The sequence below is a fragment of the Allorhizobium sp. Av2 genome (assembly GCF_021462805.2).
Taxonomy (GTDB): Bacteria; Pseudomonadota; Alphaproteobacteria; order Rhizobiales; family Rhizobiaceae; genus Allorhizobium; species Allorhizobium vitis_G.
In genome coordinates, this window is the sequence record NZ_CP192698.1 from 115,344 (window position 1) to 172,163 (window position 56,820).

Genomic DNA, 56,820 nt, shown 5'->3' on the forward strand with positions numbered 1-56,820 from the left:
GTGGGGCAGGTTGACGTTCATTCGGACATGAAACAGCATAGTGACACTCCTTATCCAGCCACGCTGATGGTTTTGTGCAATCCGTCGCGCACAAAAAACGCCACGCGCTCGTCGTCCAGTTCGATGCCAAGGCCGGGGCCGTTGGGAACGGTGAGCTCGAAATTGCTATAATCCAGCGGCGTTGTGAGAATTTCCTCGGTCAGCAGCAATGGGCCGAACAGTTCGGTGCCCCATTGCAGCTGGTTGAAGGTTGAAAACACATGCGCGGAGGCAATGGTGCCGAAAGCAGCCTCCAACATCGTGCCGCCGTAAAGGCCAATCCCTGCGGCATCGGCAATGGCGGCAACACGCTGGGCGTTGAATAGACCACCGCTTTGCTCAATCTTGACTGCAAACACATCGGCTCCACTGACTTTTGCCAGCTCGAACGCACTTTCGGGACCGTGCAGCGATTCATCCGCCATCAAGGCGGTGGGAAAACGACGCACAAGGCGCGCCAAGGCAGAAGTTGAGGCCACTGGCTGCTCGACCAATTCGCAACCGGCATCGGCAAGGGCTGCCATGCCATAGGCGGCATCGGTTTCGCTCCACGCCATGTTGACGTCTACCCGCACCGCACCGCGATCACCCAAAGCTCGCTTGATGGCTGCAACATGCGCGATGTCATCCAGCAAGGGTTTTGCGCCAATCTTGAGCTTGAAAATCTTGTGCCGACGCAGGTCCAGCATTTTTTCGGCTTCAGCAATGTCTTTGGCGGTATCGCCAGACGCTAGCGTCCACGCAACGGGCAAACGGTTGCGCAGCCGCCCACCCAACAATTCACTGACAGGCAGGCCAAGGCGCTTGCCGTGCGCATCCAGCAATGCAGTTTCAACCGCGCATTTGGCAAAGCGGTTTTCTTTGACCATTTTGCCAATGCGCGTCATCAATGCCCTGACAGTGGTGGCATCCTGCCCCAGCATCAGGGGTTTGAAATAGGTATCAATGGCCAGTTTCATGCTCTCGGGGCTTTCGCCGCCATAGGCCAGCCCACCGATTGTGGTGCCTTCGCCAATGCCAACAACACCATCGCTGCAATGAATTTTGACCAGCATCAGGGTCTGGCCGTTCATGGTCGCCACCGACAGCTTATGCGGCCGGATGGTCGGAAGATCGACAAGCATGGCTTCTACTCGCTCAACAACGGGCAAAGCGACTGTTTTCGAGACAAGGGGTGTAAAGGTCGTGTTCATGGCGAGACGGTAAGCGCAACCATAAAAGACGTCCAATATCATTGGTATCGCTTATCATACCTATTTGGTATAATAGAAGAAAAATTATCTGCATATAGGCACTTGCCGCACCGCAACATATCTTCAATGATAGGTGTTTACTGAAAACAAGAGGGCCGACACGATGGATCTCCGCCACCTTCGTTACTTCGTCGCGGTCGCACAGGAGCGGAATTTCACGCGGGCAGCGCAGATCCTGCACATCGCACAGCCACCGTTGAGCCGGCAGATCCAATTGCTGGAGGAACAACTCGGTGTGCCGCTCATCATCCGTAAAAGCCGACCAATTCGGCTGACAGAGGCTGGCCGGCTATTTTACGAACAATCCTTGCAAATTCTGGGGCGAGTGGAACAGATGCAGGCGGCAACCCGTCGGGTCGGCCTGAACCAGAACAGTGTTCTATCCATCGGCTTTGTGGCCTCGACACTTTATGGGGGGCTACCATCGCTAGTGCGAAAACTGAGAGAACACGCGCCGGACCTGGATATTCAATTGCTGGAACTGGTCTCAGTCCAACAGATTCCGGCGCTGAAGGAAGGGCGCATCGACATTGGCTTTGGTCGCGTACGTCATAGTGATCCGAATGTCGTTGGTCTGTTGCTGCGGGAAGAGCGCCTGGTAGCGGCCATTCCGAAAGGCTCGCCGCTTGCCCACGACACATCACCCCTCTCTGTCTCTGCCTTGAATGGTTGCAAAATTATTGTCTACCCCAAGGAGCCTCGCCCGGGATATGCCGATCAGGTGCTGGCTCTGTTACAGAGCCACGATGCCCGCCCAGCCGAAGTGCAGGAAGTCCGGGAGATTCAAACAGCTCTGGGTTTGGTTGCCGCAGAAGCTGGTATTTGCATCATTCCGGCTTCCGCACGACAAATGCGCTCGGATGTGCATTACCGATTGCTTGACGGAAAGGGCGTAACGTCACCAGTCATTCTCAACCACCGAATTGGCGATAGTTCGCATTACATTGATCTCGTGAAACAGTTGATTCAGGACATGTATGCAGAACAACCAACTTGGCTGGACCTCGAGCACAATCTCTTGCATCCGACCTTTAATACCCGCCGTCAATAATCAGAACCCATTTGCCCGTTGCCGCCGGCCGATGAACATGATCTTCCATGGTCGGTTCTGCAGTGTCCGCCAAGCGTAACAGCAGTGGTCGACGATGTCTTCGTAGGATTTGAAGACGCGGTTAGAGAGCCAGATTGTCACGCATGAACTGCCAGATATTTTCGACGGGATTAAGTTCGGACGATTTCGGCGGCAGTTGCAGGATGGTGATGTTTTGAGGGACAGCCAGGTTGTTGGACATGTGCCATCGGTTTTGTCGCAAACTTTTGGCATGGTCGCAGAGAGGGCTATTCCAGGACACAGTTATGCGGCGAGTGCGGAGAACGGTTTCAAGGCCCATTGGCCACTGGTAAAAAACTGCTGTTTGCGGATCATATGGGCGACTTCGATGCTGTCCAGTGTAGCTGATGCGGACCGAAAGGATTTGAAGCCCTTCATGGGCCGGGTCAGCTTCTTGATGAAACGATGATCTTGCTCAATCATGGTGTTGAGATGTTTGACTTGGCAAATCTCGATCAGCCAGAACCAACCGCGCAACAGCAGCAGGAGGTTCATGTTCTGCAGTGCTGCCAAATTCGCTCCACTCTTGTCGATCACGACTTTGTCCGGCCAGCCATTGTTCTCTATGGTGTGGGCGAAAAAATCGGTAGCGGCGGCCTCGTTGCGATGCTCAGACAGCATGAAATCAAGGGTTTGCCGTGCTTATCAATGGTGCGATAAAAATACATCCACTTGCCTTTGACCTTGATGTAGGTCTCATCCATTCGCCAAGAGCTACTGGGTTTGGATTTGTGGCGCTTCGCTTGAAGGGCAATTAGCGGAGAGTATTTCACGACCCATCTATTCAGTGTCGCATGGTCGAGATTGACACCGCCTTCAGCCATGATTTTTTCAAGGTCGCGGCAGGAAACCGCATAGCGGAAATATAAAAACACGCCTTATAAAATCACTTCTTTCGGATAGTGACTGCCTTTGAAATCGACCACGACCGCTCAACTCTGCCTACCTGCTTTCTTCAGGCTGCATCTACCGCATGATTATCGAGGCTGCAAATCAGCCGGAAATTTTGCGACAAAACCGTCAGTTGCGCCTTGACTAAGCCCTTACGCGGAACCTTTCGGGCGCGATCGAAGCGGGTGACACCATCAAGCGCGCCGGCGGGCCCGACGGCAACTATGTGGCGTTGAACTGAAAGCCTCCTGGTAAACCGCTGCTGCAGAACGAACGCACCGTTCACCGTTTGACCTTCGTTACTTGGCCCCCACATTCCTATATCGAGGGAAGCACAATCACTTTTCTGCAGATGCAAGGTTTTTACCCATGAAAAACATTGGTTTCCTCTCCTTCGGCCATTGGTCGCCGTCCCCTCAGTCCGGAACGCGCTCCGCTGGCGATGCACTGCTGCAGTCGATCGATCTGGCGGTTGCCGCTGAAGAACTAGGGGCTGATGGCGCCTATTTCCGTGTCCACCATTTTGCCCGGCAGCTGGCATCGCCCTTTCCGCTTCTCGCCGCCGTCGGCGCCCGTACCAGATCGATCGAAATCGGCACGGCCGTCATCGATATGCGCTACGAAAATCCGCTCTATATGGCCGAAGATGCCGGTGCTGCCGATCTGATCGCGCAGGGTCGTTTGCAGCTTGGCCTGAGCCGCGGATCGCCCGAGCAGGTCATCAATGGCTGGCGCTATTTCGGCTTTCATCCGGAAGAGGGTGCCAGCGATGCCGATATGGGCCGGCGCCATGCTGAAGTGTTTCTGGAAGTGCTGAAGGGTCAGGGTTTTGCCGAGCCCAATCCGCACCCAATGTTTCCCAACCCGCCCGGGATGCTGCGCCTTGAGCCGCATTCGGAAGGCTTGCGGGAGCGTATCTGGTGGGGCGCTGGCTCCAATGCCACCGCCATCTGGGCCGCCGAGCGCGGCATGAACCTGCAAAGCTCGACATTGAAGGACGACGAGACCGGCGAGCCCTTCCATGTGCAGCAGGCGGCGCAGATCCGAGCCTATCGCGAGGCCTGGAAGGCGGCGGGTCACACCCGCCAGCCACGGGTATCCGTCAGCCGCAGCATCTTCGCTTTGGTCGATGACCGGGACCGCGCCTATTTCGGCCGCGGCGGCAAGGAGCAGGATTCAATCGGCTATATCGATGACAGCACACGGGCCATCTTTGGCCGCTCCTACGCGGCGGAACCGGATGTGCTTGTTGAGGGGCTGGCGAAGGATGAAGCCGTCACCGAGGCCGATACGCTGCTGCTGACCGTACCGAATCAGCTCGGTGTCGAATACAACGCCCATGTCATCGAGGCCATTCTGAAGCACGTAGCCCCGGCGCTCGGCTGGCGATAACCTGCAGTCTTGAACAGCGCGACCGGTAGCAAAACAGGCCGTGAGGAGGTTGCCGCCCGTCGGCGCCTCCCAGTCGGTCATCTCGCCGGCCACGAAGACGCCGGGTAGGGATGGTGCTTGAGGAACGCCGACTGCTCGGCAGCGCCATTGAGGCGGGTATGCCCATAAGCCTGTTGGCTTCGCCGATCTTGTCCTTGATGGTATCTGGACATGATGTTTGTCCATCCTGAGTATCATGGCTTGGGTGTGGCAAGCGTTTTAATGGGCCAAGTGGCGCAAAAGGCACGAGAACTCGGCCTTGATTGCGTTCGTATGGAAGCAAGCATTACTGCGGCCATTCTTTGAGCGGTGAGGATTTCGCGTTCTGAGGAGCCAGACGGTCGAAAAGCGATGAAAAAGTCTCTCTAACTTTTTGTTGGAAAAACCGTTCCCGACTAAGTGTTTGGCGCCGCCAATAGCAGTCATTGCGTTGCCGCCGAACTAAATGCCTTGAGTGGCTTCAGGGTTATCATGCGATCCTATCAACAATCATCGCTGGTTGGGCTGCATTGCTGACTGATAGTCGCCCTGTACGGCTCTGAGTTTATCGCGAGTGCTTACGAAACATTGACGTGAAAAGTAGAAGAGCGGCGAAAGCAGCGACAACCGAGGCCACCCGGATAACTGCTCGGAAATCGTAGGCTTGCGCTATAAGGCCGGTCGCGGGGCCCGCAAGAATGCCGCTGACACTCAGAACATTCCAGTAAAGCGCGGTGGCCTGTGCCGGGCGATCACCGGAGAAAGATTGCACGAAACTGATGCCGATGCTGGCATAGAGGCCGTAATACAGGCCCTCCAAGGCCGCGCCTGCCAACATCTGTGGACAGGTTTGAACATAGGAGAGCAGCAGGATCGTTACGGTTGCCAGCAGCGCCACTGCGACAAGTGGCCCTTTCAGGCCAAAGCGGGAGATGATCATTGGCGTAGTGAAGATCGCGAGGACCTCCACGAAGGTCTTCATGCTGAAGGCCGTGCCTGGCGCATAACCCGGTAGCCCAACTTCCCGCACGTAGAACAATGGCAGTGCGCTAAATGTCAGAGAGTGCGCTGAGGACAGGCAGAACACAAATGCGGCCGCCAACCACAGGCCGAAGTCCTTGTTGGAAGAATGTGCGTGTACTGATCCTGACTTGGGACGAAGTGTCATATCGCGCGGGATAATTATCCACCACATCAACGCCAGCAGCATGCCAGGGCAAAAGCGAGCTTGAAGACGGCAGCTTCGCCGAAGCGCTCTGCGAACAGGAAGGCGACCGCCGGGCCTATCATCCAGGCGGTTGATGTCGTGGCGCGCAGGAATGCATTGGACCGGCCACGCGTAATCTTGCCGCGTTCTGCTACGACCGCCCCGAGGCTGAACATGGTGGATACCGCACTACTGCTCAAACCGAATCCAAGCACGCCGAATGTCAAAACGATCCACAAGGACGGTGAAATCGACAAGGCACTCGTGGCAAGAAGATAACCCGCCAGTGCTACACCGATCAGCGGAAAAGGAGCAATACCTGCATCCAGCCAGCGACCAAAGGTGCGGGTGCAGATTATGCCGAGCACGGTAACGCCCGCCGCGTAGAGGCTGATTGTCCACGGCGCACGCCCCAAACCCTCCACAATGTAGTAAGCCATGAACGGCCCGATCATGGAACTGCAGGTTGTGCCTATAAACAATACAAGCAAGAAGGGATAGAGTGAGAGCGAACGGCTGCTCATCGTCGCACTCATAGAAATGCCTTTCGAAATGCTGTCGCGGATGTTTCCGCAAACTTGCAAATTCAGGTCAATAGGCACCAACTATGACAGCCGTGTAACAGGCTAGTTGTGACATGAACAGGTGGACGTTTGGCTCGTCCGCTTCGAGCCGACAGCGGACTTCAACCGTGTGTCCACTCCGGGCACTTTCACGGCAATAGCTCGTCGACCTGGCACTATGTCCGTCGACGAGACGGGTGAGCGTGGCGGATATTGGCAACGACGCGTAACGCGAGCTGTTCCGTCGCAGATTTTCAGCGACGTCGGGTGCGTTCCTCTGCCTCGTCCTCGAAGCTCGGTGGCTTGGTTTTCACCCACGTGACGAATTTCTGGATCGCGGGGTCCTCGAGAATAGCGGCGATCGTGGAAAACTTCTTCGCCAGCTGCGCGTCGGTGAAAACCCTGTGGATGTGGCTATGGCATATGCGATGCAGGGGCAACTTGAGCTTGCCGCCTTTGCTCTTGGGAACCAGATGGTGGTTCTCCATTTGGTCGTCCGGTATCACGCGCTCGCACAGCGGGCAGATGATCGGCTCCGCCTGCATATCGTCCGAAGCGAAATTTTCTCTGATTTTGCGTGCCATCAGTCTCTCCGTCGGCGGTCGGACCTCGTCCGTTCGGCTTCGGTAGATCATCCTCTACCTGCCGACAACAAAAAAAGGCCAGGACGAAATCGCATCGACCTTCCTCATCTTCCCCCATTCGTCAGGTCAGGACATCCGTGGAGCGGTTGTCCTGACGTCGCTCGCACGACAGCGAGTAGCCGCTTCATCTCGAATGCGGGCTGCTGCGTGGGAGTACCCCTGAAACTTGTTAGGCCACCTTCCGCCTTGGTTCTGCCCTAGGTCACTTTCCTTTGCCAAACGCGAACGCGCTTCTGTGAGCCGCGCCGGGTTTGCCGGAGACCTCACCTGGTGAGAAGTAGGGTCTATGACAAGCAAGACGGCGAACAAATTCTGTCCTGAAGTCCGCGTCCGCGCCCTTCGGATGGTGACGGAGCATGAAGCCGAACATCCCTCCTGTTGGGCGGCAGTATCATCGACAGCAGCGAAGATCGGTTGTTCGGCACATACCCTCCATGAATGGGTGAAGAAGGCCGAGGTCGACAGCGGCAAGCGCGCTGGTCTGTCAAGCGACATGGCCGAGAAGATGAAGGCTCTGGAGCGGGAGAACCGCGAGCTTCGTCAGGCCAACGAGCTTCTGCGTAAGGCATCAGCGTATTTTGCCCAGGCCCCTATCGGCGAATGCAAGCATTCGCCTGTCGGGTAAGAGGAAGCTCGACCGCCCACTGAAGCGATGATTTCCTTCATCGACGAACACCGCTCGGTGCTCGGGGTCGAGCCTATCTGCAGACTGCTACCGATTGCCCCGTCCACCTATTAGGCCCAGTCGGCTCGAACGTGGGATTTTGGCCAACTTGACGAACAAAAGAAGAATATGGATTTTGATGGTCGTGGGTGCCTGTGTTTTGCGTCGCAAATATCAGGTGCAAAATCGAAATTTTAATCGGGATTAAAGCGACAAGCTGGCCTTCATTCAACCTTTCGAATCTCTGCATCCAGCCAACTGCAGAACCGGCGTACGACCTTCGATTCAGAGCGGCGCAGGTAGCGATATGTGCCGATTTCAACAGGCTCATATCCAGGTAATGCTGTGAGTGCTCCGGAACGCGTTTCCCGGTCTGCGCCGACGTAATCGTCCACCACTTCTGGAAGAAGCAGCATTTGCGAGCGGTCTGTTCCTGATAGATGTGCCATGGCAGAATATACCATGAGATTTTGCGATCAGGAATCCTCCAGTCGGGTTCCCAGCGCCCATGAGCACACGGAAGGTCAGTATTCATGCTTATTATTTTTGGCGGCTTGCCGGGCACCGGAAAAACGACGATTGCGCGTGCTTTGGCGAAGGAGCTCGGGGCGAGCTATGTCCGCGTCGATACGGTCGAGCAAAATATACGAGCTTCTGCCGTCTTGAAAGCGGACGTCGGCCCAGCGGGATATTTGGTCGCCTATGGAATCGCGGAAGACAATCTGGCGCTTGGCAATACGGTCATTGCGGATTCTGTGAATTGCTTGGAGGTCACGCGAGATGCCTGGCTATCGGTTGCCACGCGCTCGGCAGTGCCATCAGTTGAAATAGAGGTTATCTGTTCCGACAAAAATGAACATCGCCGAAGGGCGGAAACGCGGGCAACAGATGTTCAGGGGTTGATAAAGCCAACCTGGGAAGAAATTATGGCCCGACACTATGATGATTGGGGGCAAAGCCCACTCGTTGTCGATACTGCGGCGCAGGATGTCCGGCAATCAGTCGCCGAATTGGTGTCAAAGCTTGCGCTTGGCAGAGGTCAGCCAGGCCGGGACTTTTGACACGGTCTGCCTAAGTTTCGCGACAAATCGGCGGCCACTGAATTTTCAGGTGGATTTCTGTCGCAAAAGTCGCTCGCAAAAGTGAGTGAATTGCAGGGGATTTTTGCGACAGGATTCCAACCTGTGGCGCATTTGGGTGTACCTAACAGTGACAGTCGAATGTGACGTTCCCCTTCCGTCACAATAGGGTTGATTTTGCCATTCTGCGACAAGCGGACGCGGAAGCCACCCTAAAGTTACAGCTTCCTCGTTTGTTCTTCGAGTTGGCCAAAACCGCACGTTCGGGCCGACTAGGCCTATTATGAGGTTATCGCCAAGCGCACGGACGTGGCCGGCTATCGGCGCGCGAACGGAATGACATTGCCATGAAAGTCGAGATACGCCGGGTATTCAACGAGAACTTCCAGGTCTATGGCGTGCGGAAAGTGTGGCGACAATTGCAGCGAGAAGGCTTCGACGTCGCACGCTGCACCGTCACTCGGCTCATGAGAATGATGGGTCTTCAAGGCATCATTCGTGGCAAGCCAATCAAAACCACTACATCGGACAAGTCTTCCCCGTGTCCGCTCGACCGGGTGAACCGACAGTTCTTCGCTCCCGCGCCGAACATGCTGTGGTTATCCGATTTCACCTATGTCGCGACCTGGCAGGGCTTCGTTTACGTGGCCTTCGTGATCGATGCCTTCGCCCGCCGTATCGTTGGCTGGCGGGCCAGTCGAACGGCGCATGCGGGCTTTGTGCTCGATGCCCTCGACCAGGCGCTTCATGATCGGCGGCCCGTCAAACGTGGCGGGCTGGTTCATCATTGCGACGGCGGCTCGCAATACGTGTCCATTCGCTATTCCGAACGGCTGGCGGAGGCAGGCATCGAACCGTCTGTCGGAAGCCTTGGCGACAGTTACGACAATGCTCTCACTGAGCCGATCAACGGTCTTTACAAGGCCGAGGTCATCCATCGACGAGGACCATAGCGCAACTTGGAAGCCGTGGAGTTCGACACGCTCGAATGGGTCGACTGGTTCAACAACCACCGCCTTCTGGAGCCCATCGGAAACATTCCGCGCGCCGAGGTAAAAGACCGACACTACGCCATGCTGGACGCACCGGCCATGGCAGCATAACTTAAACCAAACGGTCTCCGGTAAAGCCGGGGCGGTTCAATAACATCGTGGCTTGGTTGGTCGATGATATATCTACAGCGTTTTACGAAAGCAAACATATTGGTAACGGATTCCGCTACACTATGCCGAACTATTATAGCAGCCTTTTGATCGCTCTTTCGAGCTGTTTTGTTTATGGCTCAATCCGCTTGGGTGGCTCATGCCGATTTGTTTTGCCACTATGGAAGATGACGGCGGTCATAGCATTACTTTTTACCAGTTATCTCTTGATTGGTGCATTTCAAGGCTTTTCAATCCTTATGAGCATTGGCGTCGTACTGGCGGTCTACGGCCTTATTGATCCAGCCTTTTGCCGTCGGCAAGCGAGCGAGATTGGGAAAAACCAAAATGTATCATAACTTGCTTGATCGTTGGGATGAGCAACGTTCACAACGCGGTGGCAAATGGAAGAAAACAACCGATTTTATTTTAGACGCTGATCGCGCATTTCCGGGCGCGAAAAACACAGGATCTATCGACGATTTCTGTGTCCTTGCGGACCAAATCATAGGTGACTCGGCGTATTTTTATGCGCCGGGCGGGGACAAAGAGTGTTTTCAATGGCAAGGTGGATGGCTCAAATTTCCATCGGACATTTCGACTGACGTCGAAGAGAACAACGTAGTCTGGGCGAAAATAACAGACAGCGGATCATTCGATCATGCCTTGGTGATCTTCCATCATTGGAATGCAAGCACTCGGAACCACCAGATTGCACATTTTTTCTCGAAACGTGGGATCTCGGTTGTCGAGATTGCTATGCCTTATCACTTTGAGCGACGACGCCTTGGTTCTAGGTACGCCGATTTCATGCTTAGTCCTAATCTGGGTCGAACCATCCAGTCAGTGAGGCAAGCAGTTTGCGACGGGCAAAAACTCATCCGATGGCTGAACAGCAAAGGCTATAAGAAGATTTCCGTTCTCGGTATGAGCTTAGGGTCCTGGGTAGCAGGGTTGGTCGCCGCACACGAGCCGGCTGTGTCAAAAGCTTCGCTGTTTCTCACAGCGGGAAGTCTAGCCGATATGATCTGGACGGGGCGCGCGACACGATCAATACGGGAGAGCCTTGAACCTGCTATTGAGTTGAGTGACCTCAGAAGGGCGTGGGGTCCGCTTAACCTAGAGAATTACGCTCACAATTTGACGCGTCCAGATCTGGATCTCCAGATTGTGTTGGCGAAGAGAGACAAGGTTGTCCTGCCTGAGCTGTCGCATCGGTTCCTGCACAGTCTGAAGGCTACCGGAGCCAGGCCGAATATTTTAGAGTTAAATTGTGGTCATTACTCCCTGGCGCTTCCGCCCTACATTGTATTGGCCGGTTTGAAATTAAAGCGGTTTTTGGTGGAAGTTGACAAAGTAGCCTAGACTGCGCCGGAACTGTCGTGTGTCGGCCACTATCTGTCTTGACGAAGGACCTCCTGCCACCCGGATTTCCATCAATTGGCGTTGGTGCAGGGATCAAGTTTCAATATTTTGCATTTAAGCGGCCGGGCTATAAAATAGGTTGATTGGTGCAGCATGCCGCACAAACACAACGCCTCCCGCCGACATCATATCGGTAAGATGAAGTTCAAAGTGACGAATTGGGCGGAGTATGAGGCGGGGCTTCGCTGTCGTGGCAGCTTGACCCTTTGGATAATGCCGGAAGCGCAGGCGGGCTGGGCAGACCCACGTCGCAAGACACGTGGTGGCTAGCCACTTTATTGGTATCTGGCGATCAAAACGACGCTGATGCTGTGTATGGTGTTCGGATTGCGCTTACGCCAGAGCCAAGGGCTTCTGAGTTCGGTGCTTGATATAATGCGATTGGATTTGCCTGTGCCCGATCAGATCGAAGATGAGATCGACCAGTTCACTGCCGATGGAGCTTATGATGGGTATCCAACCTAAGACGCAGTTTTCCGTCACAGCCCAGGCGCAAGGGTCATTATTCCACCGTGCTCGAAGGCAGTTAAACAGCCCAACGCGCAGGCGTCCTACCAGAGAGACGATCATATCGCATCCATCCAGATCGATGGCCGGTTAAAATGACAGGACGGTAACGGCTATGGCAAACGGGCTTTGGTTGAAACCGCGATGGGTCGATACAACGGCATTATTGGGCTGCGTTTGCGCGCTCGGTCATTCCTTGCTCAACAGACAGAGGCTGCGATCGGCGTCGCCATCGTGAACCGAATGCTTGCCTGCGGACGCCCGAGATCCGCTCAACATGACGACATGTTGCTGAACGCTGCACCAATGCCCGAAGTACTTTCTCTCCGCCTTCGGCATGGAAACCTTGCGCGATCTCCCGGATATCGAAGCGCTTGAGGATGCCGGGTTGTTCAGCCGGAAGGGTGAGCTACAGATGATAGATGGAGTGCATCGGGGAGAGGGTGAGATCGAAGACGAATACTCGGGCGATCTGGAAATCATATATTGTCGGAGTCTGTCCGAGCGGCACTTCATTTGGAATCATGTTGGTTTGAAAACCGCCGCATCGAAATCAAAGGCAGACAACTTTGCAATGCCCCGCGGTCTTCTGAAGTGTGGCTATAATCCGGTCTGTGTAACGGCTGGCTTCTACTGGTTGAGCAATGCTCGTGAAGCATCCGATGTGATACTAACTTTTACTCCAATCTCGGGCTCTGTTCAAAGTATTTTTTCCGCAATAAGTCGAAGTCCGAATGCAGCCAGCAATGCGCCAAGCACGCGCTCAATCCAGCGCCCAAATTGCTGGTACAACATCTGCGCGCGGCGACTGGAGAAAAGAAGCACCACCAATCCGTACCATACGATCTCCAGCGTAAAGCCGCCAAACAAGATCAGCAACTTGGCCCACAAGGCAGTCTCGGGTGGAATGGCGACGGCGTATAACCCGATGAAGAAGGCGATACCCTTCGGATTGGACAGGTTGACCAACATACCTACTCCAAAACCGCGTCCGAACCCTTTCGTCTCCTTTGGCTGAGCCTGAGAGGCGACTGTCGAGCGATCTGGAAGCCAGGCCATCAGGCCAAGATAGACGAGATAGCATCCGCCTGCGATCTGCACGAGGCTGGTCAGCCAGCTTATTTTCGTCAACACCAGCGCAAGTCCTGACATGGACAAGATGGCGTAGATGGTCGCCGCGAATGCCAGACCAAAGGTGGCTCCCACAGCGGTAGACCGGTTACCCGATACCGCCAGCCGGCTGATCAAGGCGAAATTCGGCCCCGGACTTATCACGACCGCCGCATATAGGCCCAGTGTCGTCAGAACGGTCAGTAGCATCGTACTCATTCCCCAAGAGAGGTCAGCAGTTATGTCGGTTGCGATTCGTTATCTATGGTCTGGGGTGCTCCGGGCGGCAAAAAATTGATTTTTGCGATCGCCACACCATAGGCATCGAAGGCTTCAGGAAAAGTGAAGGCGAATGGCGTTGGCCCATGGGTAAACAGATACTCCAAACGGCTGGCAGCCTCTGACCATTTCGGTATGTGAGCGTCTTCCACCCACCACATTGCATAGCCGGGCCAATTGGGTGTTCGAAACCATTTATGCCGCTGGGCCAGTGCCCGTTGATGGAGGCCGTTATAGACGAAGGCTTTGACGTCTTCGATGGATCTCCAAAGGCTGAGGGTCGATGCGCGGGTATCTGTCGCGGTTGTAAACCCGCCATCGTAAAAGCTCGGAACAGTGAAGGGGCCCCATTCACCCCAATCCCGCTCAAAATTCGTCAGCTCTGATCGATCATCGATTTCCCGGGCGCGGTTGACGAATCCTTCGGCATTTTCTGCATGGCGGAACACGGCTGGCGTCAGCGCCTCGAACCCGTGCACTTCGGGATCGCCATAGGGCTTCTTCATAATAGCAAATGTCGTGAACGCTAGCCGTGCCATTCGTTTTCTCTCAATGCAAGTTGACCTCGAAGCACGGTGCAGGACCCGCCTCCGATCCATAGACGATCATGCTCCGGCAACACACTGATGCGTCCCGGACGCCCGAGTTGCCGGCCCTGCTCGACAAAAAATGCGGTCCGCGCCGAGAGAGCCGGATCATCTCGGAGTAGCAACGCTCCCAGGCTGCCCGCACAGGAGCCGCAAACCGGATCTTCGTAGATGCCCTCTGCGGGTGCGAAACTGCGCATGCTGGCGACTATATCGCCATCGGTTCTGGAGAAGACTGTCACACCAACTGCGCCGCTTTTTCTGGTCATGCTCGCAATAGCGCGATGATCCGGGTCAAGACCGTCCAGATCGACGCTTGCAGCAAGCTCGACCATGACCCAGGGAACGCCGGTTGCCGCGATCTCGAATCGATCGGCCTTGATACGATCCTTGGCGAGGCCAAACAGGGCAGCAGCCTGATCCATAGAAAGATCAACAGGCTGAAAGCGCGCTGGAGGCACTTTGCAATGCCATTGTGAGAGCGGGCCGAGCCGATGGATCGCGACCCTTCCGAGACGACATTCCAGCGCAAGTGCAGGTTCCCGATTTGCAGTCGCTTCGGCCAATGCATGGGCCGCCGCAATGGCCGGATGCACTGCAAAGTCGATTTCCCGCCTTGTCGTGAATATGCGCAGCCTCACATCGCCGCCCGCGTCAGGAGGAAGCAGAAAAACCGTCTCCGACAGATTGGTTTCGCGCGCGATTGCCTGCATCGTAAGATCGTCAATCTGCTCGCCGCCAAAGATCACCGCAGCCGGATTTCCGGCCAGAGGACTGGTGGAGAAAACATCGACCTGCCAGAGTGTCAGGCTATCAAATTTAGGAAACACCTGCTGTATCCTGTCTCGGGTGGGATGGTTCCAGAGCTAAGGTACTCACCCTAGGCTGCCGACCGCTGGAACTTTGTTTCACTCAAGACTGCCTGCTCGATCGCGCCCAATGCCTGAGCAAGCTCGCCGTGATCGATGGTCAGCGGTGGAAGAAGTTTGAGAACCTGACCGGCGTGTCCGCAAGTTTCGATGATGTAACCTTCATCGAACAGTCTTCGCGACAGACGTGACGGCAGCTCCGTATCCTGGAACTCGAGCCCGACCATGAGCTCGCGCCCTTTCAAGCGCACTGTACCCGGTGGCTGTGACGCAATGATCCGAACAAAGCTGCGCTCCACCATTGCTGCCTTGGACGCGATCTCCGCTGTGAGCTGACCATCTCTCCAGTAGCTATCCAGCGCTGCGGTTGCCCCGACAAAGGCGAGATTGTTGCCGCGAAATGTGCCATTATGCTCTCCCGGCAGCCATTGATCCAAATGCGGTTTCATCAGAACCAGCGAAAGGGGGGCACCGAAACCGGACAACGATTTTGACAGGACGACGATATCCGGTTGAAGTCCGCATGGTTCAAAGGAAAAAAAGGTACCGGTGCGGCCATTTCCTGCTTGTATGTCATCAATGATGAGCAGGGCACCAAGGCGCTGGGCCAACTTTGCCAGGCCTTTCAGCCATTCGCCGCTTGCCACGTTGAGACCACCTTCACCTTGAACGGTCTCGACGATGAAGGCTGCAGGTGCATCGTTCCCCGCACCGCTGCCCAGCATGGCGGTGATGACCTCAAGGCTGTCGATATCCTCTCCAGTGAACTTATCGAAGGGCATGAAGGTGACGCCATCAAGCCGAGTGCCCGCGCCAGCCCGTTTAGTAGCATTGGATGTAGCGGCAAGTGCGCCCATCGTCATGCCGTGGAAGCCGTTGGAAAAGGCCACGATCTGGCTGCGGCCGGTGACCTTGCGGGCCAGCTTGAGTGCGGCTTCAACCGCATTTGTACCGGTCGGTCCGGGGAACTGGAGCTTATAGTTCAGGCCCCTGGGAGTCAGGATGATATCCTTGAAGGAGCGGATGAACGCTGCCTTGGCGGTGGTGTACATATCCAGCGAGTGAACGATGCCGCCATCGCTGAGGTAGGCAAGAACGCGCTCCAGTATGCGGGGATTGTTGTGACCATAGTTGAGTGTTCCCGCGCCTGACAGGAGGTCGATATAGTCTTTTCCGGCTACATCTGTCAGCTTGGCACCCCGCGCAGTTGAAAACACAGTGGGGAAGGACCGGCAGTAGGTGCGGACGTTTGACTCGTGATCTTCAAACACGGATCTGAGAGCCTGCATTTCACACTTCGTCATTGCCATTCTCCTGTGTAACGGGCGGCATTTTTCCGATTATGCTGCGGGGAGTTCTTGAAGTGCCTCGCCGGTCCCATCTTTCAGATGGGGGTGAATTGACAGGTTGGCCCCGAGACTGTCCACAATGGCGGCTGAGCGGATCGACAAAAGGCTGAACGAACCTGCATCGCCGAGCCCGTGGCTGCTCTCACAAAGTCCGTTGAGATAGAGAGGTGCGCCAATATCCGTAGGCACTGAATAGTCTCTCGTGACATCCAGTGCTCCATCCTTGCGTCTGCCCAGATGCTGAGCCACCTCGCTCAGGATCGGCGGCAGCAGTTCGCAGCCTTCCCCCGCTCCGATGTCCTTGAAGCCCGTTGCCAAAACTACGGCATCTACATCGAGCGCCGTATGACGGTCGAGGAATTTTTCCCACAGCCCCAGTGTGATGCTTTGTCCATTTGCCGCAACCGAGGTAATCTCGGTATTGTTGTGGATGGTAAAGCGCTCCTTGCCTTCCAGTTTTTCTTCATAGAGACTTACATACAATTTATGAAGAACATCGATGTCGGCAGCGCTGTAGTTGGTTGCTCGTAACTGCCCTTGCAAAGACTTGCGTGCTTCGTCATTAACGCTAAAGAAGTAATCCACGAATTCCGGAAAATAAACATAATCCGAGAAGGGGCTCGTGTCTTTCTGACGCATCGCGAAGCTGCGATGAACCGAATGGATTTCCAAGCTCGGGAACCGTGCCATGAGATCGAGGTTGATCTCGACTGCGGACTGGCTTGCGCCGATCACGGCGATACTCTTGATCTGGTCGCCAATTGCCGAAAGATTCCTCAAATAATCACACAAGTGGAAGACGCGAGGACCGAGCGCCGGCTTGAAATACTCGGGAATGTTGCGGCTTCGCCCGGTGCCCAACACTAGAGCGCGGGCACTATAGTGGCCCTGGTTCGTCGTCACGCTCCAAAGCCTGGTGGCTCTATCGAACCGGATCGATTCAGCGCGTGTCGAATAGCTGACACAATGATCAAAAAACCGTGCGACCCACGCCACGTAGCGCGCATAATCTTTCCGGAATGGATAGGCGAGCCCGAGATTGAGATAGTCGAACAGCCGATTTTCGCATTTCAGATAATTGGTGAAACTATACTGGCTGCGCGGGTTGCGCGGCGTGACAAGATCGCGCAAGGGGTTGTTCTGGATATCGGAACCGTCAAGCATCATGTGCGGATGCCAGGCCGGGCCTGAGCCCGCTTCTAGGAAATGCACGCTGAAAGATGAGCCCAGTTCTTCACTGGCTACCGCCAGTGAAATGTTTGACGGACCAAAGCCGATGCCAAGAACGTCAACGTGATGCGGCTTGTTTGTCTTCATGTAACGACAGCTCCGAGCAATTGCAGTTTGCTTCCAGGTTCCGACGCTTCTTCTTGGAATCCGGATCCATTGAAAGCCGGCTCAGAGGGGAGAAGGTCTTTACCCTCGGGCCAGAAAATTGGGCCGTCCAGCCCAATGGAGCGCCAGAGCTTCAAGGCTGCATCGCTTGCGAGTGGCGCAAGGCCGCAGGCGGTTGCCTTTACGATGCTACGCAATACGTCCGTGTTTGTGCCGTGCTTTGCCAAGGATTCGATGAGCTCAAGTCCGTTCGCAACAGTAAGGGCTGCCATGCGCAGACTCTGGTGGCGATAATCATACGCTGTCTCGAACCGGGCAAGCAGTGATGCTGCGTAAGCGCTGCCGGAAACCGGGCCTGACTTTCCGCCAAACAATTCACAGACTCGCTTGATTGGCTGCCGGAATTTTTTGTCGAGGACACGCTCCATGTCCTCCCGCGTGAAGTTCGCCTGGTTGTATTCTGGATTTGACCAGGCCAGATAGAAGCGCACATCATCAGCGGGAGTTTCGGCCAGAAGATCGCGACCCCAGATCAAATGGCCCTGGCTGGTGGAGAATTTGAAATTGTCCAGCAGGTAAAATTCGTTGGTGATGAAAGCAGTGGGCAAAATATGCTTGAGTCCGCCGGCCCGGGCTGCCAAGGCCAGTCCAAGATGGGCGATGACATAGAAGAACGAATTATCAAAGCCCAGATACTGCACATACCGAACCGATGATGCACGCGCTGTCGCGCCTTCGAAACCTCGCAACATGCAAGCCTGATCGATCCAGTGGAAATGACCGGGAAGCATTTCCGCCCAAACATTGAGCACCAGACCGTCGGCATTCGGGAAGGGTGCCGGTATGCCCCAGCGGGATGGGAATGTGATCGGAAACTTCGCTAGTCGTTTGGCGAAGAGTTCGTCGATCAGACGCGACAAATTCGGCCGTTTCTCGGGAATATGGTGGCGTAGATGATCGAGAAGAGGTTCACGCCACTTTTCCAGATCAATGAAATACTCATCGATCTCCCGCATTTCGACCGGATCACCCGCCTCTCCCCCTGTCGGATAAAGGCCGAGAAGGTCACTTGCCTCGTTGGGATGGCCACAAGCCTCACAGATATTGGCTTTCGTGCCGGACAGACAGGTGGGGCAGTAACCCGTCGCATAGGATTCGAACATGAAGCGGTTTCGCTTGATGTCGAATGGGGACAGTCGACGATGCTTCTCGATCACACCAGTGTCGAACAGATGCTTGAACCAGTCGGATACGGACTGCGTGTATGCCGTGTCGGGAATGGCCACTACGTCGAAGTGAATCTGAGACTTGGAGAGCGTAGTCTGAATATCAGCATGGCTTTTTCTCGCCAACGCCAAGGGTTCAGTTCCCAGACGTTCAGCCGTGGTCACCACGTAGCTTTGGTTCAGATCCACACTCAGTGCGGCTACGGCGTCTCGCCCTTGTAAAGTCAAGTAACGACGCAGGACGTCAGCTCCGAGGTAGGGACCGGACAGATGGCCGACATGGAGATCTCCGTTCGGCGTAGGGGGAGGCGCGATGATAACTGTTAGTTCCGCTGTCATGTCCAAGCGTCTCGTTATTGTTGGGGGCTGGGGCGTTGCAACCTTATGCTTCGGCTTGTGCTAAGCCGTAACGCCGTTTAAGCGCGGCATGGGCTTCCGGGCTTCCCCAGAAGATTGTCAGGAAAACCAGAGGGTCGGCGTCAGAGTGATTAAGCACCGTGTGATGGCTGTGACGGGGCAGATAGATGACATCGCCTTGCGCAATATCCGAACTTTCATCATCGACCGTGATGCTGCCGGCCCCGGAAAGGATAATAAATGTCTCTTCCTCATCATGCGAATGCGGAGTGGTTGCTTCACCCGGGCGTACGGATGCGATAGCAGATCCCCAGAACTCCGGATCCGTAACCTCATTCCACGGATATAACCGACGAAGATCGCAGCCATATTCATACTTCGTCTGCGCTTCACGCGCCGGTGAGATAATAACAGGCATTAAGGATCTCCATCAAAGTGATACAGTCTGCAGCCGCCGAAAAAACATCGGAGGAACACGTTTAAATTGTTTGGTGGCTTCGGCGAAATGGGGTCACTGTGACTAAAGACCTCTCGAAAATTGCTCAAAAAATTTTCTGATTTATGGTATTAATATTAATTTCCTCGGTTATAAATCAAAAATTTCAATATATCGAATGTAACATATCTTAAATAACAAATTATATGTATTATACATAACTATATTTTATTAATAATATTAAACACAACAAATAATTTACATAAATCAACAGACAATTTTATTTTTTAATAAAAAAGTTTATTTTTTTATAATAACGATTGCCTAGTTGGCGTCAATGTCGCGTGCTTCACAAAAATTTTGAACCATTTGAACTTTTTTTTGAGGTTGCATCAATCTCGCGGTTGAAAGCGCACTGGAAAATTTTCAAAGAACTTCCATCGCAAACGGGTGCCAAAAGCATTCTGTGAGATGCCGCGTCGTATCAGGCTTCAAATGATGTTTGATGGAGCTAAAAAATTATGTGAAATCCGGCGGATTGACGTGCCTTCCACGAATGTTACGTTGAAATCAACACAACTCCTCATTGATTTCTTCAAAACAAAATGTCTCTTACGAACGTAAATCGACATGAGTATGTGAGAAAATTGTTCTAATCTCCGCCCGTTCAAACGGGTTTTAACGAGATGTACATAGAAATATTAGAGGCCATTATGATCAATATTGACCAACTGACACATTATCAGCGCAAGCTTGCTTATGAAATGGATTCTTGGGATCTCTCCGTTGCTCTCAATGAGGGAGAATCCTCAATCGTTGTGGTCGATGGGCGCTCCGCAGAAGCATATGCCAGCGAACATATTCCGGGTGCGATCAATTTACCTCACAAGGGCATTTGTTTTTTCTCCACGGAAAGCATCGACAAGAGCAAGATTTATGTCTGTTACTGCGATGGCATCGGTTGCAATGCATCGACCAAGACGGCGGTTAAACTGCTTACGCTTGGCTTCCAGGTTCGGGAATTGATCGGCGGGCTCGATTGGTGGAAGCGCGACGGTCATCCGACCGAGGGTGATAACGCCCAGAGCGGCGGCGCTGCCTGCGGCTGCTAACCGCACTCCGCTCACGAGCTTTTCATGCGCCAATATTCGTCTGGGTTGGCTGAGTTTCCAGCAACGCCCGCAGCAGGAGCTCCAATTTGTCTTATGGAGATGGCAATGAGAAGTGCCAGTGACAGCATTCGAGAGCTTACAATATCACTCGATCCGGCCTTATTTAATTTTATTGCTGCCGAAATTGCCACAACACCAAGCGTTTCGGAAAGCGACTATTTGCTTTCGCTCCTGATTAGGGAGCGTCAGTCGCGGATGAAAGAGCTGATGCTGCGCAAGCAGTTTGCCCATGAACTCGGTGATCCGTATTCGCGGGACATGCTCTAGAAGATCCCGGATGGTTGCCTCTAAACAGACCCGAGATCGCTTTCGATGAGAGCGTGGACCAGTTTGCGGGCGGTGTCGCACAGCCGAAAAAACAAATGAGCCAAGCGCTCCATTCAAGAAATCGGAACTTCGCAAATGTTGGTGAAAGTAGCCCTGCCGTATCTATCTGTTATCGTCTATTGCATTTGTACAGCGGTTTCCGCTGTATGGATTTCATTCGCTTTTTCCAACATAAGCGGATCTGCCGTTACGCTCTTTGCTTTTATCGTTTCCTTTGCCGTTTTTACTGGGATCCAGAAATATCTGCACGGCGACGTATTCCGACTTGTGCGACAATATCCATTCAAAGTCTTACTTCTGAATATTTTCACGCTCTTCAGCTGGCTCTTCGCATTCCAGTCACTTTATCACATCGAGCCCTCCATCGAGTGCGCCGTGTTTCAAGGGTTTCTGCCGATCGCCGTTCTGTTTGCCGATTTCGCTAGCGGGCGTGCGAAAGTACGCAGCATGCGGGCGGCAGGCATTTCGATGATCGCGATTTCGCTCTCCGGTCTCATTCTAATGCGCTTCGTCGAGGGGCGTGGAATGATGGATTTCAGCTTCGCTCAGTTGCTTCAAGGCGTGGCTCTGGCTTCTATTGCGGGAATTTCAGCCGGACTGCATGCATTTTTCTCGGCGGATCTCTATAAAGTGGCAAAGTGCACCACGCTTGAGATTCTCTGTAATCGCTTCTTTCTTCTGCTGGTCGTGACGAGCTTCTTCGGCGGGCCTGACCTGATGCAGGCCTTTACGGTGGAACCAATGACGATCGTGCGGCTGCTTGCATTGTCGGCAATTTCGGTTCTCATACCTATGTTCACATTGCAATACTCGGTGCAAACCATGGGTGCGGCACGCGTTTCGATCATTACACCGGCAGTTCCCGTTATTGCGCTTATACTCGAACAAGTCTTGGGCGGCTGGCCTTCAGTATTCATACCGATGCTGGTGGGTATGGTTTGTGTCAGCATTGGCTTGACAAATTACTGGGTTTATAGAAAAAATTTCAATTTTAATCTATTAAACAGGCTTTTCAAGCGTGGTAAATGGCGTGCGGTCAATACGCAGCCTTTAGATAATGAATTTTTGCATGAGGCCAAGCCGACACTTTCGCAAGCCGCAAAGGTGAAGCCAAATGCGCCATAGTAGGAATTATTGTAATGAATGCACCACCTCTGAAACAAAGCCGACAGGTTCTCGGTAAGAGCTGTTCAAACCCTCTCGTACATCAACCACGCGCGTGCCACGCACTCGGCGTACTTGTCGACGGGGAACGCACCTATAAGCTCTATGTCATCCTGTCAGATCTCTATACACTTGAAGACTGCCCAGGCGAGGCCGCTTTGAGGCGCATGGTACTGCAGGCGTTTGAGGGATGGGATGCGGCAGAAGATTATCCTACCGGCTTCGCCATCCTCCACCTGGCAAAGGATGGCGTCTATATTCTCGCATCCCGCTGGAGCAATGCAAACAATCTTCGCCACCGTGCCTACGCTGTTGATCTCTCCCGGTTAGGCGAGAAGCCGACACCGCTTTCGGACCCGTGGACGATTGCTTGTGTTTGGGAGCTGCAGCTTATCAAGAAAGAGGCCGATGCTTGGATCTCGGCAGTCTTGAGCCGCGGCGAGCAGAGCCTCACTGCCGAAATGATTCAGGAATACGCAAACCTCCAGTTCAGAGGTGCTCTGTGATCATTCGGCGTGTTGAGCAGAGCGACATGGCGCAAATGCTTGCGCTATGTGCTGAGCATGCGGAGTATGAAGGATTGCCGTTTGCCGAAACCGGTCAGATCGAGCGGTGGAAGGTAGCGCTTTTTGCCGAGCCTGCCCGCCTGTTTGCTTGGGTGTGTGACGGTGTCGATGGTACCCCGCTGGCTGGATACATGACTGCCACGATTGATTATTCGACTTGGTTGGCGCACCATTTCATCTACCTCGATTGTCTTTTTCTTCGCCCCTCTCATCGCGGTCATGGGCTCGGTCGCGCTCTGATGAGCGTTTTGCAGACCTTTGCTCAGGACAAGGGATGTGCCGCCATAGAGTGGCAGACGCCTCCGACCAATGCACTGGGCCTGGGCTTCTACCGTGCGATCGGGGCGCGAGAACTGGAAAAGGTGCGGCTCTCACTGCCGGTGATCCAATCGGAGATCAAAGAATGACCGTTGACCGGATCTACGATGTGGATCGCTGGGTAGAACTTCCGCTGGGCGATCTATTTCGGGCGGGCCTTGCTCTGGATGCTGGCAAACGTGCGATCGCGGACCGAAAGGTATCCTATAGCTTTGAAGATTTGGAAAATCTCGCTAATGGTTATGCCAGCTATCTGGCGCGTCAATGCAATGTTCGACCTCAGGACCGGGTGCTGGTCATCTGCCGTAAAGTTTGTCAGGTCCCTGCTCTGGCGGTGGCACTCTGGAAGCTTGGTGCGGTCTACATGCCGGTGGATGCCGAACTTCCAGCGGCGCGGCTCAGCGCTATTATCAAGACGGCGGCTCCAAAGGTCATCGTTACTTTCGATCAGGTCGACAATCTGGGTGCCTTTGTTGTCAATCTCAGTGAACTTCCCGAGTCAGGGGATTGGGATCACATCGCGCCCTATCGGCATCGCGGAGACGAGATCGCCTATGTGATCCACACCTCGGGCTCGACGGGTATACCGAAGGGGGTGCAGATCACGGTTGGCAATCTGCGCACCTATTTTTGTGCCCATAATGAGATGCTCCGATTCACCTCGGACTCGCGAGTGATAAGTTTCACACCCTTTCACTTCGACGTGTCGATCGAAGATACGCTAATGCCATTGTCGCTTGGCGCATTTGTCTACCAGTATAACGGCCCGCCGATCGGGGAACTCATGCGCCGCACGCTCGGGCAGGAACGTATAACGCATCTGATTGCGGTCTCGACGGTACTGACTGTTATCTCAGATCGTCCGGAACTGATTACCTCCGAAAGCTTCCCGGAGCTCGAGATGGTCATGACCGGTGCGGAAGTTTGCGCGCCCTCGGTCATCAATCTCTGGGCATCACGCCTGCCAAGGGCGAGGGTCTACAATGTTTACGGACCGACCGAAGTCACCATCGTCTGCCTGGGCTACCTCATTGCGTCACCCGAGGAGGGACGAACGACACCCTATCCAATCGGTGAGCCGCTGCGTGGGGTGGAGGTTATTCTTCTTGATGAAAACGGTGGCGAGATCACAACCCCCGACGAAACGGGCGAATTGTGTCTTGGCGGCGAACAGGTCATGGCGGGCTATCTAGCCTCTCCCGAGGAAACGGCACAGAAGCTCTTCGAGCGCGGCGGTGTTCGCTATTACCGGTCGGGAGACAGATGCAAATGCGACGCAGACGGGAACTACCATTTTGTCGGTCGCGTCGATGCTGAAATCAAACTTAATGGCCGACGGATCAACCTGGCTGAAATCGAGGCGGAGTGCCTGGCTGTTACAACGGTTGCCCGTGCTGCGGTTGGCCTGATCAAGACGCCTGGTGGAAGACAGGTGATCGGTGCGGTGCTCGTGGCGGACGAGCCAACAGCAGTTGAAGAGGTGCGGCAAAGGCTGGCGACACAACTGCCGACCTACATGATACCGTACCTATGGGGAGTTGCGTCAGAGATACGCCTCGGTCGGAGTGGCAAGACCGATAGCCGTCTTTTGCTTTCGGCCCTTGAAAAGCAGGCCGGATACAGTGGCTCCACCACAGTTATTGATATTACCTTAGGAGATAATGACGATGTGCGATGAACAGGCTCAGGCTCAGGCTCAGGCTCAGGCTCAGGCTCTTGTTCGGCACTTGATTGCCGAAAGCACGGAGGGCCGCGTTGACGGTGCAACGATTGAGGACGCCCAAGGTCTGCACGAATTCGGCATAGACTCGCTGGCTACGGTTTCTCTGCTGGTGTCACTTGCGGAGAAAACTCACGTCGATCTCGAAGATTTCCTTGATGATCTTGAGACCCCACGATCGGTCGGCGAATTGGTGTCGCTGGCTAAGACGTTCATGCTGTCGAAGCCGATTGATGCCTGAGGCCACCATGAGGATAGTGGACAATGATCTCCCGGCATCTGACGTTGTGCAGACTGCTGATATTGCGGCCGATTCTTTGGCGGAGATCGTGCGCTTTGCCTCAATCATGCAGTGGAAGATCGTTGCAATCCATCGTTACGACGATGTGGCAGGACATTGGCGGGAGGAAAAATTGCCCGGCGAGGTCCAATTTGGCAAGAAGGATCGTCGCTTGCCGGTTCATGTCCTTCTTATTTCGAGGGAAACACTGGAGCGAGCGAAGGGGGAAAATCCGAGAATTGATGCTGAGGAGCGCGTGCTGATCCTGCATGCGAGAGGAACGTCAACTGCGCTCGATATAGCCCTATCGATGGGGCTGGAAAGCCATACTCATCTGTTCGTTGGGGAACTCACGCAGAGCGATCTCACGGTGTCGCGAGTCGATATCGACGGGATGAGCCCCGTCGATATCGTTCCCGATGTGGTGCGGCATCCGTTGGCGCGGGATTTTTCCCAACTTTTGGCTGCGCGCCGCCTACTGCGCCGTTCATTGAAAGGCTCAGCGGATCATGGACGTGAGGGGGCGGCGAACTGGATCAAATCGCTTGGTTTACAACCGAGCGCTGCGGTCGCCGTGGGTGAACATGGTGCGGGCATTCGCAAATTTACCCCACGCGAATGCAGGCATGAATCCATCCTTTACATTCATGGTGGTGGTCTTGTTCACTATGATCTCGATATCTTTTCACCGTTTCTTTCACATCTGGCGGAGATGCTCGGTGCCAGCATCTATGCCATAGGCTATCGCAGATGTCCGGAGGTTGCGGCTGAGGCGGTGATCGATGAAATTCTTGAGCGCGTCCGCTCCGTCGCGCTGACCGATCGCGTTCACCGAATTATGGGTGACAGCATAGGCGGCTTGCTAGCCCTTTATGCCGCTACCTGCGCTCTGCCCAGCCATTTTCAGGAGGCGGTGCTGCTTTACCCTGTTCTCTCGCTGTGCAGGACATTCCCGTCCTACGAAGTCTATGGTGACGGTTACCTGTTGGATGAAAGCCACATGCGCTGGTTTCGATCGCTGGTCTCAGCCCGTTTCTTGCGCGAAGGTTTCGATCCTGTCGCTGGCCTAAAGGGTAAACTGAACGCTACTCGCGTGATCGTCGTTTCGGCAGGCTGCGATGTTCTTGCTGACGAGGCCGTTGCCTTCAGCCGTGCGTCGGGTGCCGAGCTTATCCGGTACGACGACCTGCCGCACGATTTTTGTCTCTACCTACATCGAATGCAATCGGCCACGACCGCAGTCGCTGGTATCGTCGACGTTTTGACTTAAAAGGAAGCCCCATGTCGGATAGTTCTGACCGAGTTTTTGACGTAGCGATCGTAGGTGCAGGTGTGGCAGGAACCGCCGCCGCCATACTTCTCGCGCAAGCCGGAAAGTCCGTTATCCTGCTGGAGCGGAAGCGGGAGGTGGAGGACTACAAGCTGCTATGTACACATTTTGTGCAGCCCTTCGCTAATGCCGTCTTCCATTCTATCGGTCTCGGCCACCTTCTGGCTCCTCCGCATAGTATCGAAACGAAGGCGACCTTCTACGTTCCGGGCGGTGTTATAGACCTTGAGGAAGGCTATGGTGAAGACCCCGTCACAGCCTATGCCCACAACCTGGAGCGCCGCGTATTGGACCCCGCTTTGCGCCAGAGAGCAATCGAAGCCGGTGTGACGCTTGAGCTTTGTTTCGATGTGGCGCATCTGGAGACGCTAGCCGGCGAGCAAAGGATTGTCGGCTGGCGAGACGGGCAACAGGCCCGCGTTTCTGCCCGCATGGTCGCGGCGGCTGACGGTAGACAGTCCTTGGTTGCATCGCTGATGGGAGCCACCGGCAAGAGTCTGGACAATGATCGCGCCGCCTATTTCTGTTACTGCAAGGGAATTCCCTCGCCAGCGAACAATCGATCGCTGTTTGTCCTCCACGATAATGAGATGAGCTTTCTCTATCCTATCATTGAGGGGCGCAGCCTTTTGTCCGTCTACGTGACAATGGAGCGCTCGGCTCAATGGAGGTCTGTGGGTGCCATCTGGCCTCAGCTTCTGGAACGCTTCAAGACGGAGCTTCCGATGGTCGATTTCTCCTCGGCAGAACCCGACACTGAAGTCTATTCCTATCGTAAATACGACAACCAGATCAGGCCTGCTGTGACAGGCGGTGTTGCCTTTTTAGGTGATGCGGCAGTGTCCATCGATCCCATGAGCGGCGTAGGCTGCTCCTTTGCCCTCAAATCCGCCGACCTCTTTGCAAAGGCAGTGCTCGACCATACGTGCGATTCACACAGCGTGCTCGCCAAATATGCGGCAAGCCATGCGAGCTTTTTCGAGCCCCATATCACGGGAATTGTTGCCGATAGCCGCGTGAGCAAATCGACAGCGACAGTAGAAAAAACCTATGCAACGATCCTGCGAAGCAAAGCTCTCCAGAAGCAGTATTTGGATCTGACGGCCCGCCTGATTTCCCCCGAGGTATTCCAGCGCGCTTATCTTCGAGAAGCAATAAAAGGGAATGCGGCGCCGATGAAACCCGCAGTCGTGGCGAAAAGTGAAATCAGACTCCCGACGGTTGGCACCGGTTGACCGCAGATTACGCGATTTTTTCACCTGCAGCATTTTCTGAACGAGCACCGGTCAGATGTTTCCTGAAAATGCTCTCTCCGCCCAGTTGGAGCAATCATGAGCAATAACTTATTTTCGTATGATACTGAAATTTATAACAGAAATTTCCTAAATTGCGCGCAGCGGCAAAGTATCGTGATGTTAAAGCGGGATGGCGTTCCCGTTGACTGGCTGTTCTATACAACTCAGGTGAGCACAGACCGTATTCGCGACTTTTCGCTAATCGAGCAGAAGCCGAAATTCGATTTCGAATATGACGGCTTGACCGATGACGATTTCAAAGTGATCGGCGTTGATCGAAAAAATCACTATCTTGACAGTTTTGTTGAGGCGAAACCCCAGTTACTTGACGTTATTGCGCGCGACGGGTTCGTTCTGATGAGTTGCAACCTGATCCATGTTCCTCATCGACCTGAATATTACAACAAGAGGGATGTTCTGCACTTCCAAACGCTGACGGGCTATAATCCGCTCGAGGCCATCTGGGACGCAGTCGACGATAATTCCGCGGCAATCCTAGCTTACTTCACCTTCGATGAAGCATTTCTGGAAAAGATCTACAATGCGAGCCTGCTGAAAGGATACCGATCCTTCGCTATCACGCGCCGTAGTCCAGCTGACATAGGTGACGATGTTGAAGTGCTTTTCCAGGGCCATCGAAAGAACCGATGCGACTCGCTTCATCTGCTCCAGGATATCGAGGGTTACATCGTTGCAGAACCTGATCGGCTCAAAATGCTGGCAGAGGCTTTTTCCCTGCTGAGTGGATCCCGCATCTGTTTCGCGCAGTTCTTGCGTTTAGCAGATGTGGCATCTGTTTGGATTGACCTGGCGGTCGAGATCGGGCGCGAGGCAGCGCGAATCCGCGATGCGTTCACCATGTGGCAGGTGGGTGGCAAGGTTAGCGTTGAAAAGATCAGGCAGAGGGCTAGAGCTATCGCCGACTTGGAGGCGAGGTTGAGCGAATTGCGGTCACTCAGTTAGGATACGGACCACGCAAACAATGCGTTGCTTTTGTGAAAACGGGATAGGTGAAACAAAGATGGCAAAACAAACTGCGCAGGCACTCACCTAAGTGAGTCCAGCGGCACAGGTCAGTTTCGCTCTAAACAAGGTGATGCGACGTGTTTTTTTTGCCGCCCAACACTTTGAATTGCGGATTTGCCGTCGATATTCGCGCAAACAGCTAGCGGCTTCACGTTCAGCGAGCGAAGTCTTTGACCTATGGCACCTTCCAACTTGGTTGCATCCACAGCTAGTCGAACCGGTAACCTGACTTCGAAATCCGGAAGAATGGCGAGATTGCCCTTACGGGCGACGTCTCTCGACAAGATGCCGATGCCATCGATCTGTCGGACCAATGTTACAGTGAGATGTTCACTGGCAGAAAGGATGGTGCGACTTTCTATAAACTCGGGGGACATGCCCGGCAGCTTCTGATCGACGAACTGAGTGAAGCCGACGGAATAGGGGCAGCTATCGTTCGGCCGTACCAAAAAGCGATCCTTACGTTCGGATGCACGCTTGAGGACGTCCGTGCTCGTCGATGCACTGACGACCTCGATCTCAAATCCATCCAATTCGACGTAAGGCAGATCCTCCGGTGGTGATCCCAAGAAGACCGCGAGATCAACCTTTTTTTCACTAACGCCGCGAAGATTCTCATGGGTTTCCCCGGCGCTGAACTGAATATCGTATCCCGTAAATAAAGCCATGAAATGGTCCAGCAATCGCGACATTGCTTCCTGTCCGAGCGTAGTGTTCATGGCGATCCGCAGCTGTCTGCGGTTTTGCCCACGTATCTCGGCAATGCTCTCATCCAGGTTGCCGGAAGCCGCGATGAGTTCGCGGATACGGGGCATGATGGCACGGCCTGCATCAGTCAAGGTAAGGCCCTTCGAGTTTCGATCGAACAAGGCAAACCCGTAGTGATCTTCAATTTTATTGAGCTGAGCTGATATAGCTTGTACCGTCAAATGTGCGTTCGTGGCAGCCGCTGTCAAAGAACCAGTTTCAGTGATGCGGAGGATATTCCTAAGTGAGCGAATATTCATGTTCATCTGCCTCATGCATGTACATTTTTATACCTAGCGTACAATCGGACGGACATCCTGTCCACGCGAATGTTTATGATGTTCTCGCGGACGCTGTGGTGCCAGGATCAGCTGATGTGCGGGTACGGGCTTGTCGCAAACCTCCACAGAGGCCGCGGCTATCCCTTGAACGATTCCATTTTCATGTTTTGCAAACCCTTGTAAGTCCGAAGGTGCGCGCAACCGAATCATTCTGATTGTTGACTGTCCAGCAGCCAGAAAAGCCGAAGCCATCGGCATTGGTGCAGCGTTCAGCGACATGTCGTCATTCGGTCTTTTATAGGCCGGTTATTTGGTTGCTCCCGCCGAGGCTTGGCGTTGAGCGGATCTCGGGCGTCCGCAGGCAAGCATTCGGTTCACGATGGCGACGCCGATCGCAGCCTCTGTCTGTTGAGCAAGGAATGACCGAGCGCGCAAACGCAGTCCAATGATGCCATTGTATCGACCCACCGCGGTTTCAACCAAAGCCCGTTTGCCATAGCCGTTACCGTCCTGTCATTTTAACCGGCCATCGATCTGGATGGATGCGATGTGATCGCCTTTCTGGTAGGACGCCTGCGCGTTGGGCTGCCCAGCCCGCCAGCGCTTCAGGCATTATCCAAAGGGTCAAGCTGCTACGACAGTGAAAACCCGCTTCATACTACGCCCAATTCGTCACTTTGAACTTCATCTTACCGATATGATGTCGGCGGGGGGCGTGGTGTTTGTACAGCATGCTGCACCAATCAACCTATTTTCGATCTCGGCCGCTTAAATGCAAAATATTGAATTTGATCCCTCCACCAACGCAGCTCCCTGATGTTGGGAAATGGCCGGGTGGGTAACGCCGATGCCCACGGCAAGAGCTATGCCTTGCTTTACGGCTCAGATATACGGGATCTGGTATCAATCTAAGATGTCGTTTGCACGGCCGTTTATCCCCGTTGGTCAAAAAGGCTCGCCATGAAGATTGGCGGTCGCGATGTGCCCGACACGCTCCAGAGAAGGCATTGGTGCCCGAAACAAAATCTTCTCAGCGCATCCTTGTTCGCGATCTTGCCCAAATGAGCGCCTGACTATACCAGTAAAATTTCTGCTTGTGCAGGATCCTCATTTGTGTCGGTCGTGACTCCATTCGATCTCCATTTTATCGCGGTAAAGTAGGGCCTTGAGGGATCGGTCATTGGGGGAACCTCCGACGCAACTTCATAGCCATGACCGCCTCCAGGCTGCAATCCGAATCTATCGACTGTTGCTGGTGCAGACTTTAACAGAGAACAGTTTGCATCACCGTACATTAGGATTACCTGAAATTTGATCAAAATTCCCTTTTGAATTATGTTCCATAAGATATATTATCAATATTTACGATGTAGCTGGGGTAGATTCCACTTTCAAATGCAACGAAGACAATAATGGCCATAATTTTAGTGGGCTGGTCCTCCGGTGAATCAGCAAAATACTTGCTCCAAACAGCAGCAAATGTGAGTCAGAGACGTTCTTTGGCACTGAAAGTGCCTCAAACTTCAAGGCTGAATCACATCTGGTTTGGTGAAATCGAACGTGAAAAATGTCCCAAGCCGCCGATTTATCCGCCTCTTGAGACCGATAATCATCATTCAATAGATCGCTAAGGCAGCGGCAGCTCCTAAAGTGAAGGCTTCACTGTCTTCAGTAGTCAAAGGCCAGTCAAGTCTGGAACCGGGAATCCAGCCACAGAGCAAATCCGCCCTTGAATGCATTGGCGTTATCGCCGAGCCGGGCATTGGTCGGCAGTGTTTTCAATCTGGTGACATTGCCGCCGCCGATGACAACATAGTCCGGCTCGAGTGCTGTGCTGAGTTGCTCTACAGCCCTCAACACATGTTTCTCCCATTTACTGTGTCCGCGCTCTTTCAGGCTCGCTTGGCCGAGATAGTCCTCATAGCTGCGGCCTTTTCGATAGGGAAGATGCGCAAGTTCCATGGGTTGGGCGACATAGTTGACAATCATGGCCGCTCCCAGCCCGGTGCCAAGGCCGAGAAACAGCATACGACCACCTTCATAGCTTCCCATAGCCTGCATCAGAGCATCGTTGACAATGCGCACGGGCTTGCCGAACCGCTTTGCGAAATCGAAGCCTGTCCATCCAGCGGCTAAGTTATGCGGCTCCGTCAAAATACGATTATGAATAACCGGACCCGGATAACCAATGGCGATAACATCATAAGCCATGCCTGACGCAAGTGTCTCGACCGCATCGGCCATGACAGCAGCATCCATTTCCGGACCGGAGGCAGCCTTGCTTTCCTCACCATCCGCGCTGTTCATGATTTTGACATGCGACCCGCCGACATCAACGGCAAGCACGATCTGGGGCTTCTCATCCATAGATGTCTTCCTTTATGGTTGCGGATCGACCCAGCCACCGGGAGGAGCGAAATCCTTCATGGCATCGGCAGGCCCCCAGCTGCCGGGCAGATAGACGGCCGGCTGTTCCCTAAGATCAAGCACGGGATCCACCACGCGCCAGGCCAGTTCCGCCGCGTCCTGTCGGGTGAAGAGCTGGCGCCTGCCGTTCATAGCATCGCCGATCAACCGCTCGTAGGGCATCATGTCGTCGGTCGTGTCATCAAGCGCACCGAGTTCGACACTTTCACCGACCATCCCCTCGCCCGGCGCCTTGCGTCGGGCACCAATGCCGATTGCCACCTGCGGTCCGACACGGAACCGTAAATAATTGGCTTCGGCTGCGGTAACTTCATCGAAAAGAGCGACGGGCGGACGTCGAAACCGCACGACAACTTCTGTCGCACGGACCGGCAGGTGCTTGCCGGCCCGGATAAAAAAGGGCACGTCCTTCCACCGCCACGTATCCACAAACAGGCGCACGGCGGCGAATGTCTCGACAGGAGAGCCGGACGCAACACCCGGCTCATCGTGATAGCCTTGGAACTGTCCCCTGATCAGGTCATGCGTCGAGAGCGGGCGAATAGCCCGGAGAACCTGGACCTTCTCGTCACTGAGTTCATCGGACCCGCTGTTGACGGGTGGTTCCATCGTCAGCAGTAGGAGGATATTGATCAGGTGGTTTTGGATGACGTCACGAATGCATCCAACCTCGTCATAGAACTTGCCACGGCCAGCAATTCCGAAATCCTCAGCCATGGTGATCTGCACGCTTTCGACGTGGGTCCGGTTCCAGACTGGTTCCAGAAAAGCGTTGGCAAAGCGGAAATAGATCAGGTTTTGCACCGCTTCCTTGCCCAGGAAATGGTCGATACGGAATACCGCTTCCTCCTCGAACACGGAGTGCAAGACACCATCGAGTGCCTGGGCGGAGGCAAGGTCCCGCCCGAAGGGCTTTTCCACCATCAGCCGGGCGTTCTCAGCAAGGCCAGCCGCCTTCGATGCCTTGATGACTGTCTCGAAAAGCGAAGGCGGGATGGCCAGATAGTAAAGCGGGTGCGTTGCGGGGCCAAGCGCCTCGCGCAGCCGATCAAAGGTGGCCGGACTTTTGTAGTCGCCACTGACATAGCGCAGCAATCCCTTCAGCCTGGCAAAAACGGCCTCGTCAACCGTACCGAACTGCTTGCTGATACCTTCGCGGGCGCGGGCCGCCAGACGGTCGATGTCCCAGTCGTCGAGCGCCACACCGATGACCGGCTCGTTCAACTGGCCTCGCCTCACCATCTGGTAAAGCGACGGGAGGATCATCTTATGGGCGAGATCACCGGTCACGCCGAACACCACGAGGGCATCGGATCTGCCTTGCATCATGACGTGCTCTCCGGCTTCTCCACATGGCCGCCAAAGGCGTGCCGCATTGCAGAGAGAAGCTTGTTGGCAAATTCATCGTTGTCACGTGACGTGAAGCGTCCGAACAAGGCAGAAGACAGGACAGGAGCCGGCACGCCGGTCTCGACCGCCGCCTGCAATGTCCAACGGCCTTCGCCGGAATCCGACACGCGACCGCCATACTGTGACAGTTGCGGATCCTGCTTCAACGCGGATGCCGTGAGATCGAGAAGCCAGGAGCCGATGACGCTGCCATGGCGCCAGACTTCAGTCACGGCAACCAGATCAAGGTCAAAACGGTAATATTGCGGATCCCGCAATGGTGCGGTTTCGGCATCGGCGTCACGCACCTCGCTGCCTGCATCAGCAGCCTTCAGGATGTTCAGCCCTTCGGCATAGGCGGCCATGATGCCATATTCGATCCCATTATGGACCATCTTGACAAAGTGACCGGCACCCGGCGGCCCACAATGCAGATAACCTTCCGTTCCGGTGTCGGCTGTGCCGCCCGTCGCCCCTGTACCGTCTTTTCCGGGAGCAAGGGACGCAAAGATAGGATCGAGATGCTGCGCCGCTTTCTTCTCAGCACCGATCATCAGGCTATAGCCACGATCCAGACCCCAGACCCCGCCGCTGGTGCCGACGTCAACGAAGGAGATACCCTTTGAACCAAGCTCGGTTCCCAGATCGACCGCGTCGCGGTAGTAAGAGTTTCCGCCATCGATCAGAATATCGCCGCTTGTCATCTCGCCAGCCAGTTCGCGGGCTATCTGGCCGGTAATGGCGGCTGGCAGCATCAGCCAGACAACACGCGGCGTGGCCAATTTGGCGACAAATTCGGCGTAGCTCGCCGCGCCGACAGCGCCTTCGGACTCAAGAGAAGCAACGTTTTGCGGATTGACGTCATAGACGACGCATTGATGCCCCGCCTTTATCAACCGCCGCACCATGTTGGCACCCATACGACCCAGGCCGACCATTCCCAATTGCATGTCTATCTCCGTCAAACGTTACGCTATGATCTGAACTTTGAAATTGGCATTTTCCCAGAGATCAGCCTCCAGCCAGAGGAAAGTGAACACCAGTTGTTGGCCGATTACGCCGTCCGCGAGGTCGATATCGACAACATGGGTCCCGAGACCGGTTTCGCGTGTCCTGGTGTCCGCCACCTCATGCCAGCCCGTAGCGCTCCAATGCACCATGGCCGATGCGTCCAGTTCCAGCCGCAATGTCTTGCCGTGGGGTATGGTGGAAATCTGATTGTTGAAACGCCAGATGCGCAGGGTTGATGGCGTCTGATGTTTTACATAGCGCTCAACTGTCTGCGGCGGCATGTCAAAAACCGCGCCATCGTTCAGCGAACGCAACAGCTTGATGTATTCCGCATGCGCCCAGACGAGTGGCATGGCACTGCCCGACGGGCGGCCCAGAAATAACTCGCGTTCGGGGAGATCGGGTCCGTCCCAGCTCTGCTCGGGCAGAAGACCCTCTGTCCCAGCCGAAGCCTCAAGCGTCTCCAGAAGCCGTTCGGCCATGTCGCGATGTCCAGCCGCCAACTCGTAATGTGCGCGCTCGCCCGCCAGCAATGGCCACGGACGCCCCTGGCCGATGCCATCGAACGGGCTGCCATCAGGATGTTCGCCATAACCGTCACCCGTGTAGCGATACCAGAGCGGACCTTGCGGCAGATCGATCTTCAATTGATGGTCGATAACCTTTATCGTGTCGAGGATCCTCGGATCGTCAGCGGCCCGCAACCCGAAGCGAACAAGCGCCAGGGCGTCGGGGCTGATAACGTCACGGGTCGGCAATATCGACGTGTCGGCTGCCCGGTTGCGGATAATGGTCTGCCCTTGACTGCCCGTCGCCACGTCGGTGACATCAAGACCCCCGATGCGGACATAATAGCCTTTCACGCCGACGACATCGCAAAGGGTGGAATCGCTGGTATAAGTCCAGTTTTCAATCTGCTCATTCCAGCAGTCGGCGGTTTCGCGCAAATGGTGGGCCACATCAGGCTCGCCGACACGGTCCAGAATGTCTGCGCCGGCCAGCAATGCTGCAATCTCGACGGCCAGGGTGAACGGGCTATAACCGCCATCTTCTTCCCAGCGGTCCTGGCTGGTGGCCGGCCCATTTGCGATGGTGTAGCCAGCCGCCTTGCGGATCATTGGAAGGAATCGGTTCAGCAGCGTGTCCGGCAGATGGCCATTTCGATACAGGAGATCGGCCAGCAGAATAGGAAAAGCGCATTCATCCATCTGCACCCCGAGCCAATAGGGCTTGCCATCCAGCCAGAGATTCTGCGGCCAACGACCGGACGCCAACTGAACCTCGCGCAGATATTCCAGGATTTCGATTGCTTCCTTCCAGTCGCCAGCCGCAAGAAAGCCACCCGCGCTTTCCACGAGATCGCGAGGCCAGACAAGGTGATAGCCACCCAGATCATCATCCCCCTTGCTCGCCCCCCAAGGAATGGACAGGCTGGCAACAACCGCTCCTCGCCGATCAGCGGCGCGATGGGCTGCAAGCACGGCAGTCGAGACGCGGTACATATTGATGGGCTTTGCGGTCTCGCGGTCCAGATCGTAGAGGCCTTTCTGCCAGCCGCGCCAGTTCGCGCAATACATGCCGAAAGCGACATCGAATCCATCGCGCAGACTGGCGAGTGCCTGGGCGCCCGCTTCCGTTTCCGACTGGCCAAAGCTGAGGGCCAGAATTGCGGTGTTGGCACTTTCCGTGAACGGGATTTGCCCTGTCAGAGCGGTATTGCCATCATCGGCACGCTGATATTGGGGATCGAGACTGCCGTTTTGCAGCAATTGGCTATAGCCATCGGACTGCCCGGCAAAACCCGCAGAGCGTTCGCCCCAAGGGAGCGATGATCCAAGCGCAAGATACCGTGATCGGCCGCTTGCAAAGAGAAGCGTGGTATCATCCTGCTCACCGATCCATGCGGAATTATCCATCCCGGCGTTGACAAGATGAGGCGCAAGCAGCGCATAGACCTTGTAATCGGATATGTTACCGACCAAAGGCATGAACGTGATGCTCTGGAGAACGGTTGCGCGAGCAGGATCGGAAATGATCTGCTTTTCGATCCGGTAGCGGCCATCTCGTGACATGTTGACGACATGAAACGCCAGTACGCCGCTTTCGACCTGATGGGTCGTTGTGGTGCAATCGCGCTTTTCCTCGGAAAAATATCCTTCAGGACCAATAACGAGCAACCCAAGATCTCGAATACAGGCGCTGTCCACTCTGGGATAATAGACCTCATTCAGCACCCCATGGCTCAACGTGAACCAGACGGGAGACCGGGCGGAAAGCGCAGTACCCAAACCACTCTTTGCGCTCGACGTCCAACGCGCTTGAATTCCTGGATTGCCGGGAGCAAAATCAAAGAGGGTTGTCAACTGCGTTCCCCTTGCTATGCAAGCCCGATAACGACTTATCGGCTCTCAAATATGTCGGATGTTGATCCAGAATACATAAGGCCGTTTTGTGATTTGGCCGTGCAAATAGTCGTGATTGTTATGAAATCGCTCTGAACGGCATTCCGGTTGCCGTGGCTTACGCGAGTGCGACTTTCTTGGGCGCGATTTTCAGAAGAAGGTGCCGGCCATTTGGGGAGACCCCTCCAGGGCGTGGCCCATAAATTCCAGCGCAGCCTTGAGGGTCTCCCGGCGTATGGGGCCGCCGAGGCAAACCCGAACGGCTTCCTCGGCCACGCCATCGACAGTGAAGGCATCACTTGCGACGACACCAATGCCGGATGCGCGCATGTGCGTGCCGAAGGTTGAGCGCGTCCACCCATTCGTCAAGGGTAGCCAGATGTTGAAGCTGATGGGATCGCTTTGATAGCTGCCCGCCGGTAGCACTTCGGCAACGAGCGCCTGGCGGGCGGCGGCCTCGGTGCGGATAAAGCGCAGGATACTGTCGGCTGTCCCATCCTCGATCCAGCGGGTGGCAAGAGCGGCTGAAAGCGGCGAGGCCATCACGCTTGCCGTCCGCATGGCGCTGGCAAAGGGCCAGGCTGCCTTGGTGTCGGGAACGACGACATAGGCAAGCCGCAGGCCTGCACCGATGCATTTCGCCAATCCGCCAATATGCCAGGTGAGATCCGGCGCCATCGCGGCAAGCGGCGCTGGGCTATGAAGCGGGATGAACCCATAGGCATCATCCTCGACGATCGGAACATGATATTTGCGGGCGACCGCGCAAATTTCCTCCCGTCGCTTTTCGGGTATGGTGAGGGTCATCGGGTTCTGAAGCGTCGGATTGAGATACAGCGCCTTAGGCCTGCCAGTCTCGCAGATTTCGGCAAATGCGCCGGGGATAATGCCCTCCGCATCCATCGGCAGGCCTGTCAGATTAAGGCGGAGCTGGGCTGCAATCGAGCGCATGCCGGGATAGGTAATGTTCTCGGAGAGCACCATTTCCCCTGGTTTTGCCAGAAGTCCGAAAATCGCCAGAAGGGCCGGATGGGCGCCGGGTGTGACGAAGATACGTTCCTGGGAGGGAACCAGGCCACGGCGGCTGAGCCATGATGCGGCGGCCTCCTTGTCCATGCCAGCTCCACCGAACCCCTGATAGCGCAGAAGCGGGATCATATTGGTCGCGACGGCGGACAGCCCCTCCTGCATGCGCGCCAGAAGATCCGGATCATCAGGCTCCGGCGGCATGTTCATCGAGAAATCGACCACCGACATGCGCCGGGTATCCAGTGCGGCCTGCGATACGAAGCCGCGCCGTTGCTTTTCAGGACCGCCAGTCACGAAGGTTCCGCGTCCGACATGGGTCGCCACAAGTCCGCGCTTTTGCGCCTCGACATAACCGCGCGCAACAGTCGTAAAATCGATGCCCAGCCGTTTGGCAAGGTCTCTTTGCGGCGGCAACCTGTCGCCCACCAGAAGCCTGCCGCTTTTCAAATCCATCTCGATAACGTCGGCGATCGCCAGGTAACGCGGGCCGTCGCTGCGGGAGAGGTCGGGAGTCCAGGTTTTCATGAAAACTCATCGATATTGAACATTGACTGTATATTGTTGCTTTCTCTGCCTGTCACTCAAGAAAATAGGTTTTCAACGGAAATGGAAGCCGTCATGTATCAGATAGCGCCAATTGATCGCATATTGACTGCACTCAAAGCCGACCGTCGCGCTTATGGGTTTGGCAGAGATTTGCCCTTATATTGGCACTACACTTAGTTCACTCTCCATATTGACTGGAAAAATGACTGCAAATTCTCAAGTTTTGATTTGATAATAGGCAAAACCTCATCTGGCATAGGCTTTGCAATTGAATGGTAGTGGCCCGTCACGTGGGCCGACCTCGAAACAGGAGCCATTCATGCCCGCAATCACTGCACCGGCCCACGCTGATGGGGACTTCTTCGTTGATTACGAAGAAAAAGTTTTCGAAGACATCCAGGCCAATGAAGGCGAAAAAGCCCTCATCACCTTCCACACCGTTGCTTTTGAAGGCTCTATCGGCCTCGTCAATCTGCTTCAGGCCAAACGCCTCAAGCGCAAGGGCTATGACACGTCCATATTGCTCTATGGTCCCGGCGTCACCCTGGGTATCCAGCGGGGCTTCCCCAAGCTCGGCTCGGAGGCTTTCCCGGGGCATTTGAACTTCAACAACCAGATCAAGGGTTTTCTGGAAGAAGGCGGCAAGGTCTATGCCTGCCGTTTTGCCCTCCAGGCGCTCTACGGCCATGGCGAGCCTGCGTTGATCCCCGGCATCACGCCCATCAGCCCGCTGGATGTGCTGGACCTGATGCTCATCCACCGTCGTGCCGGGGCTGTCATTCTGGACACCTGGACACTCTGACTTACCCCCGCGCTCTGATCAGCGCGCCCGGAAGGCGGGGCCAGCCCCGCCTCCTTCACCCCAATCCAAGGAATTCGTCATGGAGAAAAGCAGGACCGTTCGGGCTGCCGCCGCACAGATCGCGCCGGATCTCACCTCACGCGACAAAACGCTTGCCCGCGTGCTGGAAACAATCCGCGAGGCGGCTGGCAAAGGCGCGGAGCTCATCGTTTTTCCAGAAACCTTCGTTCCCTGGTATCCCTATTTTTCCTTCGTCCTGCCACCGGTTCTGTCTGGCCGCGAACATCTCCGGCTCTACGACGAGGCTGTCACCATTCCGAGTGTCACGACCGAGGCCGTGGCGTCAGCGGCACGCGAGCACGGCATCGTCGTCGCACTCGGCGTCAACGAACGGGATCATGGCACGCTTTACAATACGCAACTCGTTTTCGATGCGGATGGAGAGCTTGTGCTGAACCGGCGCAAGATCACGCCGACATTCCATGAGCGGATGATCTGGGGCCAGGGCGATGCCTCCGGCCTCAAGGTGGTTGATAGCAAAATCGGCCGCATCGGCGCGCTGGCCTGCTGGGAGCACTACAATCCCCTCGCCCGTTATGCGCTGATGGCCCAGCATGAGGAAATCCACGTCGCGCAATTCCCCGGCTCCATGGTCGGACCGATCTTTGCCGACCAGATGGAAGTGACGATCCGCCATCACGCGCTGGAAAGCGGCTGTTTCGTCGTCAACGCCACCGGCTGGCTGACCGACGAGCAGATCCGCACGATCATCCCTGAGGAAGGCCTGCAAAAGGCACTGCGCGGCGGCTGCATGACGGCGATCATTTCGCCGGAAGGCAAGCACCTGGCGCCACCGATCACCGAGGGCGAAGGCATCCTCATTGCCGACCTGGACATGAGCCTCATTCTGAAACGCAAGCGGATGATGGATTCCGTTGGCCACTATGCCCGACCGGAACTTCTGCATCTCGTCATCGACGATCGCCCGGCACATCCGATGGTGGCCGCCCATCCTTTCCTCGAAACCGCACCGACAAGGAGCAATACCGATGGATACCAGACCCCAGCTTTCGACGGAAACTCTGATCAACGAATTGCAGTCGTTCGGCGCGAGGCTCGTTGATCCGAAGGCCGGGCACGAAAGCCGCCGCGGTGGTGCAGGCCCTTCCGATCAAAAGGCCCTGACCATCGATGGCATGACGGTGATGGTGCCGGTACATACGGCACCCGCGTTCGAGAGTCCTTACCTCGTCGAAAAGCCTGACGACGCCGGCAATAGCCGCATCAGTCGCGACGGCCGTGTCATCGGGGAAGTCTCCTTCCCCTTGCGCCCACGCTTTTACGAGCGCTCGACGGCGGATGGCATTCCTTATTCGCAGATTGCCGTGCTTCACGGTCGCGACGTGCTGGCAACAACCGTTCTACAGACCTGTATCCGCTACCAGAGCCGGACGAAAACCTGTCAGTTCTGCGCCATCGGCCAGTCGCTGGCGGCTGGCCGCACTGTTGCCCACAAGACGCCGGCGCAGCTCGCTGAAGTCGCCAAGGCCGCCGTGGAACTGGACGGCGTCAAGCATATGGTCATGACCACAGGCACACCGAAAGGCGACGACCGGGGAGCCGCGGTGCTTGCCGAAAGCGCCCGCGCCATCAAGGCTGCCGTCAACATCCCCATTCAAGCTCAGTGCGAGCCACCGGAAGATGACATCTGGTTTTCCCGGATGAAAGACGCCGGGGTGGATGCGCTCGGCATGCATCTCGAAGTCGTGACGCCGGAAATCCGCGCCCGCATCATGCCGGGCAAGGCGCAGGTCGGCATCGCAAAATACATGGCCTCCTTCAAGGCTGCGGTCGAGGTGTTCGGGCGCGGACAGGTCTCCACCTATATCCTCGCCGGGCTTGGAGACACACGCGAGGCCATCCTCGATATCTGCGAAAGGCTGGTGGCGATAGGCGTCTATCCCTTCGTCGTGCCCTTCGTGCCGATCTCGGGAACGCCGCTGGAAAGCCACCCCGCACCGAAGCCGGACTTCATGCATTCAATCCTCGGCCCGCTCTCAAAAATGCTCGTAGAGAGTGGCCTGAAGGCCGTCGACATCAAGGCGGGTTGCGGAAAATGCGGCGCCTGCTCTGCCCTTTCCACCTATGAGAGGATGCTGACCCGATGATGATCGAACCTTTCTCACCCTTCCACACCAGCGAATTTCAGGTGAAGTTCGCGACATCGACCTGGGAGCGTCGCGAGGCTCATGCCCTTCGCCGTGATGTCTTCTGCCGCGAACAGCAGATTTTTGAGAACGACGACCGGGACGCGATCGACGACCACGCCACCCCCATCGTTGCGCTTTCCATGCTGGGTGTGGCCGCCGACAGGTTGGTTGGCACGGTGCGTATTCACGAGGAGCAGTCGGGCCTCTGGTGGGGGTCGCGCCTTGCCGTACACGAGGATTTCCGCAGGATCGGCGCGCTGGGCGCAACGCTGATCCGGCTTGCCGTCTCCTCCGCCAACGCCATGGGTTGCCATAGGTTTCTGGCCAATGTGCAGGTCCAGAACGGTCTGCTCTTTCGCCGCCTGCACTGGGATGTTGTCGAGGAATTCGAGATTTACGGCAAGCCGCATCTGCGCATGCAGGCGGATCTAAGCTGGTATCCGCCCTGCGCCACGCCGGAGGCGGGTTTCGTGGCGCTGGCCAAACGGGCGGCATGACGATGGCCGGTTTCGGGAGGGACATCGATCTCGACGCACTGGCTGAAAAGCTGCGCTCAAGCGGCGGGATCGCTGCGAAGCACGATATCGGCAGCGTCACCGCGCGGCTCGGCGTGAAAGGCAAGTCTGTTCCGGTGGGGGACGACTGCGCCGCCTTGCCGCAGGGGGATGGCTACCTGCTTTTCGCCATCGAGGGTTTCATGAATGCCTTTGTCGCCGCAGACCCCTGGTTTGCCGGGTGGTGCGGCGTCATGGTCAACATCTCCGACGTCGTCGCCATGGGCGGTAGGCCGACCGCCGTGGTCGATGCTGTCTGGGCCGATGGCGAAGCGGGTGCCGCCCCGGTGCTGGATGGCATGCGAGCGGCGGCAGAGGCCTATGGCGTGCCCATCGTCGGCGGCCATACCAACATTCGCACCGACCGGGGCCAATTGTCCGTCGCCATCCTCGGACGCGCAAAGCGTCTGCTCACAAGCTTCGATGCCCGTCCCGGCGATGTCCTGGTCGCCGCCGTGGATCATCGCGGTCGCTACCGTGCTCCCTTCGACAACTGGGAAGCGGCCACCGACGCGCCCGCCGAGCGGCTGCGCGGCGATCTCGAAATCCTGCCGCAGATTGCCGAAGCCGGGCTCGCCCTGGCCGCCAAGGACATCAGCCAGGGCGGCATTGTCGGCACCGCAATCATGCTGGCGGAATGCTCCGGCATCGGTATCGACATCGATGTGGCAGCCATTCCCCTGCCCGACGGCGTCAGCCTTGACCGCTGGTTGGCGACCTTCCCAAGCTTCGGCTATCTGCTGTCCGTGCCGCCCGAAAACGTCGATGCCGTGCTGGGCCGTTTCGAAGCGCGCGACATCACCGCTGCGGCAATCGGCACCGTCTCTATCGGAAGCACTGTTGCGATCACCAATGGCAGCAAACGGATCGTCATTCGTGACCATGCCACAACGCCCCTGATGCAACTCGGGCCAGCGGAGCATTGCGCATGATCAGCCCGCTGCGTATCGCCATGCTCACGCATTCCACAAATCCACGCGGTGGTGTCGTGCATGCCATGCAGCTTTCCGAAGCGCTAACGGCCATTGGTCATGAGGTGACCTTGCACGCGCCCGATGCGAAAGGTGCCGGCTTCTTCCGCCCGCCCGCCTGTGACACGGCCTGCTTTCCCGTACCGCCTGCCGCGGCGGATATGACAGCCATGGTCGAGCAGCGGATTGCTGATTACATCGGCCACTTCGAACAAGCAGAAAATCGTGACTTCGATGTCTTCCATGCCCATGACGGCATTTCGGGAAATGCGCTGGCGACGCTCAAAGACCGTGGTCTGATCCCGGGTTTCGTGCGTACCGTCCATCATATCGATCAATTTGAAGATCCGCGTCTGATGGCCCTTCAGGACCGTTCGATCAAACGGGCCGATGCCTTCCTTGCCGTCAGCGCCGCGTGGCAGGCCATCCTGCGCGACAGCTACGGCGTGGACGCAAAAGTGGTTGGCAACGGCGTCGATAACAGGCGCTTTGCCCCTGCCTGGAGCGGCGAGCAGACGGCGCTGCGAGACCGGATCGGTCTTCATGCCGGTCCCGTCTTCCTCAGCATCGGCGGCATCGAGGCGCGCAAAAATACGCTCGGCATTCTCGATGCCTTCCGGCAGTTGCGAGCGGTCAAGCCGGACGCACAACTGGTCATCGCTGGCGGTGTCTCGCTGCTCGATCATCGGGATTATCAGGAGGAGTTCCAATCCCACTTGCGGGCGCTGCGCGATGATGCCGCCGCCGTACACATTATCGGCGCCGTATCTGACGATGATATGCCGAACCTCTACCGGCTTGCCGATGCGCTGGTGTTCCCGTCGCTGAAGGAAGGGTTCGGTCTTGTCGTGTTGGAGGCGATGGCCAGCGGCGTTCCAGCCATCGTACCATCCATTGCGCCCTTCATCGACTATCTCGGCAGCGACGATGCCCTTTGGTGCGATCCCCGCCACTCTGCCTCGATTGCCGAAGCCATGGCTTTGGCGCTGGTGCCTGAGATCCGCGAGCGGATCATCCCGCGCGGCCTGGAGGTTGCCGGCCGTTTTCCCTGGCGGCGCGTCGCCGAGGCACATCTTTCCACCTATGCAACTTTGAAGGAGGCAGCCCATGCCTGAGATGCGTTTTGTCATCACCTGGCCCGATGGCCAGGAAGAGACCTGTTATTCACCCTCGCTGATCATTCGCGAGTTCTTCACGGAGGGTGAAAGTTATCCGGTGGCGGATTTTGTCGAGCGCAGCCGAAAAGCACTCACCATCGCCAGTGATCGCGTCGAGGCAAAATACGGATTTGCCTGCTCATCCGCAAACGACCAGCTCGCCCGCATCGAAACCGCCGCCCTCCCCTTCCTTGAGCGCGCCGATGCCCGGGTGCGCTGCGAGACCTTTATCCTGTGAAAGGACATAAGATGACCCGATCCCTGAAGCCGCATTACAGCGCCGTCGTGGTGGGGGGTGGTCAGGCTGGCCTCTCCGCCAGCCATTACCTCACGAAACACGGTATCGACCATGTCGTTTTCGAAAAGAAGACTGTCGCCCACAAATGGAAAGACGAGCGCTGGGATGCCTTCTGTCTGGTCACTCCAAACTGGCAATGCCAGCTGCCCGACCATCCCTATGACGGTGCCGATCCGCACGGTTTCATGGTGAAGGAGGAGATTGTCGCCTATGTTGATCGCTTCGTCAAAAAGGTCGATGCGCCCGTTTTCGAAGGCACCAGCGTGACTGCGCTGGAGAAAACGGGAGACCTGTTCCGGATCGAATCGACGGCTGGCACCATCACCGCCGACAGCGTCATTCTCGCCACCAGCCTCTATAGCCAGCCCTTCGTGCCGCGTGCCGCAGAACGCATTCCCGATGGCATAGCCCAGATCCATACAGCCGATTATCGCAATCCCGCGCAACTGCCGCCAGGCGGCGTCATCGTTGTCGGGTCCGGCCAGTCGGGCTGCCAGATTGCCGAGGACCTGCATCTTGCCGGTCGTAAAGTGCATATGGTCACCGGCAATGCACCGCGCTGTGCTCGCTTCTACCGGGGCCGCGATGTTGTCGACTGGCTGGCCGATATCGGGCAATATGACATCACCATCGCCCATGACGGCATGGCGAAAAAGAAGCATGATACCAACCATTATCTGACCGGACGGGACGGCGGGCGCGATATCGATCTTCGAAAATTCGCGCTGGAAGGCATGGCCCTTTATGGTCGTATGGCTGGCGTTTCCGCCGGAAAAATGCTGTTCGAGACCAATCTGAAGAGCAATCTCGACAGCGCCGACCGGGTGTATAACGGCATCAATGCCCTCATCGATCGCCATATCGCGGAAAAAGCCATCCATGCACCGGCAGGTGGACCTTATGTTGCGCTCTGGGAACCGCAGAGTGAAACGGCCGAGTTGGACTTTGAGGCCGAAGGTGTCACGTCGGTCATCTGGGCGACGGGCTTTACCCCTGATTGGTCCTATGTCGGATTGCCGATCTTCGATGGCACAGGCTATCCGATCCAGCGTCGCGGCGTCACCGGCATCGAGGGCGTTTACGTCCTCGGCCTGCCCTGGCTATGGACCTGGGGGTCGGGCCGGTTCCTCGCAGTCGGCAAGGATGCCGAATATGTGGTGGACCATCTGGCGATGCAGCTGGAGCAGGCCCGGCGCCCGCAAAAGCAAGTTAACCGATGACAATACCCCAGGCATTGTCGGAGGCATCTGGACGCATTGACTGAAACGTCCAGGTCCAGGATTGCTGGAACCATCCCCCATCCGTGGCGTTCTTTGGTTTTTAAAGGAGCGACATATGACAGCAGTCACGCCTGTCCGTTATTCCCCGGACCTCGAAACAGTCAAACCGGGAGAACAGGAGACTGTCTCCGCCCTCATCAACCAATTCGACATCATCCTCGAAAAGACCGCCGAAGACTACGGCCATGCCGTGCGCTCCGTGCATGCCAAGGCACATGGAATCCTTGAAGGCACGATGATCGTCAAAGATGGCTTGCCGCCCGAACTCGCCCAGGGCCTGTTCGCCAAAGCCGGTGAATATCCGGTCTATATGCGTCTCTCAACAAACGCTGGCGACATCCTGCCCGATGCAATCGCTCTTCCGCGTGGTTTGGCCATCAAGGTCGTCGGTGTCGCAGGACCGCGTTTGCCGGACGCAAGCGGCGATACGCAGGATTTTGTGATGGTGAATGGCCCGGTCTTCCAGGCGCCCAATCCCGAGAAGTTTCTCTCCAGCCTCAAGCTTCTTGCCCGGACGACGGACAGAATGGAAGGTACCAAGACTGTGTTGTCGAGCGTGCTTCAAACCGTCAACAAAGGCCTCGAGGCCGTCGGCATTTCCAGCTCGACCATTCAGTCACTCGGCGGCGCACCGAATGTCGATCCGCTTGGAGAGACGTATTTCAGCGTTACCCCGTTCCGCTACGGTGACTACGTCGCCAAGTTCCGGCTGAAACCAGTCTCACCGGATTTGACGAAGCGGACCGGAACGGAAATCGACGTCAGCGTTCGCGACGATGCGATCCGCGAGACTGTCCAGGCGGAGATGCAGGATACTCATGGGGAATGGGAATTCCAGGTGCAACTCTGTCGTGACATCGAAATGCAGCCGATCGAAGACCCGACTGTCGAGTGGGTGGAAGACGAAGCGCCGTTCGTGACCGTCGCCACTGTGACCTCCATGCCCCAGGACAGCTGGAGCGATACGAAGGTTCAGAAGGTCGATGAACAGATGCGGTTTAGCGTCTGGACTGGCCTTGTGGATCATCAGCCCCTCGGCGGCATCAACCGCGTCCGCAAGCACACCTATCAGCACTCGGCAGAGTTCAGGGCAAAGTTCAATGGTTGTCCGGTCCATGAGCCGCGCCAGTAGCCAGCTGTCGATGCCGATCCATTCGGACGCATGGCTGTTTTAAAGCCGCCTTTTTCCTATTTAATCTCCCATCAAAAGAAAGGCCCGCCATGGCCGACCCTATCGAGAACCCGGAAGCCGAAGGTCCCGCTGGTGGCTGGGGATCGGTGAAGTCGATCGCCCGTATGCTGGGCGACAACAAACCCTCACCGGCAATCCTTGAAACGCTTTACCGCCTCAATAAGCCTGCCGGGCTTATGTGCGTTTCCTGCGCCTGGCCCAAACCGGCAAACTACCATCCCTTCGAGTTCTGCGAAAACGGGGCCAAGGCAACGATCTCGGACCTGACCAGCGCGCGCTGCACGCCTGATTTCTGGAGCCGTCACACTGTTGCCGAGCTCAGGAACTGGAAAGACTATGACCTCGAACAGACCGGGCGGCTGACCAATCCTCTTCGCTATGACGCTGGAACGGACCGCTATGTTGAGGTGACGTGGGACAAGGCCTTCTCTGAAATCGGCGCGACGTTGAAATCATTGCCGTGCGACAGCGTCGTCTTCTACTCTTCCGGCCATGCCGGTCTTGAAGCATCCTATCTCTACGCCCTGCTCGCGCGGGTCTACGGCAACAACAACCTGCCCCAGAGTTCCAACATGTGCCATGAGACGACTTCGGTCGGGCTTCAGAAGGTTATCGGCTCGCCTGTTGGCACCATTGTCTGGGAAGATCTGGAGAAGGCCGACGCATTTTTCTTTTTCGGCCAGAACCCGGGATCGAACAGTCCGCGCTTCCTTCACCCATTGCAGGAGGCCAAGCAGCGCGGTGCGCGCATCGTCACATTCAACCCGGTTGTCGAGCAGGGGCTGGTATCATTCGTCAATCCACAAAGCCCGGTTGACATGCTGACGGGACGCGAAACGCAGATTTCAGACGAGTATCTCCAAGTCCGGGCCGGCGGGGACATTTCTGCAATACTGGGTCTCTGCAAGGTTGTCATCGAAGCTGACGACGCAGCGGTGACCAATGGACAAAAGCGTGTGCTCGATGTGGCGTTCATCAATGAGCACACGACAGGCTTCGATAGTTTTATAACCCTGGTCAGAACGACGAGCTGGGCCGATATCGAGCGTGAAAGCGGCCTGACCGAGGCGGCGATCCGGCGTGCCGGCGAAATCTATATCAGCGCGGAAAGGGTCATCGGTGTCTACGGCATGGGCCTGACGCAGCATTCACAAGGCGCGATTAATGTGGCCATGCTGGTCAATCTGTTGCTTCTGCGCGGCAATATCGGGCGCGAAGGGGCTGGTTGCTGTCCTGTTCGGGGCCATTCGAATGTACAAGGTCAACGAACCGTCGGGATCGCTGAGAAGACCAAGCTTATTCCCATGGACACGTTGAAGGAGCTCTTCGATTTCGATCCCCCGACCGAGGACGGCACGACCATCGTCGATGCCATGAAAGGGCTGATGGCTGGCAAGATCAAAGCCTTCATTTCTCTGGGAGGCAATCTTGTCCGCGCCGTACCAGATCAAAAGGAGATGGAACGCGCCTGGGCTCGCCAGGAGCTGACTGTGATGGTCTCCACCAAACTAAACCGGAGCCATCTTTTTCCTGGCAAGCAGGCCTATATCCTTCCCTGTCTGTCGCGTGCAGAGATCGATGAGCAGACCACGGGAAATCAAGCCGTATCCATCGAGGATAGCTTCTCCCATATTTCTGGATCACTCGGCAAACGACCTCCCGCCTCCAAACATTTGAAGAGCGAACTGGCGATCGTCACCGGCATTGCAAAGGCGACGCTTGCCGCAAGGCCGACACTGAAATGGGATGAATGGCAAGGTGACTATAGCCTCGTGCGAGACCTGATCGAAGCGACCTATCCCGAGGACTTTAAGGACTATAATGCGCGCATGTTCCAGCCGGGCGGGTTTTATCGCGGCAATGCAGCTCATGAACGCGTCTGGAAAACCGAGGAAAAGAAGGCTGTCTTCACAACGCCCAGCCAAATGAATGCGCTGTCCTTCGAGGATGCCGACGGCCGGTTCAGACTTGTCACAATGCGATCGAACGATCAGTTCAACACGACAATCTATGGTTACTCCGACCGCTTTCGCGGCATAGAGGGTACCCGCGACGTCCTGTTGATGTGCGAAAGCGACATCGCGACATCGGGACTTAAACCGGGGCAGGTTGTCACACTCGTCAGTGATTTCGGCGACCGCGTTCGCCGAGAGCTCGGTGGCTTGACTGTCACCGCTCATAATCTGCCAAAAGGGACGATCGGCACTTATTATCCTGAAGCAAACGTGCTGATCGCCATTGACCATCATGACGAGATGTCGAAGACACCGGCATCGAAAGCAATTCCAGTCCGGATCGAAACCTAGAGTTTGTCAGGTAAAAACCGGGTTCCGCTTTTCCCTTGGAAACTCTAACGAACCAGCACCGAAGCTACGCCGAGCCAGTCGTCGCGCAGAAGCGCCATCAAAAGCAAATCTGCGCGACGGCCATCCGGGTAGCGCAATGCACTGCGCATCAGTCCCTCTTCGACAAAGCCCAGCTTGGTATAGACGCGCCGTGCAATCGCATTTGAGGGAAGGACATCGAGAACCAGACGACCAATTGTCGGGTCTGCGAAAACATTCGTGCAGAGACGCAGCACAAACGCGCTGCCGATGCCGCTCCCGGACTGCTCCACAGCAAGACGGCGGATCACAACATTTCCCATGCCGTCATCGGGCCTCAACACCGCGAAGCCCACGGGCTTTGCTTCACACATACCGATCAGGTATCGGCAGTTTGGGTCAGCCATTCGGCTTTCGTGTTCCTGAACCGAATAGGTACCCACGCGCTCTGGATAGCCGGGGAGCCGTTCGACACGCATGACGAAATCGATGTCATCCGGGGTTGCGGGCCGGATGGTAAGCGCATGAAGTGCTGGCATAACAACGCTCTCAGATTTTTCCGGGAGCGACATCGTCTATGTCAGCCTGGAGCCATCCATTTGCACGTGTCAGGTATGCAATGCTCTCAAAGCCAGCAGCTCGGATTGCAGCAACGGACTGCTCAAGGCCGACGCCCACGGTGTCAACGCCGTGGCTGTCATCACCCAAGGTCACGCGGATGCCCATATGGCGGACACGTTTGAGTATGTGCGGTAGCGGGTAAACCGGGCCGTAGTCATTGCGAAAGGCGGCACAATTGACATCCAATATGCCGCCATAGGCCTCGATTGCTTCCAGAAGAATGTCCACCTCGCGCAGAACAGGGGTAGAAAATTCAAAGCCTGCAGGCTCATATTTTCGGACAAGATCGAGATGGGCAACGACATCTGGACGAAGACGCTGCACCATGTCGGTTGCCGATTGGAAATAGGCGATCTGGAAGGCATCGGTGCCCCCCAATTCCCGCTTGAGGGCTTCAGTGGATTGTGCCGAGTAATCGAGCCAACACCCGTCGATATCGTGGACGCTGCCGACGATGTAATCGAATGGATGAGCGCGCCGTATGGCCTCCATCTTGGCAAGCCAGGTATCCGGCGGTAATTTCTCGGTCTCGAAGCCGATCAGCAACTCGATCCGGTCCGCATAGGCGTCACGAAGCTTGAATGCGTGATCCACATAGTCATCGAACTGACGCGTCAGGCCAGCAACCCCCAACCTTTCTTCACCGGGATAGAGATCTTCATCCCGATACCGCGGGCAGTGTTCGCTCAACCCGTAATGGGTAAAGCCGCGGTCGATTGCTGTCTCGACCACGTCAGCAAGAGTGGATTTCGCATGGTCGCAGAACTGCCCGCTATGGCCACCGTGATAACTAAACCAGGTCATAGCTTGTCCTCAGGCCGTTTTCGCAGGCGAGCGATAAATCGAGCCGTTGTAATCTTCGATATAGCTCTTCATCAGCCCATCTATAGCCATGAATTCAACCGAGATGTCATCCTTGCCGAAATCCAGCAATGTCACGCCCAGCAGTTCTTTTCCCGGCTGGCTTGGCATGGACTCGTCGCGGGCCAGAAAGCTGGATGCAGGCGTCCAGATCAACACCGGCTCATCCTTCTGCCGCCGATGCAGCGTGCGATGCATATGGCCTGAGACCACCGCGAACAAGGCGTGCTCGGTGATCAGCCGCTGCAACCGTTGGCGACCTTCCGTCTTCAGCGCCCATGCCGGCCTGTCGGCTTCGTTCCAGTCTTTCAGAAAGAGAGGCATGTGGAGAAACAACACCGGTTTGCGGTCGCCCCTCCCCTTCAACATGCGCTCCAAGGCCGACCATTGCTGTTCCTCGGCTGGTAGGCCTGAGCCGATAATCTGGCTGTTCAGGCCGATCAACCTCCAGCCCTCAGCGGCGTCACTGTGCCAATACCAAGAGCCAAAATGTTTTCCCCAGGCCGCAAGACGAGCCTCATCTGCGGGCTGCACGCTGTCGCGGGCAATATCGCCAACATCGTGATTGCCCGGCAGGACGAGAACCGGGGCCATGATCTCCTTGAGTTTAGCCGCACCAAAGGCCAGATCTGCCTCGATATTTGCACCATCCAGCGTCAGATCACCGAGAACAATTGCCAGTCCCACATCGTCACAGCCGTTGACGGTTTTGACAGCCGCCTTCCAGTTTTCGACGAATACGTGGTTTTGAGAGCCGATGTGAGGATCGGCCAAGATCGCTATTTTCATCATCTTTCCTTGGAAGCTTTAATCTGTACCTGCCGCTCAAGGCGCGGAGCACCGCAGGGCGGGGTCGGGCGCACCAAGGGGTGCGCCCGACTTGCATTACTTTGCCGCCATCACACCCGCGACATGCTCGCGAATCTTCGGCATGGCAGCCTCAGGCGTGATCTTGCCCCGCTGCAATTGGTCCAGGATTGGTGCCACGCCCTTCCAGACACCATCCGCCGTGTTGTTGGGATAGGCAAACCATGGCATGGCGGCATTCATCGACTTGAAGACCGTCTGGAAGTTCGGATGTTCCGCATAGAAGCTCTCGAGCGCCTTGGCAGCCTGAACGTTGACCGGCATGTAGCCGCTTGCCTTGGAGACGTCGGCCTGAACGGAGGCGCTGGTCATGTATTTGACGAACTCCCAGGCGGCTGCGCGCTTGGCGGCATCTTTCGAAAACACCATCAGGGCATTACCGCCAGCTGGCAGGCCGCCCTTCTTGGCGTCGATCAGCGGGAAGCGGACGGTGCGCATGGTGAAGCGGTCGCCGATGGCGGTCTCATAGGCCACGAGATCGGACGGCGACTCCACGACCATGCCAATCTTCCCGGCAAAGAACTGCTGCTGCGCAGGCTTGGGGTCGGCATAAACGGACATGCCTGTCTTCACCGCCAGATCCTGGGTGATGCGCAGAGCTTCCAGCCCTGCCTTGTTATCATAACCGATGCCGGTGGCCTTGGCGTCAAGCATCTGGTCGCCAGCGCTCATCACCATCATCTGCCAGTACCAGTCATCGCTCAGTCCACCGACAGAGAAGCCGATGCCCGAGACGCCGTTGCCAAGCTTGCTGATCTTGGCTGCCAGATCAATGACGCCATCCCATGTGGTCGGGAACTGATCGATACTGCCACCGGCCTTTTCGACCAAATCCTTGTTGACGTAGAGAAGCGGCAGGGAGGCCGTAAACGGCATGGCATACTGCTGGCCATCAACCTTTGCGAGGTCGAGAATGGCGGGGGCATAATTGGCCGCCTGCCAGTCCTTGCCTTCCTTGGTCAGCATCGGATCAAGTGAGCTTGTCTCGCCCCGATCCTTCATCACACCAACGAGGGTGGGAATGGAGGAGTAGGAGGCCAGATAGACATCCGGCGTCGAGCCCGTCATCATTCCACGAATGACGCTTTGGTCACCAGCGCTGTAGTTTTGGGCTGGTGCCTGCTCGTTGATGATGATCTCTGGATGTGCCTTCTTGAAACCCTCCAGAATAGGCTGCATAAAGGCAAGTCGTGTGTGATAAAAGGTCAGCGTGACTGGATCAGCGGCGAAAGCCGGTGCAGTCCCCAACACGGTCAGGGCTGCAGCCGCGAAGATGTTTTTCATTTTCATGGTGTTTCCTACAAGGTGGAGTGGTCTTGACTTTCGGACCTGCCCGGTGGCCGCCGGGCAGGTCCGTATCATTTGACGCCGGTCATCGTAACGCCCTGTACGAACCCGCGCTGTGCGGCGAGAAACAACAGGATCAGCGGTGCGGTGATCAGGGTCGCGCAGGCCATTAAAGGCCCGAAGCTGTCTCCGCCTTCCTGGCTCCGAAAGAACAGGAGGCCGAGCGTTGGCGGTGACAGATCGATGGATCTGATCACGATCATTGGCCAATAGAGATCGTTCCAATGAAAGGTGATCGAGAAGATCGCGAAGGCGGCAATGGCAGGTTTCATCGCTGGCAGAATGATGCGGACGACAATTTCTATCTCGCTCATCCCATCCAGCCGTGCGGCCAGGAGAATCTCGTCTGGGAACGAGCGAATGAACTGATAGAACATGAAGATCGCAAAGCCCGAGGTCAGATAGGGCAGCATCACGCCCGCATAGGTATCCAGAAGCCCGAACTTGGCGAGCACCATGAAGATCGGCAGAGCGGTTGCCTGGGCGGGAACGGAGAGGCTGATCAGAACAATTGCGAAAAGCACGTGCTGGCCGCGAAACTTGAACTTCGCCAGCGCATAGGCACAGGTCACCGTGGTCAGGATCTGAAACAGGAGAATGCCGCCGGTCATGATGACACCGTTCAGCATGAACCGTGGCAAGGGAGAGTCGAACAGCGCCCGCGTGTAGTTCTCTGATATTGATGTCAGGATCGGCGGCGTATCATTGAGGCTGCCGAATATCTCCCCGGGAGCCTGTGTTGACGCCCGCCACATCCAGAAGAACGGATAGACCATGAGAAAGGCACCGCCCAGCAGAACGGCATGGGACAGGAAGGCGCGAAGCGTGGAGCGAGCCATCAAAAATGCGCCTTTCTGTTGCTCAAGCCGACATGGACAATCGAAAATGTCCCGATCAACAGCAGATAGACGACCGTCAGTGCGCTGCCATAACCGGCTTTCATGCCCGTGAACGTATCCGTGTTGATCTTGTGCAGCAGCATCTCGGTGGCGCCATAGGGACCACCATTGGTCAGAACCGCCACGGTGTCGAAGACCTGAAAAGCCTGGATGCAGCTCAAAACGACAACCACGATGGTCGTGGGTGCCAGAAGCGGCCATGTCATGTAACGCAGACGGTCCCAAAAGCTGTCCATTCCATCAAGGGCGGACGCCTCCTTCAGTTCGCTTGAAATGACCGTGAGCCCCGCCAGAAACAGGATCAGGTTGAAGCCGAAGAGATGCCAGATACCGATGATGGCAAGGCCGATCAGCGCAAGCGTGCCATCGGCGAAAAAATCGAGAGCCGGTAAGCCCAGTGCTTCCAACAGGCTGGCCAGAGGCCCGATATGGCCATTGAGCAGATAGCTCCAGACGATCGACATGGCCGTCAGCGTGGAAGTGACCGGCAGAAAGTAGACGATTTCGTAGAAACGTCGCGAACGGCGGCGACCATCGAGGAGCACGGCAACACACAGCGCGCCGAACACCGATACGGGTACGACAATTGCCGTATAAAGTGCGCTGTTTTGCAAGGCCGCCCAGAAGAACGGGTCATTGATCATTCTGACATAGTTGCCGAGGCCGACAAAATTCAAGGTGAGCCGACCGAGACGGTAATCGGTCAAGCTGATCAGGACCACGACAAAGATCGGCGCAACTACCGTTGCGACCAGCAGCAGGAAGGCAGGAGCCGCGAAGGCGCCCGCAACGACGGCATAACTGAAGCGCTTCGACGCGACCGTAGACGAATGAGAGTGCAGATCAGACAGAGACATCATAACATGCCTCCTCCACCGGAGCTGGCAAAGGAAGCGGCACTGGAACACGACGACCGCTTTGATCAAAGATGAGTGCGGCATCGGAGGCGATCCGCAGCGCAATCCTTTCGCTGATCTTGCGACCCGTCGCCAGTCGCGCAAAACTCTCAGGTCGCAGTTGCACACGCACGGTCCCCGCACCGATCTCAGTGCCGTCGCAGCGGATGCCGACATCGTTGCCCGCGAACTCTACCTGGTCGACCCGCAGTGAAAAATCGGCGGGGCCATTTTCGATCGGATACAGTCGCTCCGGCCTGATCGCCAGTTGGTAATACCCATCTGCTATGCCCGGCAATGTCAGATGCAATGGCCGACCGTTGATTGATACCGCTCCCTTGCTGATCGTCACCGGCATCTCATTGATCGCCGTTGTGCCGACAAACCGTGCGACGGAAAGATAGTCTGGCCGGTCATAAATCTCTGCCGGTGCTCCACACTGCTTGATCTCTCCGCCTTCCATAATTGCAATCCGATCTGACATCGTCATCGCCTCGGTCTGGTCGTGGGTGACGTAAATGAAGGTGATGCCAGTCCGGCGGTGCAGGTCGACGATCTCATCGCGCAACTGTTGGCGCAATTTCGCATCCAGGTTCGAGAGCGGCTCGTCCATCAGAAAGACATCGGGATGCCGGACCATTGCGCGACCGACCGCCACACGTTGTCTCTGGCCGCCGGACAGCTGTGAAGGCTTGCGATCCATCAGCGTTTCGAGACCAAGCTGCCTTGCAGTCTTGCCGACATCTGTCTCGATATCCTTGCGGATACCGCGAACCCTTGATGACAGAAGCGAGGCACCCGGCAGACGCTGGCTGAACGACAAACGCGCCATTTCGAGCGGCATGGCCAGATTCGCACGGACCGTCATATGCGGATAGAGCGCATAGTTCTGGAAAACCATGGCAATGCCGCGTCGCTTCGGTGGCAGCGAGGACACGTCACGTCCTGCGATCATGATATGCCCGTCTGTGGAAGGTTCGAAACCAGCCAGCAGCCGCAACAACGTCGATTTTCCGCACCCGGACGGGCCAAGCAGCGTCAGGAATTCACCCTCACGGACGTGAAGGTTGATTCGCTTTAGAACCTGCACGTGCTCAAAGCGCTTTTCCAGGTCTACGATATCAATGGAATGACCGACCATATTCTTCACTGTTTTTCCAGGATCACATCGTCAAAATTACGCGGGTCGAAACACAACGGTGTTTCAGCCAGTGCCCTCAGTCAATTCGCCCCTTGCTTTAAGAGGGTTTTTTAACGCCCCGATGACAAATTCTTTCAAATAAATTATTTTTATCCATATTTTTTATAGAGATAGGTTGCATAAATAACGAATTGGTTACTTTGCCAATCACTCTAAGCTGTTGACGCAGGCCGTAAAAACGCCTTATCGAACATCAGCAATGGCCGGGCCGAAATCGCCGTTTGAATCTAGGCTAAGGCAAGGACGCAGTTCTTCAAGTGAGGGTCATCGTGACGGAAGAAAAGCAGAAGCAGCCTCGGCGCCGCCATCCGCGCAGGCCAGATTTGTCTCAAAACCGAATTCTGGAGGCTGCCGCTGTCGAGTTTGCGGCAAATGGTCTGACTGGCACCCGGGTTGAAGCCATTGCTGAACGGGCAGAGATCAACAAGCGAATGATCTACCAGTATTTCGGTAATAAGGAGTTGCTCTATCAGGCGGTGATCGAGAAGGTCTATCGCGATGTCTGGGACGCCGAGGCAGCGTTGAATCTCGAGCAGCTACCCCCGCGCGACGCGCTGATCGCCCTGGTCACGTTCGTCTGGACATATTATCTTGAACACCCGGAATTCATTACCATCCTGAACTCCGAGAACCAGTTGAAAGCCATCCACTTCAAAAAGTCCCGCGCCATCCGGGAAGGTGCTGCCAGCTCCCGGCCACTCGTTGATGACATCCTGCGGCGTGGTGAGGCGGATGGCACCTTTCGTCTTGGAATTGATCCGATCCAACTGAGCCTGACGATCACCTCGATCTGCTACTACTATTTCACCAACCAAGCCACCAGTTCA

At 55.9% G+C, this 56,820-nt stretch carries 53 protein-coding genes, 9 pseudogenes and 1 other annotated feature (2 of these 63 running past the window's edge); of the genes and pseudogenes, 31 read left to right on the forward strand and 31 right to left on the reverse strand.

The genetic code is table 11. The annotated features are described in order from the left end of the window. Positions 1–39 carry the 5' portion of a muconolactone Delta-isomerase gene (gene catC, locus FS819_RS24180; protein ID WP_156550023.1) on the reverse strand. Its footprint begins 252 nt before the window's first position, so 39 of the gene's 291 nt are visible here — the first part of the coding sequence; the start codon lies at positions 37–39; its stop codon lies beyond the left edge, outside the window. An 11-nt stretch (positions 40–50) separates the two neighbouring features. Then, a complete protein-coding gene (locus FS819_RS24185) occupies positions 51–1,232 on the reverse strand; it encodes a muconate/chloromuconate family cycloisomerase (protein ID WP_156550225.1) in 1,182 nt (393 codons plus the stop codon). Positions 1,233–1,395: 163 nt separating this feature from the next. Here FS819_RS24185 and FS819_RS24190 point away from each other — a divergent pair, with 163 nt between their 5' ends. Further along, positions 1,396–2,343 carry a LysR family transcriptional regulator gene (locus FS819_RS24190; RefSeq protein WP_156550025.1) on the forward strand — a complete coding sequence of 316 codons (948 nt, stop codon included), beginning with the start codon at positions 1,396–1,398 and terminating at the stop codon, positions 2,341–2,343. Here the strand turns inward: FS819_RS24190 and FS819_RS24195 are convergent. The 3 genes and pseudogenes from FS819_RS24195 to FS819_RS24205 form a co-directional block, all read right to left on the reverse strand. After that, positions 2,344–2,599, reverse strand: a pseudogene (locus FS819_RS24195) (transposase); the annotation flags it as partial. It lies immediately after the preceding gene. 47 nt (positions 2,600–2,646) lie between these two features. After that, positions 2,647–3,278, reverse strand: a protein-coding gene (locus tag FS819_RS24200) for an IS6 family transposase (protein ID WP_234624815.1) whose coding sequence is annotated in 2 segments (ribosomal slippage) — positions 2,647–3,047 and positions 3,047–3,278 — 633 coding nt in all. Because the reading frame shifts where the segments join, the coding sequence is not laid out codon by codon here. Between the two features lie 80 nt (positions 3,279–3,358). Continuing rightward, positions 3,359–3,652, reverse strand: a complete 294-nt coding sequence (locus FS819_RS24205; RefSeq protein WP_156550027.1) for a hypothetical protein — start codon at positions 3,650–3,652, stop codon at positions 3,359–3,361. Between the two features lie 11 nt (positions 3,653–3,663). Between FS819_RS24205 and FS819_RS24210 the strand changes: the two genes are divergently transcribed. Both FS819_RS24210 and FS819_RS24215 read left to right on the forward strand, forming a co-directional pair. Further along, the gene (locus tag FS819_RS24210) at positions 3,664–4,686 is read left to right on the forward strand and encodes an LLM class flavin-dependent oxidoreductase (protein ID WP_156550029.1); all 1,023 of its coding nucleotides are present in this window, start codon (positions 3,664–3,666) and stop codon (positions 4,684–4,686) included. Positions 4,687–4,852: 166 nt separating this feature from the next. Beyond that, a pseudogene (locus FS819_RS24215) lies at positions 4,853–5,080 on the forward strand (GNAT family N-acetyltransferase); the annotation flags it as partial. 189 nt (positions 5,081–5,269) lie between these two features. On the opposite strand, the gene FS819_RS24220 reads toward FS819_RS24215, so the two are convergent. From FS819_RS24220 to FS819_RS24230, 3 genes are all read right to left on the reverse strand, one after another. Further along, on the reverse strand, positions 5,270–5,914 hold the full coding sequence (locus tag FS819_RS24220; RefSeq protein WP_197434148.1) for an MFS transporter: 645 nt from the start codon (positions 5,912–5,914) through the stop codon (positions 5,270–5,272). Next, entirely contained in the window at positions 5,899–6,351 is a 453-nt protein-coding gene (locus FS819_RS24225; RefSeq protein ID WP_197434149.1) for an MFS transporter, read from the reverse strand. The genes FS819_RS24220 and FS819_RS24225 overlap by 16 nt, the downstream gene beginning before the upstream one ends. Before the next feature lie 377 nt (positions 6,352–6,728). Continuing rightward, entirely contained in the window at positions 6,729–7,058 is a 330-nt protein-coding gene (locus FS819_RS24230) for an HNH endonuclease (protein ID WP_156550030.1), read from the reverse strand. Between the two features lie 346 nt (positions 7,059–7,404). Here FS819_RS24230 and FS819_RS24235 point away from each other — a divergent pair. After that, positions 7,405–7,854 (forward strand): annotated as a pseudogene (locus FS819_RS24235) (transposase); the annotation flags it as partial. Next, positions 7,689–7,845: a sequence feature (AL1L pseudoknot), on the forward strand. (Overlaps the previous pseudogene by 157 nt.) A 152-nt stretch (positions 7,855–8,006) precedes the next feature. Here the strand turns inward: FS819_RS24235 and FS819_RS24240 are convergent. Then, positions 8,007–8,246, reverse strand: a complete 240-nt coding sequence (locus FS819_RS24240; protein WP_197434150.1) for a hypothetical protein — start codon at positions 8,244–8,246, stop codon at positions 8,007–8,009. Between the two features lie 69 nt (positions 8,247–8,315). Between FS819_RS24240 and FS819_RS24245 the strand changes: the two genes are divergently transcribed. The 6 genes and pseudogenes from FS819_RS24245 to FS819_RS24270 all read left to right on the forward strand — a co-directional run. After that, a complete protein-coding gene (locus FS819_RS24245) occupies positions 8,316–8,843 on the forward strand; it encodes a P-loop nucleotide/nucleoside kinase family protein (RefSeq protein ID WP_156550033.1) in 528 nt (175 codons plus the stop codon). Positions 8,844–9,175: 332 nt separating this feature from the next. Beyond that, positions 9,176–9,964 (forward strand): annotated as a pseudogene (locus FS819_RS24250) (IS3 family transposase); the annotation flags it as partial. Between the two features lie 41 nt (positions 9,965–10,005). Next, a pseudogene (locus FS819_RS24255) lies at positions 10,006–10,362 on the forward strand (RcgA family putative transporter); the annotation flags it as partial. Then, positions 10,352–11,368: an alpha/beta hydrolase gene (locus tag FS819_RS24260; RefSeq protein ID WP_156550037.1), complete on the forward strand. Its 1,017-nt coding sequence runs from the start codon at positions 10,352–10,354 to the stop codon at positions 11,366–11,368. The pseudogene FS819_RS24255 and the gene FS819_RS24260, both read left to right, overlap by 11 nt. Before the next feature lie 153 nt (positions 11,369–11,521). Further along, positions 11,522–12,211 (forward strand): annotated as a pseudogene (locus FS819_RS24265) (transposase); the annotation flags it as partial. A 37-nt stretch (positions 12,212–12,248) separates the two neighbouring features. Then, positions 12,249–12,338, forward strand: a pseudogene (locus FS819_RS24270) (SMC-Scp complex subunit ScpB); the annotation flags it as partial. A 296-nt stretch (positions 12,339–12,634) separates the two neighbouring features. Here FS819_RS24270 and FS819_RS24275 read toward each other — a convergent pair. The 7 genes from FS819_RS24275 to FS819_RS24305 are packed head-to-tail and all read right to left on the reverse strand — an operon-like array spanning position 12,635 to position 19,465. Further along, positions 12,635–13,255, reverse strand: coding sequence for a LysE family translocator (locus tag FS819_RS24275; RefSeq protein ID WP_234624814.1), 621 nt, complete (start codon positions 13,253–13,255; stop codon positions 12,635–12,637). Between the two features lie 29 nt (positions 13,256–13,284). Next, positions 13,285–13,863, reverse strand: a complete 579-nt coding sequence (locus FS819_RS24280) for a DUF3291 domain-containing protein (protein ID WP_156550040.1) — start codon at positions 13,861–13,863, stop codon at positions 13,285–13,287. After that, entirely contained in the window at positions 13,851–14,741 is an 891-nt protein-coding gene (locus FS819_RS24285; protein ID WP_156550042.1) for a PhzF family phenazine biosynthesis protein, read from the reverse strand. The genes FS819_RS24280 and FS819_RS24285 overlap by 13 nt, the downstream gene beginning before the upstream one ends. Positions 14,742–14,791: 50 nt before the next feature. Continuing rightward, positions 14,792–16,084 (reverse strand): diaminobutyrate--2-oxoglutarate transaminase, encoded by a 1,293-nt coding sequence (ectB, locus tag FS819_RS24290; RefSeq protein WP_197434151.1) that lies wholly within the window; start codon positions 16,082–16,084, stop codon positions 14,792–14,794. 36 nt (positions 16,085–16,120) lie between these two features. Then, positions 16,121–17,446, reverse strand: a complete 1,326-nt coding sequence (locus tag FS819_RS24295; protein WP_156550044.1) for a lysine N(6)-hydroxylase/L-ornithine N(5)-oxygenase family protein — start codon at positions 17,444–17,446, stop codon at positions 16,121–16,123. Then, entirely contained in the window at positions 17,443–19,029 is a 1,587-nt protein-coding gene (locus FS819_RS24300; RefSeq protein WP_156550045.1) for a class I tRNA ligase family protein, read from the reverse strand. Before FS819_RS24300 ends, FS819_RS24295 begins: the two co-directional genes overlap by 4 nt. 43 nt (positions 19,030–19,072) lie before the next feature. Next, positions 19,073–19,465 (reverse strand): cupin domain-containing protein, encoded by a 393-nt coding sequence (locus FS819_RS24305; protein ID WP_156550047.1) that lies wholly within the window; start codon positions 19,463–19,465, stop codon positions 19,073–19,075. Between the two features lie 731 nt (positions 19,466–20,196). Between FS819_RS24305 and FS819_RS24310 the strand changes: the two genes are divergently transcribed. The 10 genes from FS819_RS24310 to FS819_RS24355 all read left to right on the forward strand — a co-directional run bounded on the left by FS819_RS24310 (position 20,197) and on the right by FS819_RS24355 (position 28,618). Then, the gene (locus FS819_RS24310; protein WP_156550048.1) at positions 20,197–20,595 is read left to right on the forward strand and encodes a rhodanese-like domain-containing protein; all 399 of its coding nucleotides are present in this window, start codon (positions 20,197–20,199) and stop codon (positions 20,593–20,595) included. Between the two features lie 24 nt (positions 20,596–20,619). Next, a complete protein-coding gene (locus tag FS819_RS24315) occupies positions 20,620–20,922 on the forward strand; it encodes a hypothetical protein (protein ID WP_156550050.1) in 303 nt (100 codons plus the stop codon). A gap of 135 nt (positions 20,923–21,057) precedes the next feature. Next, the gene (locus FS819_RS24320; protein ID WP_156550052.1) at positions 21,058–22,107 is read left to right on the forward strand and encodes an EamA family transporter; all 1,050 of its coding nucleotides are present in this window, start codon (positions 21,058–21,060) and stop codon (positions 22,105–22,107) included. Between the two features lie 14 nt (positions 22,108–22,121). Next, complete coding sequence (locus tag FS819_RS24325) at positions 22,122–22,652, forward strand: hypothetical protein (RefSeq protein WP_156550053.1); 531 nt, start codon at positions 22,122–22,124, stop codon at positions 22,650–22,652. Positions 22,653–22,678: 26 nt separating this feature from the next. Next, complete coding sequence (locus FS819_RS24330; protein WP_156550055.1) at positions 22,679–23,119, forward strand: GNAT family N-acetyltransferase; 441 nt, start codon at positions 22,679–22,681, stop codon at positions 23,117–23,119. Next, on the forward strand, positions 23,116–24,708 hold the full coding sequence (locus tag FS819_RS24335) for an amino acid adenylation domain-containing protein (RefSeq protein WP_197434152.1): 1,593 nt from the start codon (positions 23,116–23,118) through the stop codon (positions 24,706–24,708). Before FS819_RS24330 ends, FS819_RS24335 begins: the two co-directional genes overlap by 4 nt. Continuing rightward, positions 24,698–24,991 carry a phosphopantetheine-binding protein gene (locus tag FS819_RS24340; RefSeq protein ID WP_197435828.1) on the forward strand — a complete coding sequence of 98 codons (294 nt, stop codon included), beginning with the start codon at positions 24,698–24,700 and terminating at the stop codon, positions 24,989–24,991. The genes FS819_RS24335 and FS819_RS24340 overlap by 11 nt, the downstream gene beginning before the upstream one ends. Further along, positions 24,984–26,300, forward strand: coding sequence for an alpha/beta hydrolase fold domain-containing protein (locus FS819_RS24345; protein WP_197434154.1), 1,317 nt, complete (start codon positions 24,984–24,986; stop codon positions 26,298–26,300). The genes FS819_RS24340 and FS819_RS24345 overlap by 8 nt, the downstream gene beginning before the upstream one ends. An 11-nt stretch (positions 26,301–26,311) precedes the next feature. Continuing rightward, on the forward strand, positions 26,312–27,595 hold the full coding sequence (locus FS819_RS24350) for an NAD(P)/FAD-dependent oxidoreductase (protein WP_156550064.1): 1,284 nt from the start codon (positions 26,312–26,314) through the stop codon (positions 27,593–27,595). A 96-nt stretch (positions 27,596–27,691) separates the two neighbouring features. Next, entirely contained in the window at positions 27,692–28,618 is a 927-nt protein-coding gene (locus FS819_RS24355) for a hypothetical protein (protein ID WP_156550066.1), read from the forward strand. Positions 28,619–28,728: 110 nt separating this feature from the next. Here FS819_RS24355 and FS819_RS24360 read toward each other — a convergent pair whose 3' ends face one another. The 8 genes and pseudogenes from FS819_RS24360 to FS819_RS24395 all read right to left on the reverse strand — a co-directional run bounded on the left by FS819_RS24360 (position 28,729) and on the right by FS819_RS24395 (position 38,492). After that, positions 28,729–29,694, reverse strand: a complete 966-nt coding sequence (locus FS819_RS24360; protein ID WP_197435829.1) for a LysR family transcriptional regulator — start codon at positions 29,692–29,694, stop codon at positions 28,729–28,731. Positions 29,695–29,869: 175 nt separating this feature from the next. Next, positions 29,870–29,959: pseudogene (locus FS819_RS24365) on the reverse strand (IS6 family transposase); the annotation flags it as partial. Positions 29,960–30,015: 56 nt separating this feature from the next. After that, positions 30,016–30,273 (reverse strand): annotated as a pseudogene (locus tag FS819_RS24370) (IS5/IS1182 family transposase); the annotation flags it as partial. Positions 30,274–31,395: 1,122 nt separating this feature from the next. Continuing rightward, the gene (locus FS819_RS24375) at positions 31,396–32,076 is read right to left on the reverse strand and encodes an ROK family protein (protein ID WP_156550070.1); all 681 of its coding nucleotides are present in this window, start codon (positions 32,074–32,076) and stop codon (positions 31,396–31,398) included. A 12-nt stretch (positions 32,077–32,088) separates the two neighbouring features. Further along, on the reverse strand, positions 32,089–33,465 hold the full coding sequence (gene zwf / locus FS819_RS24380) for a glucose-6-phosphate dehydrogenase (protein WP_156550072.1): 1,377 nt from the start codon (positions 33,463–33,465) through the stop codon (positions 32,089–32,091). Further along, the gene (gene gnd, locus FS819_RS24385; protein WP_156550074.1) at positions 33,462–34,475 is read right to left on the reverse strand and encodes a phosphogluconate dehydrogenase (NAD(+)-dependent, decarboxylating); all 1,014 of its coding nucleotides are present in this window, start codon (positions 34,473–34,475) and stop codon (positions 33,462–33,464) included. Before gnd ends, zwf begins: the two co-directional genes overlap by 4 nt. Positions 34,476–34,493: 18 nt before the next feature. Continuing rightward, positions 34,494–36,899: a glucan 1,4-alpha-glucosidase gene (locus FS819_RS24390; protein ID WP_156550076.1), complete on the reverse strand. Its 2,406-nt coding sequence runs from the start codon at positions 36,897–36,899 to the stop codon at positions 34,494–34,496. A 189-nt stretch (positions 36,900–37,088) separates the two neighbouring features. Beyond that, positions 37,089–38,492 (reverse strand): aminotransferase-like domain-containing protein, encoded by a 1,404-nt coding sequence (locus FS819_RS24395; RefSeq protein ID WP_156550078.1) that lies wholly within the window; start codon positions 38,490–38,492, stop codon positions 37,089–37,091. A gap of 340 nt (positions 38,493–38,832) precedes the next feature. Here FS819_RS24395 and FS819_RS24400 point away from each other — a divergent pair, with 340 nt between their 5' ends. The 10 genes from FS819_RS24400 (at position 38,833) to FS819_RS24445 (ending at position 49,283) form a co-directional block, all read left to right on the forward strand. After that, a complete protein-coding gene (locus tag FS819_RS24400) occupies positions 38,833–39,315 on the forward strand; it encodes an MSMEG_0572/Sll0783 family nitrogen starvation response protein (RefSeq protein ID WP_015918620.1) in 483 nt (160 codons plus the stop codon). 79 nt (positions 39,316–39,394) lie between these two features. After that, positions 39,395–40,438 carry a Nit6803 family nitrilase gene (locus tag FS819_RS24405; RefSeq protein ID WP_156550079.1) on the forward strand — a complete coding sequence of 348 codons (1,044 nt, stop codon included), beginning with the start codon at positions 39,395–39,397 and terminating at the stop codon, positions 40,436–40,438. After that, a complete protein-coding gene (locus tag FS819_RS24410; protein WP_156550081.1) occupies positions 40,365–41,483 on the forward strand; it encodes an MSMEG_0568 family radical SAM protein in 1,119 nt (372 codons plus the stop codon). The genes FS819_RS24405 and FS819_RS24410 overlap by 74 nt, the downstream gene beginning before the upstream one ends. Continuing rightward, positions 41,480–42,022, forward strand: coding sequence for an MSMEG_0567/Sll0786 family nitrogen starvation N-acetyltransferase (locus FS819_RS24415; RefSeq protein WP_156550083.1), 543 nt, complete (start codon positions 41,480–41,482; stop codon positions 42,020–42,022). The genes FS819_RS24410 and FS819_RS24415 overlap by 4 nt, the downstream gene beginning before the upstream one ends. A 2-nt stretch (positions 42,023–42,024) precedes the next feature. After that, on the forward strand, positions 42,025–43,011 hold the full coding sequence (locus tag FS819_RS24420; RefSeq protein ID WP_156550085.1) for a sll0787 family AIR synthase-like protein: 987 nt from the start codon (positions 42,025–42,027) through the stop codon (positions 43,009–43,011). Continuing rightward, positions 43,008–44,165 (forward strand): MSMEG_0565 family glycosyltransferase, encoded by a 1,158-nt coding sequence (locus tag FS819_RS24425; protein ID WP_156550087.1) that lies wholly within the window; start codon positions 43,008–43,010, stop codon positions 44,163–44,165. Before FS819_RS24420 ends, FS819_RS24425 begins: the two co-directional genes overlap by 4 nt. Then, complete coding sequence (locus FS819_RS24430; protein WP_041699865.1) at positions 44,158–44,445, forward strand: MSMEG_0570 family nitrogen starvation response protein; 288 nt, start codon at positions 44,158–44,160, stop codon at positions 44,443–44,445. The genes FS819_RS24425 and FS819_RS24430 overlap by 8 nt, the downstream gene beginning before the upstream one ends. An 11-nt stretch (positions 44,446–44,456) precedes the next feature. Beyond that, positions 44,457–45,725: an MSMEG_0569 family flavin-dependent oxidoreductase gene (locus tag FS819_RS24435; protein WP_156550089.1), complete on the forward strand. Its 1,269-nt coding sequence runs from the start codon at positions 44,457–44,459 to the stop codon at positions 45,723–45,725. 115 nt (positions 45,726–45,840) lie between these two features. Next, complete coding sequence (locus tag FS819_RS24440) at positions 45,841–46,917, forward strand: catalase family protein (RefSeq protein ID WP_156550091.1); 1,077 nt, start codon at positions 45,841–45,843, stop codon at positions 46,915–46,917. A gap of 89 nt (positions 46,918–47,006) precedes the next feature. After that, positions 47,007–49,283, forward strand: a complete 2,277-nt coding sequence (locus tag FS819_RS24445; RefSeq protein WP_156550092.1) for an FdhF/YdeP family oxidoreductase — start codon at positions 47,007–47,009, stop codon at positions 49,281–49,283. Positions 49,284–49,327: 44 nt separating this feature from the next. Here FS819_RS24445 and FS819_RS24450 read toward each other — a convergent pair whose 3' ends face one another. From FS819_RS24450 to FS819_RS24480, 7 genes are all read right to left on the reverse strand, one after another. After that, positions 49,328–49,840 carry a GNAT family N-acetyltransferase gene (locus tag FS819_RS24450; RefSeq protein ID WP_156550094.1) on the reverse strand — a complete coding sequence of 171 codons (513 nt, stop codon included), beginning with the start codon at positions 49,838–49,840 and terminating at the stop codon, positions 49,328–49,330. Positions 49,841–49,850: 10 nt separating this feature from the next. After that, a complete protein-coding gene (locus FS819_RS24455; protein ID WP_156550096.1) occupies positions 49,851–50,726 on the reverse strand; it encodes a histidinol-phosphatase in 876 nt (291 codons plus the stop codon). Between the two features lie 9 nt (positions 50,727–50,735). Then, entirely contained in the window at positions 50,736–51,572 is an 837-nt protein-coding gene (locus tag FS819_RS24460; protein WP_156550098.1) for a metallophosphoesterase family protein, read from the reverse strand. 96 nt (positions 51,573–51,668) lie between these two features. Beyond that, positions 51,669–52,940, reverse strand: a complete 1,272-nt coding sequence (locus FS819_RS24465; protein ID WP_234624813.1) for an ABC transporter substrate-binding protein — start codon at positions 52,938–52,940, stop codon at positions 51,669–51,671. A 68-nt stretch (positions 52,941–53,008) separates the two neighbouring features. Beyond that, complete coding sequence (locus FS819_RS24470; protein WP_156550101.1) at positions 53,009–53,836, reverse strand: carbohydrate ABC transporter permease; 828 nt, start codon at positions 53,834–53,836, stop codon at positions 53,009–53,011. After that, positions 53,836–54,756, reverse strand: a complete 921-nt coding sequence (locus FS819_RS24475; protein WP_156550103.1) for a carbohydrate ABC transporter permease — start codon at positions 54,754–54,756, stop codon at positions 53,836–53,838. Before FS819_RS24475 ends, FS819_RS24470 begins: the two co-directional genes overlap by 1 nt. Further along, complete coding sequence (locus FS819_RS24480; protein WP_156550227.1) at positions 54,740–55,933, reverse strand: ABC transporter ATP-binding protein; 1,194 nt, start codon at positions 55,931–55,933, stop codon at positions 54,740–54,742. Before FS819_RS24480 ends, FS819_RS24475 begins: the two co-directional genes overlap by 17 nt. Before the next feature lie 329 nt (positions 55,934–56,262). Between FS819_RS24480 and FS819_RS24485 the strand changes: the two genes are divergently transcribed. Continuing rightward, positions 56,263–56,820, forward strand: the 5' portion of a protein-coding gene (locus FS819_RS24485) for a TetR/AcrR family transcriptional regulator (RefSeq protein ID WP_234624812.1). Its footprint extends 108 nt past the window's final position; 558 of the gene's 666 nt are visible here — the first part of the coding sequence; the start codon lies at positions 56,263–56,265; its stop codon lies off the right edge, out of view.

Excerpts from the sequence above, each read along its gene's own strand:
- FS819_RS24470 (WP_156550101.1), bottom strand. The coding sequence starts at position 53,836 with ATGGCTCGCTCCACGCTTCGCGCCTTCCTGTCCCATGCCGTTCTGCTG.
- FS819_RS24395 (WP_156550078.1), bottom strand. The coding sequence starts at position 38,492 with ATGAAAACCTGGACTCCCGACCTCTCCCGCAGCGACGGCCCGCGTTAC.
- FS819_RS24325 (WP_156550053.1), top strand. The coding sequence starts at position 22,122 with ATGAATGCACCACCTCTGAAACAAAGCCGACAGGTTCTCGGTAAGAGC.
- FS819_RS24400 (WP_015918620.1), top strand. The coding sequence starts at position 38,833 with ATGCCCGCAATCACTGCACCGGCCCACGCTGATGGGGACTTCTTCGTT.
- FS819_RS24335 (WP_197434152.1), top strand. The coding sequence starts at position 23,116 with ATGACCGTTGACCGGATCTACGATGTGGATCGCTGGGTAGAACTTCCG.
- FS819_RS24190 (WP_156550025.1), top strand. The coding sequence starts at position 1,396 with ATGGATCTCCGCCACCTTCGTTACTTCGTCGCGGTCGCACAGGAGCGG.
- FS819_RS24315 (WP_156550050.1), top strand. The coding sequence starts at position 20,620 with ATGCGCCAATATTCGTCTGGGTTGGCTGAGTTTCCAGCAACGCCCGCA.
- FS819_RS24185 (WP_156550225.1), bottom strand. The coding sequence starts at position 1,232 with ATGAACACGACCTTTACACCCCTTGTCTCGAAAACAGTCGCTTTGCCC.
- FS819_RS24260 (WP_156550037.1), top strand. The coding sequence starts at position 10,352 with ATGTATCATAACTTGCTTGATCGTTGGGATGAGCAACGTTCACAACGC.
- FS819_RS24280 (WP_156550040.1), bottom strand. The coding sequence starts at position 13,863 with ATGGCACGGCTAGCGTTCACGACATTTGCTATTATGAAGAAGCCCTAT.
- FS819_RS24460 (WP_156550098.1), bottom strand. The coding sequence starts at position 51,572 with ATGAAAATAGCGATCTTGGCCGATCCTCACATCGGCTCTCAAAACCAC.
- FS819_RS24415 (WP_156550083.1), top strand. The coding sequence starts at position 41,480 with ATGATGATCGAACCTTTCTCACCCTTCCACACCAGCGAATTTCAGGTG.
- FS819_RS24210 (WP_156550029.1), top strand. The coding sequence starts at position 3,664 with ATGAAAAACATTGGTTTCCTCTCCTTCGGCCATTGGTCGCCGTCCCCT.
- FS819_RS24355 (WP_156550066.1), top strand. The coding sequence starts at position 27,692 with ATGAGCAATAACTTATTTTCGTATGATACTGAAATTTATAACAGAAAT.
- FS819_RS24330 (WP_156550055.1), top strand. The coding sequence starts at position 22,679 with ATGGCGCAAATGCTTGCGCTATGTGCTGAGCATGCGGAGTATGAAGGA.
- FS819_RS24345 (WP_197434154.1), top strand. The coding sequence starts at position 24,984 with ATGCCTGAGGCCACCATGAGGATAGTGGACAATGATCTCCCGGCATCT.
- FS819_RS24425 (WP_156550087.1), top strand. The coding sequence starts at position 43,008 with ATGATCAGCCCGCTGCGTATCGCCATGCTCACGCATTCCACAAATCCA.
- FS819_RS24310 (WP_156550048.1), top strand. The coding sequence starts at position 20,197 with ATGATCAATATTGACCAACTGACACATTATCAGCGCAAGCTTGCTTAT.
- FS819_RS24450 (WP_156550094.1), bottom strand. The coding sequence starts at position 49,840 with ATGCCAGCACTTCATGCGCTTACCATCCGGCCCGCAACCCCGGATGAC.
- FS819_RS24275 (WP_234624814.1), bottom strand. The coding sequence starts at position 13,255 with ATGCTACTGACCGTTCTGACGACACTGGGCCTATATGCGGCGGTCGTG.
- FS819_RS24340 (WP_197435828.1), top strand. The coding sequence starts at position 24,698 with ATGTGCGATGAACAGGCTCAGGCTCAGGCTCAGGCTCAGGCTCAGGCT.
- FS819_RS24410 (WP_156550081.1), top strand. The coding sequence starts at position 40,365 with ATGGATACCAGACCCCAGCTTTCGACGGAAACTCTGATCAACGAATTG.
- FS819_RS24220 (WP_197434148.1), bottom strand. The coding sequence starts at position 5,914 with ATGCTGCTGGCGTTGATGTGGTGGATAATTATCCCGCGCGATATGACA.
- FS819_RS24455 (WP_156550096.1), bottom strand. The coding sequence starts at position 50,726 with ATGACCTGGTTTAGTTATCACGGTGGCCATAGCGGGCAGTTCTGCGAC.
- FS819_RS24420 (WP_156550085.1), top strand. The coding sequence starts at position 42,025 with ATGGCCGGTTTCGGGAGGGACATCGATCTCGACGCACTGGCTGAAAAG.
- FS819_RS24435 (WP_156550089.1), top strand. The coding sequence starts at position 44,457 with ATGACCCGATCCCTGAAGCCGCATTACAGCGCCGTCGTGGTGGGGGGT.
- FS819_RS24375 (WP_156550070.1), bottom strand. The coding sequence starts at position 32,076 with ATGGATGAGAAGCCCCAGATCGTGCTTGCCGTTGATGTCGGCGGGTCG.
- FS819_RS24445 (WP_156550092.1), top strand. The coding sequence starts at position 47,007 with ATGGCCGACCCTATCGAGAACCCGGAAGCCGAAGGTCCCGCTGGTGGC.
- FS819_RS24230 (WP_156550030.1), bottom strand. The coding sequence starts at position 7,058 with ATGGCACGCAAAATCAGAGAAAATTTCGCTTCGGACGATATGCAGGCG.
- FS819_RS24245 (WP_156550033.1), top strand. The coding sequence starts at position 8,316 with ATGCTTATTATTTTTGGCGGCTTGCCGGGCACCGGAAAAACGACGATT.
- zwf (WP_156550072.1), bottom strand. The coding sequence starts at position 33,465 with ATGATGCAAGGCAGATCCGATGCCCTCGTGGTGTTCGGCGTGACCGGT.
- FS819_RS24405 (WP_156550079.1), top strand. The coding sequence starts at position 39,395 with ATGGAGAAAAGCAGGACCGTTCGGGCTGCCGCCGCACAGATCGCGCCG.
- FS819_RS24440 (WP_156550091.1), top strand. The coding sequence starts at position 45,841 with ATGACAGCAGTCACGCCTGTCCGTTATTCCCCGGACCTCGAAACAGTC.
- FS819_RS24225 (WP_197434149.1), bottom strand. The coding sequence starts at position 6,351 with ATGGCTTACTACATTGTGGAGGGTTTGGGGCGTGCGCCGTGGACAATC.
- FS819_RS24295 (WP_156550044.1), bottom strand. The coding sequence starts at position 17,446 with ATGAAGACAAACAAGCCGCATCACGTTGACGTTCTTGGCATCGGCTTT.
- gnd (WP_156550074.1), bottom strand. The coding sequence starts at position 34,475 with ATGCAATTGGGAATGGTCGGCCTGGGTCGTATGGGTGCCAACATGGTG.
- FS819_RS24360 (WP_197435829.1), bottom strand. The coding sequence starts at position 29,694 with ATGAACATGAATATTCGCTCACTTAGGAATATCCTCCGCATCACTGAA.
- FS819_RS24240 (WP_197434150.1), bottom strand. The coding sequence starts at position 8,246 with ATGGTATATTCTGCCATGGCACATCTATCAGGAACAGACCGCTCGCAA.
- FS819_RS24305 (WP_156550047.1), bottom strand. The coding sequence starts at position 19,465 with ATGCCTGTTATTATCTCACCGGCGCGTGAAGCGCAGACGAAGTATGAA.
- FS819_RS24475 (WP_156550103.1), bottom strand. The coding sequence starts at position 54,756 with ATGATGTCTCTGTCTGATCTGCACTCTCATTCGTCTACGGTCGCGTCG.
- FS819_RS24300 (WP_156550045.1), bottom strand. The coding sequence starts at position 19,029 with ATGACAGCGGAACTAACAGTTATCATCGCGCCTCCCCCTACGCCGAAC.
- FS819_RS24480 (WP_156550227.1), bottom strand. The coding sequence starts at position 55,933 with ATGGTCGGTCATTCCATTGATATCGTAGACCTGGAAAAGCGCTTTGAG.
- FS819_RS24465 (WP_234624813.1), bottom strand. The coding sequence starts at position 52,940 with ATGAAAATGAAAAACATCTTCGCGGCTGCAGCCCTGACCGTGTTGGGG.
- FS819_RS24320 (WP_156550052.1), top strand. The coding sequence starts at position 21,058 with ATGTTGGTGAAAGTAGCCCTGCCGTATCTATCTGTTATCGTCTATTGC.
- FS819_RS24350 (WP_156550064.1), top strand. The coding sequence starts at position 26,312 with ATGTCGGATAGTTCTGACCGAGTTTTTGACGTAGCGATCGTAGGTGCA.
- FS819_RS24430 (WP_041699865.1), top strand. The coding sequence starts at position 44,158 with ATGCCTGAGATGCGTTTTGTCATCACCTGGCCCGATGGCCAGGAAGAG.
- ectB (WP_197434151.1), bottom strand. The coding sequence starts at position 16,084 with ATGACGAAGTGTGAAATGCAGGCTCTCAGATCCGTGTTTGAAGATCAC.